Source organism: Glycomyces sambucus (genome assembly GCF_900102815.1).
In the GTDB taxonomy this organism is placed as follows: Bacteria; Actinomycetota; Actinomycetes; order Mycobacteriales; family Micromonosporaceae; genus Glycomyces; species Glycomyces sambucus.
Genome location: NZ_FNGF01000001.1, coordinates 579,443 through 635,545 on the forward strand (window position 1 = coordinate 579,443; position 56,103 = coordinate 635,545).

Annotated in this window: 52 protein-coding genes and 4 tRNA genes (1 of these 56 running past the window's edge); 14 read left to right on the forward strand and 42 right to left on the reverse strand. The window is 71.9% G+C overall.

Going from position 1 to position 56,103, the window contains the following annotated elements; genetic code table 11:
• Window positions 1-38: 38 nt before the first annotated feature.
• The 3 genes from BLS99_RS02660 to BLS99_RS02670 form a co-directional block, all read right to left on the reverse strand.
• A tRNA-Gly gene (locus tag BLS99_RS02660) sits at window positions 39-111 on the reverse strand.
• Between the two features lie 87 nt (window positions 112-198).
• Window positions 199-858, reverse strand: coding sequence for a GNAT family N-acetyltransferase (locus BLS99_RS02665; RefSeq protein WP_091043054.1), 660 nt, complete (start codon window positions 856-858; stop codon window positions 199-201).
• Window positions 859-898: 40 nt separating this feature from the next.
• Window positions 899-1,546: a GNAT family N-acetyltransferase gene (locus BLS99_RS02670; RefSeq protein WP_176953178.1), complete on the reverse strand. Its 648-nt coding sequence runs from the start codon at window positions 1,544-1,546 to the stop codon at window positions 899-901.
• Between the two features lie 178 nt (window positions 1,547-1,724).
• On the opposite strand from BLS99_RS02670, the gene BLS99_RS02675 reads away from it, so the two are divergent.
• The 3 genes from BLS99_RS02675 (at window position 1,725) to BLS99_RS02685 (ending at window position 5,041) form a co-directional block, all read left to right on the forward strand.
• Window positions 1,725-1,967, forward strand: coding sequence for a hypothetical protein (locus BLS99_RS02675; protein WP_091043058.1), 243 nt, complete (start codon window positions 1,725-1,727; stop codon window positions 1,965-1,967).
• Between the two features lie 61 nt (window positions 1,968-2,028).
• Complete coding sequence (locus BLS99_RS02680; protein ID WP_091043061.1) at window positions 2,029-4,413, forward strand: phosphoketolase family protein; 2,385 nt, start codon at window positions 2,029-2,031, stop codon at window positions 4,411-4,413.
• A 115-nt stretch (window positions 4,414-4,528) separates the two neighbouring features.
• Entirely contained in the window at window positions 4,529-5,041 is a 513-nt protein-coding gene (locus BLS99_RS02685; RefSeq protein ID WP_218126182.1) for a DUF4188 domain-containing protein, read from the forward strand.
• Here the strand turns inward: BLS99_RS02685 and BLS99_RS02690 are convergent.
• The 3 genes from BLS99_RS02690 to BLS99_RS27270 all read right to left on the reverse strand — a co-directional run bounded on the left by BLS99_RS02690 (window position 5,038) and on the right by BLS99_RS27270 (window position 8,910).
• Entirely contained in the window at window positions 5,038-6,015 is a 978-nt protein-coding gene (locus BLS99_RS02690) for a phosphotransferase family protein (RefSeq protein WP_091043062.1), read from the reverse strand. The two genes, BLS99_RS02685 and BLS99_RS02690, sit on opposite strands and share 4 nt — an antisense overlap.
• Window positions 6,016-6,116: 101 nt before the next feature.
• Window positions 6,117-6,830 (reverse strand): PspA/IM30 family protein, encoded by a 714-nt coding sequence (locus tag BLS99_RS02695; RefSeq protein WP_091043065.1) that lies wholly within the window; start codon window positions 6,828-6,830, stop codon window positions 6,117-6,119.
• A gap of 58 nt (window positions 6,831-6,888) precedes the next feature.
• Entirely contained in the window at window positions 6,889-8,910 is a 2,022-nt protein-coding gene (locus BLS99_RS27270) for a TPM domain-containing protein (RefSeq protein ID WP_143034662.1), read from the reverse strand.
• 226 nt (window positions 8,911-9,136) lie between these two features.
• Here BLS99_RS27270 and BLS99_RS02705 point away from each other — a divergent pair, with 226 nt between their 5' ends.
• Complete coding sequence (locus tag BLS99_RS02705) at window positions 9,137-9,643, forward strand: Hsp20/alpha crystallin family protein (protein ID WP_091043072.1); 507 nt, start codon at window positions 9,137-9,139, stop codon at window positions 9,641-9,643.
• 50 nt (window positions 9,644-9,693) lie between these two features.
• On the opposite strand, the gene BLS99_RS02710 is transcribed toward BLS99_RS02705, so the two are convergent.
• From BLS99_RS02710 to BLS99_RS02750, 9 genes are all read right to left on the reverse strand, one after another.
• A complete protein-coding gene (locus tag BLS99_RS02710; protein ID WP_218126183.1) occupies window positions 9,694-12,339 on the reverse strand; it encodes an exo-rhamnogalacturonan lyase family protein in 2,646 nt (881 codons plus the stop codon).
• Between the two features lie 165 nt (window positions 12,340-12,504).
• The gene (locus BLS99_RS02715; protein ID WP_091043076.1) at window positions 12,505-13,209 is read right to left on the reverse strand and encodes a rhamnogalacturonan acetylesterase; all 705 of its coding nucleotides are present in this window, start codon (window positions 13,207-13,209) and stop codon (window positions 12,505-12,507) included.
• Window positions 13,209-14,090 carry a carbohydrate ABC transporter permease gene (locus BLS99_RS02720; protein ID WP_091043079.1) on the reverse strand — a complete coding sequence of 294 codons (882 nt, stop codon included), beginning with the start codon at window positions 14,088-14,090 and terminating at the stop codon, window positions 13,209-13,211. The genes BLS99_RS02715 and BLS99_RS02720 overlap by 1 nt, the downstream gene beginning before the upstream one ends.
• Window positions 14,090-15,052, reverse strand: coding sequence for an ABC transporter permease (locus BLS99_RS02725; protein ID WP_091043082.1), 963 nt, complete (start codon window positions 15,050-15,052; stop codon window positions 14,090-14,092). The genes BLS99_RS02720 and BLS99_RS02725 overlap by 1 nt, the downstream gene beginning before the upstream one ends.
• A 75-nt stretch (window positions 15,053-15,127) precedes the next feature.
• On the reverse strand, window positions 15,128-16,654 hold the full coding sequence (locus BLS99_RS02730; protein WP_091043086.1) for an extracellular solute-binding protein: 1,527 nt from the start codon (window positions 16,652-16,654) through the stop codon (window positions 15,128-15,130).
• A 57-nt stretch (window positions 16,655-16,711) separates the two neighbouring features.
• Window positions 16,712-17,362 carry a DUF624 domain-containing protein gene (locus BLS99_RS02735; protein ID WP_176953179.1) on the reverse strand — a complete coding sequence of 217 codons (651 nt, stop codon included), beginning with the start codon at window positions 17,360-17,362 and terminating at the stop codon, window positions 16,712-16,714.
• Between the two features lie 506 nt (window positions 17,363-17,868).
• Window positions 17,869-17,942, reverse strand: a tRNA-Cys gene (locus BLS99_RS02740).
• Window positions 17,943-17,953: 11 nt separating this feature from the next.
• Window positions 17,954-18,028, reverse strand: a tRNA-Val gene (locus BLS99_RS02745).
• A 24-nt stretch (window positions 18,029-18,052) separates the two neighbouring features.
• Window positions 18,053-18,125, reverse strand: a tRNA-Gly gene (locus BLS99_RS02750).
• A gap of 132 nt (window positions 18,126-18,257) precedes the next feature.
• Between BLS99_RS02750 and BLS99_RS02755 the strand changes: the two genes are divergently transcribed.
• The 4 genes from BLS99_RS02755 to BLS99_RS02770 all read left to right on the forward strand — a co-directional run bounded on the left by BLS99_RS02755 (window position 18,258) and on the right by BLS99_RS02770 (window position 24,698).
• Window positions 18,258-20,600, forward strand: coding sequence for a Tex family protein (locus tag BLS99_RS02755; protein ID WP_091043093.1), 2,343 nt, complete (start codon window positions 18,258-18,260; stop codon window positions 20,598-20,600).
• 65 nt (window positions 20,601-20,665) lie between these two features.
• Entirely contained in the window at window positions 20,666-21,805 is a 1,140-nt protein-coding gene (locus BLS99_RS02760; RefSeq protein ID WP_143034663.1) for a sensor histidine kinase, read from the forward strand.
• A complete protein-coding gene (locus BLS99_RS02765; protein WP_091043098.1) occupies window positions 21,802-22,473 on the forward strand; it encodes a response regulator transcription factor in 672 nt (223 codons plus the stop codon). Before BLS99_RS02760 ends, BLS99_RS02765 begins: the two co-directional genes overlap by 4 nt.
• Before the next feature lie 107 nt (window positions 22,474-22,580).
• On the forward strand, window positions 22,581-24,698 hold the full coding sequence (locus BLS99_RS02770; protein WP_091043101.1) for an MMPL family transporter: 2,118 nt from the start codon (window positions 22,581-22,583) through the stop codon (window positions 24,696-24,698).
• Between the two features lie 52 nt (window positions 24,699-24,750).
• Here the strand turns inward: BLS99_RS02770 and BLS99_RS02775 are convergent, their stop codons facing one another.
• A complete protein-coding gene (locus BLS99_RS02775; RefSeq protein ID WP_091043103.1) occupies window positions 24,751-25,074 on the reverse strand; it encodes a type II toxin-antitoxin system PemK/MazF family toxin in 324 nt (107 codons plus the stop codon).
• The gene (locus BLS99_RS02780; RefSeq protein ID WP_091043106.1) at window positions 25,071-25,340 is read right to left on the reverse strand and encodes a hypothetical protein; all 270 of its coding nucleotides are present in this window, start codon (window positions 25,338-25,340) and stop codon (window positions 25,071-25,073) included. Before BLS99_RS02780 ends, BLS99_RS02775 begins: the two co-directional genes overlap by 4 nt.
• 140 nt (window positions 25,341-25,480) lie before the next feature.
• On the opposite strand from BLS99_RS02780, the gene BLS99_RS02785 reads away from it, so the two are divergent.
• Window positions 25,481-26,014 carry an HdeD family acid-resistance protein gene (locus BLS99_RS02785; RefSeq protein WP_091043110.1) on the forward strand — a complete coding sequence of 178 codons (534 nt, stop codon included), beginning with the start codon at window positions 25,481-25,483 and terminating at the stop codon, window positions 26,012-26,014.
• 76 nt (window positions 26,015-26,090) lie between these two features.
• On the opposite strand, the gene argH is transcribed toward BLS99_RS02785, so the two are convergent.
• The 10 genes from argH to BLS99_RS02835 form a co-directional block, all read right to left on the reverse strand.
• Complete coding sequence (gene argH / locus BLS99_RS02790) at window positions 26,091-27,485, reverse strand: argininosuccinate lyase (RefSeq protein ID WP_091043113.1); 1,395 nt, start codon at window positions 27,483-27,485, stop codon at window positions 26,091-26,093.
• Complete coding sequence (locus BLS99_RS02795) at window positions 27,485-28,696, reverse strand: argininosuccinate synthase (RefSeq protein ID WP_091043116.1); 1,212 nt, start codon at window positions 28,694-28,696, stop codon at window positions 27,485-27,487. The genes argH and BLS99_RS02795 overlap by 1 nt, the downstream gene beginning before the upstream one ends.
• A complete protein-coding gene (locus tag BLS99_RS02800) occupies window positions 28,693-29,247 on the reverse strand; it encodes an arginine repressor (protein WP_091043119.1) in 555 nt (184 codons plus the stop codon). The genes BLS99_RS02795 and BLS99_RS02800 overlap by 4 nt, the downstream gene beginning before the upstream one ends.
• Window positions 29,244-30,161 (reverse strand): ornithine carbamoyltransferase, encoded by a 918-nt coding sequence (argF, locus tag BLS99_RS02805; protein WP_091044782.1) that lies wholly within the window; start codon window positions 30,159-30,161, stop codon window positions 29,244-29,246. The genes BLS99_RS02800 and argF overlap by 4 nt, the downstream gene beginning before the upstream one ends.
• 50 nt (window positions 30,162-30,211) lie before the next feature.
• The gene (locus BLS99_RS02810) at window positions 30,212-31,414 is read right to left on the reverse strand and encodes an acetylornithine transaminase (RefSeq protein WP_091043121.1); all 1,203 of its coding nucleotides are present in this window, start codon (window positions 31,412-31,414) and stop codon (window positions 30,212-30,214) included.
• Complete coding sequence (gene argB / locus BLS99_RS02815) at window positions 31,411-32,313, reverse strand: acetylglutamate kinase (protein ID WP_091043124.1); 903 nt, start codon at window positions 32,311-32,313, stop codon at window positions 31,411-31,413. The genes BLS99_RS02810 and argB overlap by 4 nt, the downstream gene beginning before the upstream one ends.
• Window positions 32,310-33,464 (reverse strand): bifunctional glutamate N-acetyltransferase/amino-acid acetyltransferase ArgJ, encoded by a 1,155-nt coding sequence (argJ, locus tag BLS99_RS02820; protein WP_091043127.1) that lies wholly within the window; start codon window positions 33,462-33,464, stop codon window positions 32,310-32,312. The genes argB and argJ overlap by 4 nt, the downstream gene beginning before the upstream one ends.
• The gene (gene argC, locus BLS99_RS02825) at window positions 33,461-34,474 is read right to left on the reverse strand and encodes an N-acetyl-gamma-glutamyl-phosphate reductase (protein WP_091043130.1); all 1,014 of its coding nucleotides are present in this window, start codon (window positions 34,472-34,474) and stop codon (window positions 33,461-33,463) included. Before argC ends, argJ begins: the two co-directional genes overlap by 4 nt.
• 159 nt (window positions 34,475-34,633) lie before the next feature.
• On the reverse strand, window positions 34,634-35,290 hold the full coding sequence (locus BLS99_RS02830) for a response regulator (protein WP_091043134.1): 657 nt from the start codon (window positions 35,288-35,290) through the stop codon (window positions 34,634-34,636).
• A complete protein-coding gene (locus BLS99_RS02835; RefSeq protein ID WP_091043136.1) occupies window positions 35,287-36,495 on the reverse strand; it encodes a sensor histidine kinase in 1,209 nt (402 codons plus the stop codon). Before BLS99_RS02835 ends, BLS99_RS02830 begins: the two co-directional genes overlap by 4 nt.
• A gap of 115 nt (window positions 36,496-36,610) precedes the next feature.
• Here BLS99_RS02835 and BLS99_RS02840 point away from each other — a divergent pair, with 115 nt between their 5' ends.
• A complete protein-coding gene (locus BLS99_RS02840) occupies window positions 36,611-37,018 on the forward strand; it encodes a YrdB family protein (RefSeq protein ID WP_218126184.1) in 408 nt (135 codons plus the stop codon).
• Here BLS99_RS02840 and BLS99_RS02845 read toward each other — a convergent pair.
• The 12 genes from BLS99_RS02845 to BLS99_RS02900 all read right to left on the reverse strand — a co-directional run bounded on the left by BLS99_RS02845 (window position 36,996) and on the right by BLS99_RS02900 (window position 47,313).
• Window positions 36,996-37,433, reverse strand: coding sequence for a DUF4190 domain-containing protein (locus BLS99_RS02845; RefSeq protein ID WP_143034665.1), 438 nt, complete (start codon window positions 37,431-37,433; stop codon window positions 36,996-36,998). The two genes, BLS99_RS02840 and BLS99_RS02845, sit on opposite strands and share 23 nt — an antisense overlap.
• Window positions 37,434-37,466: 33 nt before the next feature.
• Entirely contained in the window at window positions 37,467-38,168 is a 702-nt protein-coding gene (locus BLS99_RS02850) for a phosphatase PAP2 family protein (protein ID WP_143034666.1), read from the reverse strand.
• 30 nt (window positions 38,169-38,198) lie between these two features.
• On the reverse strand, window positions 38,199-39,596 hold the full coding sequence (locus BLS99_RS25520; RefSeq protein ID WP_143034667.1) for a serine hydrolase family protein: 1,398 nt from the start codon (window positions 39,594-39,596) through the stop codon (window positions 38,199-38,201).
• Between the two features lie 315 nt (window positions 39,597-39,911).
• Complete coding sequence (pheT, locus tag BLS99_RS02860) at window positions 39,912-42,380, reverse strand: phenylalanine--tRNA ligase subunit beta (protein WP_091043147.1); 2,469 nt, start codon at window positions 42,378-42,380, stop codon at window positions 39,912-39,914.
• Between the two features lie 3 nt (window positions 42,381-42,383).
• Window positions 42,384-43,445, reverse strand: a complete 1,062-nt coding sequence (gene pheS, locus BLS99_RS02865) for a phenylalanine--tRNA ligase subunit alpha (protein ID WP_091043154.1) — start codon at window positions 43,443-43,445, stop codon at window positions 42,384-42,386.
• 186 nt (window positions 43,446-43,631) lie between these two features.
• Window positions 43,632-44,438, reverse strand: coding sequence for a TrmH family RNA methyltransferase (locus tag BLS99_RS02870; protein ID WP_091043157.1), 807 nt, complete (start codon window positions 44,436-44,438; stop codon window positions 43,632-43,634).
• Window positions 44,439-44,444: 6 nt separating this feature from the next.
• A complete protein-coding gene (rplT, locus tag BLS99_RS02875) occupies window positions 44,445-44,828 on the reverse strand; it encodes a 50S ribosomal protein L20 (protein ID WP_091043161.1) in 384 nt (127 codons plus the stop codon).
• A 50-nt stretch (window positions 44,829-44,878) separates the two neighbouring features.
• On the reverse strand, window positions 44,879-45,073 hold the full coding sequence (gene rpmI / locus BLS99_RS02880; RefSeq protein ID WP_091043165.1) for a 50S ribosomal protein L35: 195 nt from the start codon (window positions 45,071-45,073) through the stop codon (window positions 44,879-44,881).
• A gap of 71 nt (window positions 45,074-45,144) precedes the next feature.
• Window positions 45,145-45,786, reverse strand: a complete 642-nt coding sequence (gene infC / locus BLS99_RS02885; protein ID WP_143034696.1) for a translation initiation factor IF-3 — start codon at window positions 45,784-45,786, stop codon at window positions 45,145-45,147.
• 335 nt (window positions 45,787-46,121) lie between these two features.
• Window positions 46,122-46,589 (reverse strand): PH domain-containing protein, encoded by a 468-nt coding sequence (locus tag BLS99_RS02890; RefSeq protein ID WP_143034668.1) that lies wholly within the window; start codon window positions 46,587-46,589, stop codon window positions 46,122-46,124.
• A gap of 32 nt (window positions 46,590-46,621) precedes the next feature.
• Window positions 46,622-47,017 (reverse strand): hypothetical protein, encoded by a 396-nt coding sequence (locus BLS99_RS02895; RefSeq protein WP_091043173.1) that lies wholly within the window; start codon window positions 47,015-47,017, stop codon window positions 46,622-46,624.
• The gene (locus BLS99_RS02900; protein WP_091043177.1) at window positions 47,014-47,313 is read right to left on the reverse strand and encodes a ribbon-helix-helix domain-containing protein; all 300 of its coding nucleotides are present in this window, start codon (window positions 47,311-47,313) and stop codon (window positions 47,014-47,016) included. The genes BLS99_RS02895 and BLS99_RS02900 overlap by 4 nt, the downstream gene beginning before the upstream one ends.
• 142 nt (window positions 47,314-47,455) lie before the next feature.
• On the opposite strand from BLS99_RS02900, the gene BLS99_RS02905 reads away from it, so the two are divergent.
• From BLS99_RS02905 to BLS99_RS02920, 4 genes are all read left to right on the forward strand, one after another.
• Window positions 47,456-48,916 (forward strand): aminopeptidase P family protein, encoded by a 1,461-nt coding sequence (locus BLS99_RS02905; RefSeq protein WP_091043180.1) that lies wholly within the window; start codon window positions 47,456-47,458, stop codon window positions 48,914-48,916.
• Between the two features lie 384 nt (window positions 48,917-49,300).
• The gene (acnA, locus tag BLS99_RS02910; RefSeq protein WP_091044792.1) at window positions 49,301-52,021 is read left to right on the forward strand and encodes an aconitate hydratase AcnA; all 2,721 of its coding nucleotides are present in this window, start codon (window positions 49,301-49,303) and stop codon (window positions 52,019-52,021) included.
• A 168-nt stretch (window positions 52,022-52,189) separates the two neighbouring features.
• Window positions 52,190-52,639, forward strand: coding sequence for a DUF3291 domain-containing protein (locus BLS99_RS02915; protein WP_091043183.1), 450 nt, complete (start codon window positions 52,190-52,192; stop codon window positions 52,637-52,639).
• A gap of 157 nt (window positions 52,640-52,796) precedes the next feature.
• Window positions 52,797-53,852 (forward strand): NAD(P)-binding domain-containing protein, encoded by a 1,056-nt coding sequence (locus BLS99_RS02920; protein ID WP_091044795.1) that lies wholly within the window; start codon window positions 52,797-52,799, stop codon window positions 53,850-53,852.
• On the opposite strand, the gene BLS99_RS02925 is transcribed toward BLS99_RS02920, so the two are convergent.
• The 3 genes from BLS99_RS02925 to BLS99_RS02935 all read right to left on the reverse strand — a co-directional run.
• Entirely contained in the window at window positions 53,849-54,721 is an 873-nt protein-coding gene (locus BLS99_RS02925; protein ID WP_176953182.1) for an endonuclease/exonuclease/phosphatase family protein, read from the reverse strand. The two genes, BLS99_RS02920 and BLS99_RS02925, sit on opposite strands and share 4 nt — an antisense overlap.
• Window positions 54,722-54,769: 48 nt before the next feature.
• Window positions 54,770-55,693, reverse strand: coding sequence for an endonuclease/exonuclease/phosphatase family protein (locus tag BLS99_RS02930; RefSeq protein WP_091043189.1), 924 nt, complete (start codon window positions 55,691-55,693; stop codon window positions 54,770-54,772).
• A gap of 189 nt (window positions 55,694-55,882) precedes the next feature.
• On the reverse strand, window positions 55,883-56,103 hold the 3' end of the coding sequence (locus BLS99_RS02935; RefSeq protein ID WP_091043193.1) for an FAD-dependent monooxygenase. 1,192 nt of this gene lie beyond the right edge of the window; 221 of the gene's 1,413 nt are visible here — the last part of the coding sequence; its start codon lies off the right edge, out of view — the gene reads right to left on this strand; its stop codon occupies window positions 55,883-55,885.

Genomic DNA, 56,103 nt, shown 5'->3' on the forward strand with positions numbered 1-56,103 from the left:
AAAGCCCGGCGATCTCGCCGGGCTTCTTGCTGTTCCTGAGCGGACGACCGGGATCGAACCGGCGACCTACACCTTGGCAAGGTGTCGCGCTACCAACTGCGCTACGTCCGCATCTCGCAGGGTGACCTGCGAACGACCATACTGTAGCGCACCGTTCAACCGGACTTCATGGGGCCTTGGTGCCGATTGGGGCTTAGATCACGCCTGCGGCGCGCCCAGGCCGAGCGCCGCGCGGGCCTCCTCGTCGAGCCCTTCGATCGCGACCTCGTGCCGCCGATGCGCCTCCCAGCGCTCGCGGTCGAGCCGCCAGCGCCGGTCGAGCCGCCGCTGGTCGCGCAGGACCTTGTGGTCGACGCCGTCGGCGAGGTACCCCAGTCTCCGCGAGACCCCGGCCGAGGGCTCGTTCCCGTCGAACGAGGCGCTGAGCGCGTAGTCGGCGCCCAGGCCCTCGAAGAGGAACGCCAGCACGGCGGCGCGCATCTCGGTCCCGAAGCCCTGCCCGTGGTGGGCGAGGCCGAGCCAGGAGCCGGTGGTGGCCTCCCGCGTGACCCCGAACCGCTTCGCGGTGACCTCCTGCATGCCGATGACCTTGCCTTCGTGGACGGTGACGAAGGGCAGCGCCCAGTCCTCGGGGGTCGACCCGGCGACGGCCTTCATCTGCCACTGGATGGTGGCCCGGCCGCGTTCGAGCGGTGCGGCCTCGGTCCAGGGTTCGACGAATGGCATGAAGTCGGGCGTGTGGACGCCTTCGGCGGCCCGGTCGGCGAGGGCGACCAGGTCGTCCATGTCGGGCAGGCGCAGTTCGAGGCGCGCGGTGCGGAGCCGGATGCGGTAGACCGGGAGGTAGTCGGTGAGCATGCACCGATTGTCCTGAGCGGTGCGGCGGGCCGCAATCGAGTTACGCGAGGCCGAGCATGGCGCGGGCGTCGTCGTCGAGGCCGTCGACGGCGGCCTCGTGGGTGCGGTGGGCCTCCCAGTCGTCGCGGGTGAGGCGCCAGCGCAGGCTGGTGACGCGTTCGCCGTTGTAGACCTGGTGGTCGATGCCGTCGGGGCGGTAGCCGAGCTTGCGGGAGACGGCTTCGGAGGGGCCGTTGCCGTCGAGGCAGTCGCTGAGGGCGTAGTCGGCGCCGAGTCCGTCGAAGAGGAGGGCGAGGACGGCGGCGCGCATCTCGGTGCCGAGGCCCTTGCCGTGGTGGGCCTGGCCGAGCCAGGAGGAGGTGGTGGCCTCGCGGGTGACGGCGTACCGCTTTCCGGCGAGGTCCTGCTTGCCGATGACGCGGCCGTCGTGGACGGCGACGAAGGGCAGGCACCAGCGGTCGGGGGTGACGGCGGCGATGAGGTTGAGGTTCCAGAGGATCGCGGTGCGCCCGCGCGCGAGCGGGTCCGCCTCGGTCCAGGCGTTCTTGAAGGGCTGGAAGTCGGGGCCGTGCACGCCGGCGGCGGCCTGGTCGGCGAGCGCGGCGAGGTCGTCGGTGTCGGGCAGGCGCAGTTCGAGGCGCGCGGTGCGCACGCGGATGCGGTAGATCGGCAGGTAGTCGGCGAGCATGCGTGCGATTGTGCCCGAACGGTCGGACATGCGGGCGCGGTCGGGCGGGCGGGTCGCGGCCGGGCGTCGCGAGGACGTCGTCGCGGGTCGGGAGGTCGTGAGTCGGGACGGCAATCGGTCATCGGCTCGCGGGGCCGCCTAGACTTCCGGGGACGGTCGGAGGAGCGGGAGGCGCGGCATGAACATGGGCCAGTCGGGGATGCTGTTCGTCTTCGGGATGTTCCTGCTCGTCACGGCGATCATCATCGCGGGGTTCCATTTCGCGGCCACGGCGTCGAAGGCGCGGGCGGCGGCGGCGCGGGAGGCGCACTACCGGGAGCTGGCGGAGAAGGCGAGCGTGGACGCGACGGAGATCCAGGCGTCGCTCATCGAGATCAAGTCGCGGCTGGCGTCGCTGGAGCGGCAGCGGGCCGCGGAGTAGGCGCGCGAAGAATTCTTTCGAATCGCGGTCAATCCGCGCCCGATGGGGCACGCTCTGACGCATGGACACCGCGAAGACCGAGCACTCCCGCGCGCCGCTCTCGGACGAGGAGCTGGCGGGCGTCGACGCCTACTGGCGGGCCGCGAACTACCTGACGGTCGGGCAGATCTACCTGCTCGACAACCCCCTGCTCCGCGAGCCGCTGCGACCGGAGCACATCAAGCCGCGCCTGCTGGGCCACTGGGGCACGAGCCCCGGCCTGAGCCTGATCTACGCGCACCTGAACCGCTGCATCAAGGCCCGCGGGATGGACGTGATCTACGTGTGCGGGCCGGGGCACGGCGGTCCGGCGATGGTCGCGAACACGTGGCTGGAGGGCACGTATCCGGAGCTGTACCCGTCGGTGAACCACTCGGAGGAGGGGATGCGGCGGCTGTTCCGCCAGTTCTCGTTCCCCGGCGGCATCCCCTCGCATGTCGCGGCGGAGGTGCCCGGGTCGATCCACGAGGGCGGCGAGCTGGGGTACGCGCTGTCGCACGCGTACGGGGCGGCGTTCGACAATCCGGGGCTGACGGTGGCGTGCGTGGTCGGCGACGGCGAGGCCGAGACGGGGCCGATGGCGGGGTCGTGGTTCTCGAACGTGTTCCTGAACCCGGTCTCCGACGGCACGGTGCTGCCGATCCTGCACTTGAACGGGTACAAGATCGCGAACCAGACGATCTTCGCGCGGATCTCGGACGAGGACCGCGCGAGCTTCTTCCGCGGCTGCGGGTACGACCCGGTCCTGGTGGACGGGGACGACCCGGCGGAGGTGCACCAGGCGCTGGCGGGGGCGATGGACGCGTGCTTCGACCGGATCGCGGAGATCCGGGCGGAGGCGCGGGCGGCGGCGAACGGGGCGCCGGTGCGGCCGCGCTGGCCGATGATCGTGCTGCGCACGCCGAAGGGCTGGACGGGCCCGTCCGATGTGGACGGCAATCCGGTGGAGGGCACGTGGCGGGCGCACCAGGTGCCGCTGTCGGGGGTCCGCACGAACGCGGACCACCTTGCGATGCTTGAGGAGTGGATGCGCTCGTACCGGCCGGAGGAGCTGTTCGACGCCACGGGCGCGCCGGTCCCGGAGCTGCTGGGGATGCCGCCGGAGGGCGGGGCGCGGATGAGCGCGAACCCGCACGCGAACGGCGGCCTGGTGCTGCGCGACCTGGTCCTGCCGGACTACCGGGACTACGGGGTGGAGGTCGAGGGCCACGGGTCGACGACGGGCGAGGCGACCCGGACGCTGGGCACGTGGCTGCGCGACGTCATGGCCGCGAACCCGGACCGGTTCCGGCTCTTCGGACCCGACGAGGTCGAGTCGAACCGGCTCGGCGCGGTCTTCGAGACCACCGACCGGCAGTGGCAGGCGGAGATCCTGCCGACCGACGAGCACCAGGCCCCGCACGGGCGGGTCATGGAGGTCCTGTCGGAGCACCTGTGCGAGGGCTGGCTGGAGGGGTACCTGCTCACCGGCAGGCACGGCCTGTTCACCAGCTACGAGGCGTTCATCCACATCGTCGACTCGATGTTCAACCAGCACGCGAAGTGGCTCGACTCCTCCAGGGGCATCCCGTGGCGGCGCCCGGTCGCGTCGCTGAACTACCTCCTGTCGAGCCACGTGTGGCGCCAGGACCACAACGGCTTCTCGCACCAGGACCCGGGGTTCATCGACCACGTGATGAACAAGAAAGCCGACATCGTGCGGGTCTACCTGCCGCCGGACGCGAACACCCTGCTGTCCACGATGGACCACTGCCTGCGCAGCCGCCAGTACGTGAACGTGGTCGTCGCCGGGAAGCAGCCCGCGCTCCAGTACACGAGCATGGACGAGGCGGTGCGCCACTGCGAACGGGGCCTGGGGATCTGGGAGTGGGCCTCCACCGACGGCGGCGAGGAGCCCGACGTGGTCCTCGCCTGCGCCGGCGACGTGCCCACACTGGAGGTCCTGGCCGCGGCCGACCTCCTGCGCACCCACCTGCCCGAGCTGAAGGTCCGGGTGGTGAACGTGGTCGACCTGATGCGGCTCCAGCCCGAGAGCGAGCACCCGCACGGGCTCGGCGACCGCGAGTTCGACACCGTGTTCACCGCCGACCGGCCGGTGCTGTTCGCGTTCCACGGCTACCCGACGCTCATCCACCGCCTCACCTACCGGCGCACCAACCACGACAACATCCACGTGCGCGGCTACAAGGAGGAGGGCACCACGACCACGCCCTTCGACATGGTGATGCTCAACGACCTCGACCGGTTCCGGCTGGTCATGGACGTCATCGACCGCGTCCCGGGCCTGGGCCCCAACGCGGCCGGGCTGCGCCAGCGCATGGTCGACGCCCGCCACGCCGCCCGCGAGCACACCCGCACGCACGGCGAGGACCTGCCCGAGGTGGCCGACTGGAGCTGGCCGGGTTAGCTTGCCGTGCAACACAAGTGACTGAAGGCGCAGCTGCAACCGCTTGACACTCCGCGAACACGCTTCGTTAACCTCTTAGGGGAGGCTCACCCGCTCACCCCCTGGAGGTCCTCACGTGGCGAAGGTCAGGCCCGGACGCGTCGTAGTGGACTACGGCGAGGCCGTCGTGGTGTTCACCGGCGGCATCCGGATCAACCGGCTGTGGAAGGTCGGGAAGTGGGTGCCGGTCCTGGTGGCGCTGCGGAGGATCCTGCGGGAGCTGGCCTCCGACCCGGAGCTGGGGCTGCTCGACTCCCGGTTCGCCTTGAGCGGGCGGGTGGTCATGGTCGTCCAGTACTGGCGCAGCGGCGACCACCTGGAGGAGTACGCGCACTCCCAGGAGCGCCTGCACCGCGGGTTCTGGAAGTGGTTCAACCAGAGCGTCAAGGACAACGGCGACGTGGGCCTGTGGCACGAGCTGTACCAGGTGCCCGCGGGGGCGTTCGAGACCTCGTACTTCAACATGCCGCCCTTCGGACTCGCGCGCGCCACCAAGGAGAAGGAGGCCGCGCGCACCGACCCGGACGACCACGGGCACGGCCACCACGGGCACGACCACCACCGCGGGGCCGTACCCGACGGGGCCTAGATCCCGAACGCCGTGAAGTCCCGCTCCAGCGTCTCGGTGGCCCACTTGGTCTGGTTCGCCTCCTGCTCGGCGTCGAACCCGCGCACCTTGCACTCCGCCACCAGGATGAGCATGATGTACGTGCGGTAGAGCGCGAGCCGCCGCTCCTCCCCCGCGGTCATCGGCCGGCCCAGGAACCCGTCCACGACCGCCGGGAACTCCTCCTCCGGGATCATCTGGAGCGACACGAGCTCGGCGATCGGGTCGCCGTAGAAGGCGCGCTCGCCGTCGATGAACGCCTCCAGGGCCCAGCCGTCGCCCTCGCGCCTGACGAAGATGTTGCCGTCCCACAGGTCGAAGTGGACGAGCGCGGGCCGCTGCACCTCGTCGAGCAGCGCGTGCTCCGCGCGGACCAGGGCCCGGACGGCCGCGACCGGGCGCGGGAGGGCGGTGCCCTGCTCCTCGATGTCGTCGAGGACGTCGTCGACCATCGCCGTGAACGCGGCCGACCAGGTGTCGGCCCTGGTGCGCCCGCTCGCGCGCGGGTAGCCGAAGTGCGTGCCGGTGACGGTCGCGTAGCCCGCGCTCGCGGCGCCGATCTCCTTGCGCAGCAGCAGGAGCTGGTCGGCAGGGATCTCCTCGCGGGCCTTCGGGAGCGGGACGCCGTCGAGGCGGTCGATGATGATGACGCCGCCCTCGGGGTCGGCGTGCCACAGCCGCGGCATGGGCACGCCCGCCGCGATGCCGCGCTCGAAGCACTCGATCTCGGTGGCCATGAGGTCGACCTCGTAGCGCAGGAGCTTCAGGTCCCTGTCGGGGGCGACCTTGACGACCACGCGGCGGCCGTCGGCGATCGCGAGGGCGTGGGCGGCGTTAAAGAAGCCGTCCTTGAACTCCTCGTGCGCGGTGAACTCGAGGTCGGCGCCGAGGGCGGCGCGGACCAGGGACTCGACGTCGGCGCGGTCGAGGCGGGGGCGGATGGCGACTTCGGACATGGCGCCATTCTCGCGGCGCGGCGCCGCGGGCGCAAGAGCGTTCCCGCCGCATGCGGACGGCCCCGGAGCGCAGCGCTCCGGGGCCGTGCTCGCGCGGTCGTTCAGCCCGCCTTGAGCGCCGCGAGGCGGGCCTCGACGTCGGCGTCGTCGCTGACGTCGTTCAGGGCCTCGAACTGGCTGTCGAGCGAGGACATCGCCAGCTCCTGGTGTCCGCGGACCTTCGCCTCCTCGCGCCGCACCTTGTCCTCGAAGCGGCTGACCTCGCTGAGCGGGTCCATGACGTCGATGCTGCCGATCGCGTCGTTGACCTTCTGCTGCGCCTCGGCGGTCTTGGCGCGCGCGGCGAGGCTGGAGCGCTTCGCCTGGAGCTCGTTGAGCTTGTCCTTCATCTGGCCCAGGCCGGTCTTGAGCTTGTCGACGACCTCCTGCTGGCTCTTGATGAGCGGCGCCTCGTCGGACATCTCCTTCTCGACGGCGATCTGCTTGCCGAGGGCGACCTTCGCGAGGTTGTCGAACTTGTCGGCCTCGTCGGTGCTGCCGGAGGCGCGGAGCTGGTCGGCCTTCTGGCTCGCGTTCTTGGCCTTGACGCCCCACTCCTCGGCGGCCTTCTGGTCGCCGGCGTAGTCCTCCTCCATCAGGCGCAGGTTCCCGATGGTCTCGGCGATGGCGTTCTCGGCGTCCACGATGCTGTTCTTGTAGTCCCGCTCGATCTGGGCGAGCATCTTGGCGGGGTCCTCGGCGTTGTCGATGGCGTCGTTGATGTTCGCCTTGACGAGTTGCGAGATGCGCCCGAAGATCGACTGCTTCTTCGACATTGGTCCACTCCTGTTTCGAGATCGGTGCGATTAGGGTCAGAGGGCTGCGCCCCGGGATTCAGAACCGGCCCCCACCCCCTCGCCTCCCGCGGGTGCCCGAGCCGCCGAACGACCCGGGCCCGCGGCGGCCCCCGCCGCCGCCGAACCCGCCGCCGCCGCCGAAGCCTCCCGGGCCGCGGCTGCCGCCGCCCCCGCCGAGGATCTGGCCGAGCAGGATGCCGCCGAGCATCGCGCCGGCGTTGCCGCCGCCACCGCCGCCCATGGAGCCCTTGTTCGGGTTGGAAGGGGCGAGGTAGCCCTGCACGTCCTGCTGGGCGAGCTGCGACGCGGCGTTCGCGAGCTGGTCGGCCCGCTGCGCCAGCGCGAGCGCCTGCACCGGGTCGGTGTCGGCGAGGGCGCGGGCCTGCGCGAGCTGCTGCTTCGCCTCGTTGAGGCGGGTGCGGGCCTCGGGGCCGACGGCGCCGCGGTTGGTGGTCACGTAGTCCTCGACGGCCGCGGCGGTGCTCTGCGCGGACAGGAGCATCTGCTGGAGCTGGGCCTTGGCCTTCTGCGCGTTCTGCACGGCCCCTTGGAGGATGCGGACCTCCTGTTCGAGGTCGAGCGACGCCTGCTCCACCCGGCCGGTGGCGGCGAGGGGGTCCACCTGCCCGGTCTGGGCCTTGACCTCGGCGATGACGGCCCGCAGGTTCGCGGCCTTCGCGGCGACGGCCTGGCCGCCCTGCGCGGCGGCGAGGCGGTCGGCGTCGGCGGCGTCCTGCTCGGCCTCGGCGAGGACGCCGGGGAGCTGGGCGGCGGCCTGGTCGAGTTCGCCGCCGCGGCGCACGACCGCGCCGGCCATCTGCTCGGCCTGGCCGACGGCCTCCTCGGCGGCGCGCAGGAGGACGGCGGCCTTGGAGCCGTCGTCGGCGGCCGCGGCCCGGTCGGCCTCGGCGAGGTGCTCCTCGGCGAAGCGGAGGCGGTCGGCGGCGGTGTCGGGGAACCCGCGGACGGTCTCGGTGGCGGAGGCGGGGTACGCGGTCGCCATGGCGGCCAGCGCGGTGCGGGCGGCGTCGAGGTCGATGCCGGCCGCGCGCTGTTTGAGGGCGGCGATGGCCTCGGGGGCGCGCTTGCCGAGGTCGCGGAGGGCGTCGAAGTCGTCGGCGACGGCGTCGAGGTCGTCGTTGGCCTTGGTGAGGCGGTCGATGATGCCGGCGAGCATGCGGCGGCGCTCGTCCTCGGTCTCGGGCTCGTCGTCGTCGAGGAGCTGCCTGGTGCGGAACGACTCGGAGAGCTGCTCTTTGGCGGTCTGGAGGGTCGCGGTGAACTTCCCGGTGGCCTCGTCGCCGAACTCGGCGACGGCGAAGCCGAGTTCCTGCTCGCTGGTGCGGAGGGCGTCGTCGGTCTCGACCAGGAGCCGGTTGGCCTCGCTGTTGAGGTCCTCGGTGGAGCGCGCGTCCACGGGAGGTCCGCCCTTGCCGCCGGCTCCGGCGGCGGGAGGGTGCTTGCGGCGGCGCATCCAGAGGACGGCGGCGACCACGATCGCGGCGACGACGAGGAGGCACAGGACGACGCCCATGACGCTGACGCCGGAGCCCGATCCGGCCCCGGCGACGTCGTCGCCCTCGTAGGCGGCCCGGTATCCGGCGGCGGCGTCGATGGCGGCCTGGGCCCAGTCCCCGTCCTGGAGCCGCGGCGCGATGAGGTCGGAGGCGACCTCGTTGAGCTGGGTGTCGGTGAGCGGGAACGCGGCGTCCACCGACCAGGTGTAGCGGCGGTCGCCGGTGGCGATCGCGAGGAGGATGTCGTCGGAGCCGAGTCCGGAGTCGACGGCGCTGGTGTCGGCCCAGGTCTGGGGGCCGTAGGAGTCGAAGCTGTCGATGTAGGCGACGTACAGGCCGATGCCGGTGGCGGATTCGAGGTCGTCGACGGCGTCCTGGACCTCGCCGGCGCGGTCGCCGAGGGCGTCGACCTGGTCGGTGACGCTGCCCGAGAGCATGATCGGCGCGACCGCTTGCGCTGCGGCCGGCTGGAGGAGGACGGCGAGGGCCGCCGCCGTCAGCGCCGCGGCGGCCCGCCTGGCCGTGCTGCCGATTCGGTTCATCGCGGACCGCACCCCCGTTCGGTCGGAAACGAAGTCAGTCTAGGAGCGCGTCGTCGCAGGTCGGGCGCTTTCTGAAGAACTCCTCGGGTCCCGGGCGGGGCCGGCGGGACCCGGAACGGTCGGTGACGCCGGTCACGGCTGAAATATTCGGACCCGCGCGGGCGTCTTTAGATTCGTTAGCACTCAACACCCGAGAGTGCTAACGCAGAGGACTAAGGAGACCACCATGATCGTGCGCTACCAGCACCCCTATGCGGCGTTCCGGCAGTTCGACCGCGCCTTCGCCAACCGCGAGTTCGAGCGCCTGGTGCGCCTCGGCTTCGGCCGGACCGCCGTGCAGTCCACGCTGCGCGCCGACGTCTACACCGAGGGCGAGGACCTGGTCGTCCGCGCCGCCGTCCCGGGCGTCAGCGCCGAGGACGTGACGGTCGAGCTCGAAGGCCGACGCCTCTCCATCACGGCCGAGCGCGAGGCCCGCGAGGCCGCCGACGGCGACCGCTACCTCGTGCGCGGACTCTCGTCCGGTTCGTTCTCCCGCGAGTTCACACTCCCGGCGGGCACCACGGCCGAGCAGGTCAGCGCCGAGGTCGCCGACGGCATCCTGACCGTGCGGGTCGCGGCGGCGGTCAAGCCCGCCCCCGAGGCCGTGCGGATCGCCGTCAAGGGCGCCGCGCCCGAGATCGAGGCCGAGGCCGAGGCGAAGGCCGAGGACGCCGAGACCGAGCACAAGTAGATCGAGTACCGCGAAGGGCCCCGGATCACTCCGGGGCCCTTCGCGCGCCCTCACTCCGCTTCGGGGGTCCCGAGGCGCATGCCGATGAGGGCGAGGTTCTGGATCGTGGCGAGGCCGCACTGGGCGGCGTCGTTGGTGGACAGCGTGCGCGCCTCGTCCACCGGGGACAGCACCTCCGGAGGCAGGATGCGCACGGCCCGGAAGGCGTCCTCCCCCATGAACTCGCCGCCCGCGAAGTACGCGCGCCAGGCCCGGTCGGCCAGCGCGTCGTCGCCGAGCCGGTCCGCCGCGTACGCGGTCAGGCGCGAGTGCGCCTGCTCCAGGTGGACGCCGTCGGGCGCCACACCCAGCTCCGCGCGCTGGACCTCGGGATCGGCGAGGTAGAGGCGGCAGTACGCCAACCAGGCGTCGCGGAACCCGGGGGCGTCCACGAGCCCGGCGTCGATGAGCGACACGAGCTCGCTGCACACCTCGACGAGGCCGAACACGGCCGAGAGGTGGGAGACCGAGACGCGGTCGCGCGCGGTGTCGAACCGGCCGGTGTCGAGGTCGTACAGGGCCTCGCCGGTGAAGAAGCCCTTGGGGAGCGCCCCGATGTCGCGCATGGTCCCGACCAGACGGTCGCGGGAGCGCTCGCTGCCGGTGATCTCCCAGTCCGCCAGCCAGGTCGCGGCCAGCGCGCTCCAGTCGGTGCCGAGGCCGACGGCGAGCGCGCGGCGCTCGGGCCGGTAGGTGGCCGCGTCGGCGCGGACCTTGCGCGTCGGGTCGAGGGCGAGGAACGCGGCGTCGGAGTCGCGCAGCTCCAGCATGAGGTCGCGGGTGTGCTCGTCGCCGGTGAGGAAGTAGTGGGCGCGGCGGTACGCGGGCGTGGAGATGCGCACCTGCTTGGCGCTGCACCCCCAGTGCTGCACGTTGTGCCTGGTGCCCAGGCCCTGCCAGGGTCCGGCGTGGTAGACGTCGACGTCGCCGGTGTGGCGGGTCATGCGCTCGGCGAGGCGGTAGGCGTCGGCGCGGCCGGTGCGCAGGAACGAGGTCCACAGCCACAGGTCCGGGGAGAGCTCGGAGTTGTCCCACGCGTAGCCGCCGACGTCGTAGCGCCAGGTGTGGCGGTCGGCGTCGTAGGCGTGCATGACGTCGCCGTAGTTCCAGAACCCGCACCAGGAGCGCTGGTCGACCTGGCCCGCGTAGAAGTCGAGGAGGAAGTCGAGGCGGTCCTCCAGGGCGGCGCGGCGCGGGTCGGTGCGGTCGGGCAGGTCCCAGTCGCCGAGGACGCGGGCCGCGTGCAGGGCCTCGGGTGCGGGGGCGAGCTGGGGGCGCAGGGCCGTGCCGCGGGCGATGCGGGCGAGTTCGGCGACGGGCGGGGTGGCGGCGAAGGGGGTGACGGTGAGCTCGTGGGTGCGGCCGATGCCGTGGGCGGTGCCGAAGCCGGGTTCGTAGTCCTCGTAGGTGATCTCGAGGGCGTCGAGCTGGTCGGCGTAGTCCTCCTGGCCGAGGCCGTCGTGGTAGAAGCGCAGGTCCATGGGTTCGGCGTCGGGCGACCAGAGCCAGGTGGTGAGGGTGGCGGCGTCCGAGTCGGCGCCGCGCACGTCGAGGCCGGTGGGGTGGGACTGCCAGAACCCGGACAGCCCCACGGCGAGTCCGCCTCCGGTGTCGCCGAGGTAGGCGAGGCCGTCGGCGCGGGTGCCCTGCGCGACGTCGATCCATGGTCTGCCGGGGGCGGTGCGCTTGCGGATGGCGAAGCCGTTGGCGTTGGGCTGGCGCAGGGTGTAGTCGGACCAGGTGGGGACCCAGCGGGAGAGGCGTGCCACGTCGCGGTCCCATGTGGAGGGATCGGGAGTGGGGCGGCCGTCGAGCTGCGCGGCGCGGACTTCGGCGCCGGGGTCGCGGCGCAGGCCGGTGAGGCCGCGCACGGCTTCGCGGAGGAACCCGCCCTCGGCGCCCGCGATGCGGACGTGGCGGTCGTGCGGGGCCGCGCGCAGGGGCACGGTGAACCGCAGGCCGAGGGAGGAGAGGAAGTCGCGGTCGGGGTCGCCGTCCCAGACGAAGGAGTGGACGACCCGGAAGGTCGCGGCTCCGGCGGCGAACACGAGGCGCACGGTGAACGGCAGCCATTCTCGGCCGTCCGGTTCGATGTGGACGCCGGTGACGCGCACGACGGCGCGCAGGGGGCCGACCTGCTCGACCTCGCAGCCGCGGACGTGCCCGGCGGCGTGGACGCGGCCGGGGACGTCGGGTTCGGGGCGGTCCTGGCGGCTGGAGACGAGGCGGCCGGAGGAGGCGACCTCGGCACCGCCGACGAGGATCGAGCGGACGAGGTCGGTGCCGTTGCGGGACAGGACGATGCGGGCCGCGCCGGTGTCGACTTCCACGGTGTCGGGGTGCTCGGTGACGCGGACGCGGGTCGCGGGGGCCGGGCCGGTGCCGCGCACGACCCGGTAGCCGTCGGCGGGTTCGCTCGCGCCGAGGGCGACCCCGGCCCACTTGACGCTGCCGTCGGGCCAGGCGGCGAGGCGCCAGGTCTGGGCGGGCACGGGCGCGCCGGAGGCGTCGAGGACCGCCAGGTCGGCGGGGTCGGTCACGGTGCCCGGTGTGAACGGGACGCCGCAGGTGACGCCCGCCAGCGCGAGGTCGGGCAGGGCGTCGTCGAGCCAGCGCAGGGGGACGTCGACGGGATTCGTGTTCGGCGTGGTGGTCATGGCAGCGCGGTCACCTCGGGGTCGCGGTAGTGGGAGACGAGCGGGAACGTCTGGCGGCATTCGATGCGGCCCAAGCCGAGCGGGCCATGGAACGTGAAGCGGGTGAGGCCGTCGACTTCGAACGACCCCTCCGGGCCGCGTTTGACGACGTGGGGCGGTAGGCGGTCACGGCTGCAAGGTCCACTTGCCGAGGGGCGCGAGGTCGGCGCCGACGCCGCGGATCGCGTCGAGCCGTTCGGCCACAAAGCGGGCGACGGCCGCGGCGCCCGCGGTCGTGTAGTGGGTGTTGTCGTTCGCGAGGGCCGCGTCGACCAGGATGCCGCGCGCGGCGGCGGCGCCGTGGACGAACAGCGCGGCCGAGCCGGCCTCGCCGAGGTACGTGTAGAGCCAGCGGGTGAAGGCGTTGAGGTCGATGACCGGCACGTCGAGTTCGCGGCTGAGCGCGCGTACGGCGTCCGGGTAGGGTCCGTGCGAGTACCGCAGGGCCCCTTCGTCGTCGAAGAGGCGGCGCTCGACGCTCGTGGCGAGGACCGGGCGCGCCCCGGCGGCGCGGGTCTCGGCGGTGTACACGGCGAGGCGGTCGCGGTAGCCGCCCGCGGCGGCGAGGTCCACGGGCTCCTTCTGGTCGTTGTGCCCGAACTGGATCACGACGGTGTCGCCGGGTCGCAGCTCGGCGGCGATGCGGTCCCAGTGGCCCTCGTCGCGGAACGACCGGGTGGTGGCGCCGCCGACCGCGCGGTTGGCTACGGCTTCGGCGGTGAACCGGCGCAGTTCGTCGCCCCAGCCCAGGAGCGGCAGGTCGGGGCGGCCCGCGGTGGCGCCCCCGTCGGTGGGGGCGACGGTGGAGTCGCCGGCGAGGTGGATCGTCATCAGCCCTTCACACTCCCGATGAGCATGCCCTTCGCGAAGTGCTTCTGGAGGAACGGGTACGCCAGGAGCACCGGGATGGTCGCGATGACGACCACCGCGAACTTGATGCCCTGGGCGGGCGGCGGCACGTCGGTCGCCATCTCGTCCGCCGAGAGCGAGGCGGCGGCGGTGACCTGCCGCAGGATCATCTGGAGCGTCCACTTGCTGGTGTCGCTGAGGTAGAGGAGCGGCGAGAGGTAGTCGTTCCAGATGCCGACGGCGTAGAACAGCGCGAACGTGGCGAGTACGGGCTTGGACAGCGGCAGGACCACGTGGCGGAGCACCTGGAGCTCGTTGGCGCCGTCGATCTTCGCGGACTCCTCCAGCTCCGGCGGGAGCTGCTGGAAGAAGTTCTTGATGATGATGAGGCTGAACGGGTTGATCGCCATGGGCAGGATGAGCGCCCAGTAGGTGTCGAGCAGGCCGAGGTCCTTGACCACGAGGAAGGTCGGGATCATGCCGGCGCTGAAGACCATCGTGAAGACGACCAGGGCGAGCACGGTGCGGCGCCCGGGGAGGTCGGCCTTCGCGAGCGGGTACGCCATGAGCGCGGTCAGGCCGAGCTGGACGAGCGTGCCGACGAAGGTGACGACGACGGTGGTGGCGAAGGCCCGCACGAACACGTCCGAGGACAGGATCGAGCGGTACGAGCTCGTGGTGATCTCCTCGGGCCACAGGAAGAACGGCCGGGTGGTGATCTCCAGTTCGGTGGCGAAGGACCCGGCGAGGACGTACAGGAACGGCAGGATCGCGAGCAGGCCTACCCCGGTGAGGAGCGCGACGTTGAGGACGTCGAACGCGCGGCCCGCGCGGGTGTTGAACCGCTGGTGGGAGGTGGACATCAGAAGATCCCCTGCTGGTTGAAGCGCTTGGCGAGCCAGTTGGTGCCGAAGATGAGCACGAGGCCGACGAGGGCCTTGAACAGGCCGACGGCCGTGGAGTAGCTGTAGGCGCCCTGCTCGATGCCGGCGAAGTAGACGTACGTGTCGAACACGTCGGCCACGGTCCGGTTGAGCGAGTTCGACATCAGGTAGATCTGCTCGAAGCCGGTGTTCAGGATCTGTCCGGTGTGGAGGATGAGCAGGACCACGATCGTGGGCATGATCGAGGGGATGGTGATGTTCCGGACCCGCTGCCAGCGCCCGGCCCCGTCGATGACCGCGGCCTCGTACTGCTCCTGGTCGACCCCGGCGAGGGCCGCGAGGAAGATGATCGTGCCCCAGCCGGTGTCCTTCCAGACCATCTGCATGAGGATGAGCGGGCGGAACCAGTCGGGGTCGGCGAGCATGTTCGCGTCGGTGCCGAACAGGTCGGAGAGGAACGTCCACAGGGGGCCGGTGCCGATCGCGAAGAGCAGCGCGGTGATCGAGACGACGACGGTCCACGACAGGAAGTGCGGGATGTAGACGAGGGTCTGCACCGTGCGCTTGAGGATCTGGAGCCGCAGTTCGTTGAGCAGCAGCGCGAGCACGATGGTGAGCGGGAAGGCGATGAACAGGCTGAGGGCGGCCACGATGAGCGTGTTCGCGAGGAGCCGGGTGAAGTCGGGGTTGGACAGGAACGCCTGGAAGTGGTCGAGGCCGACCCATTCGCTGCCGTCGATGCCGAGGAAGGGGATGTAGTTCTTGAACGCGATCCGGGCCCCGTACATGGGCCAGAAGCGGAACAGCGCGAAGTAGAGGGCGCCGGGGAGCATGAGCAGGAGCAGCCAGCGGTAGCGCACCGCGTCGCGGCGCAGGCGCTGCGGGCGCGAGCGGGGCCGCGGGCGCGGGGGCTCGGGGTCGGCCGCGAGTGCGGTCGTCATCGCAGTCTCCTTGGGGGGCTTGAGGGGTGGGGGCCAGGGGCGGGGCCGGCCGCGGTGGGGCCGGCCCCGCGCGGGTCAGTTCAGGTCGGCGTACAGGTCGTTCATCTCCTCGACGACCTGGTCGCCGCCGCTGGACCGCCACGTCTCGATGGCCGCCTGGAGTCCGGCGTCGTCGATCTGCCCGGCGATGTACTGGATGCGGGCGTCGGCGATGATCGTGTCGAGCTGGGCCCCGCTGGTGGTGTAGGTCGGGGACACGAGCGCGGCCGCCGGGTTGTAGACCGCGTTGGCGACGTCCTCGGCCTGGAGGTCGAGCCGGAGCTGGTTGAGCGCCTGGTCGAACTCGGTCTCCTGCTGGATCGGGTAGGCGTTGTACCCGGCGAGGTTGGTGCCGAGCTGCGCCCAGGCGCCCGTGACCTGGTCGGTGAAGTCCTGCTTCGCGGGGTCGAAGACGGCCTCGCCGTCGACGACCGAGTAGTTGTCCCCTTCGATGCCGTGGTTCATGAGGTTCTGCGCCTCGGTGGTGTTCAGCTCGTTGAGCGCGGTGAGCACCTGCTCGAGCTGGTCCTCGTTCTGGACGCCCGAGCGCGGGATCGCGAGGAACCCGGAGTACCCGGCGGTCGGCAGCGCGTAGGTGCCGTTCGGGCCGTCGAGCTGGCCGACCAGCGCGACGTACCGGTCGTAGGTCTCGGGGTCCTGCTCCTTGAACAGCTTGGCGAGCTCGACCGCGCGGGACTGCACGTCGATGATGATGCCGCCCTTGCCGTTGAGGAAGGGCTCGTTCCAGGTGGCCGGGTCCATGGTGGCGTAGTCGGGGTTGACGTAGCCGCCCGAGACCAGGTCGCGCTCGTACTGGAGCGCCTGGAGCCATTCGTCGGAGGTGAACGCGGGGGCGAGTTCGCCGCCCTCGTCGCGCCACAGGTTGCCGGCGCCGTACCAGGTCTCGATGGCGTCGTAGGGGCTGCCGTTGCCGATGCCGCTCCAGGCCGGGTTGATGAGGCCGTAGGTGTCGTCCTGGCCGTTGCCGTCGGGGTCGTCCTCGGTGAAGGCGCGGGCGATCTCGGCGAGGTCGGCGGTGGTCTCGGGCGCGGCCAGGCCGAGGTTGTCGAGCCAGTCCTGGCGCAGGATCACGCTGGTGCGGATGACGTCGCGCGCCCGGTAGACGCCGTAGACCTTGCCGTTGACGCTGGACGCCTCCTGGACCTGCGCGTTCTCGGTGACGAGGTTCGGGTAGTCGCCGGAGGCGAGGTGGTCGGTGAGGTCCCAGAAGCCGCCGGCCTCGGCGGTCTGGACGAAGGACTGGTCCTTGCCCTGGATGACCATGACGTCGGGGATGTCGTCCCCGGCGAGGACCGTGTTGGTCTTGCTGCCGTAGTCGGTGTTGGGGACCCACTGGACGCTGAGGTCGAGTCCGGCGAGTTCGCTGAGCGCCTCGTCGATCGGGTCGTCCTCCTCCGGCGGGACCGCGGAGAAGAAGGGCGCCATGATGGTCAGCGACTCCAGCGGCTCGCCGGAGCCTTCGCCGCCGTCGGAGCACGCGGCGGTCAGTGCGAGGCTCGCCGCGGCGGCCAGCGCCAGGGGTATGCGCTTGCTTTCGAACATGGGGGTCCTTTCGGAAGGGGATTTCGGTGGTCGGTCCGCCGGCGCCGGCAGCGGAGGTCAGGCCGGGAGGTTCCGGTCGTTGGCGGCGAAGAAGGAGAGGCACAGCGCGGTGCACAGGTGGATCCACACGCCGATCGAGAGCACCGGCGCCAGCCCGGGCACGAGTCCCGTGACGGCCGCGACGAGCGCGGTGGTGGCGATGAGGAGGAGCGGCGCGCCGGGGAACCTGGTGAGGAACGCCCAGGACAGGCGCAGGCACCGGCCGCGGCGCAGGTCGTAGTGGGCGTCCATGGCCACCGCGATGAGCAGGTGCGCGAGGCAGACCGCGCCGGCCGCGGCGAGGGCGGCCTGGAGCCAGCGGGTCTCGGCGGCGGCGAGGTTCCAGCCCAGGAGGGCGAGCGCGACCGCGGAGGGCGCCGCGAGGAGGTTGGCGTGGACGAAGCGGCGCCGCCACCGGGAGGCGAATTCGCGCACGAGGCGCTGCGTGTCGCCGCGCAGGCGGGTCCGGCTGCACGCGGCGGCGGCCGCGAGCGCGGGGGCCCAGCCGAGGACGATCCCGCCCGCCAGGGTGAAGGCGATCACGAGGAGGTTGAGCGCGCCGACGAACGCTATGGCGTCGAGGCGGCCGTACCAGCGCTCGGTCCGCGAGCCGTCGCGGGCCGTCCGCTCGGGCGCCGCCGGACCGCGAGGGGTGTCCAGTGTCGTCATGCGCGTGCTCCACATCTCCATCGATGCGCTCGGGCGGCCGTCGCAGGTTCGCCCGAAAGGGGTGCCGCCGGAGGGCGGCGCGAGGGTCCAACAGTTTTGAAAGGATTCAAACGTGATTGACACAATAGTTAACGATCACCCTCCCGTCAACACGGGACGCGAGGCGATGTCAGGGGCCCATGACCAGGGAGTAATCGGACGAATGCGGCACGCGAGCGGCGGTGAGCCGGAGTCCATCGCGGACTGACGCGATTGTCGTTGCAGTGCAGCAGAGCACCAGGTCAGGAGTCCTCAAGGGACGGCATGGCTTCGAAGCAGGTCGATGGCCGCGTCATTGAATCGGTTCAACCGAGACGGGCGGACCACTGGATGGGGCAGACCACTGGATGGGACCGTGCCGGAAGGCGGAGGCGAATGCGGCCGCCGCGCTGATTCATTCAAGGGGAATTGCCAGGGAACGAAACAAGGCCGCATAGCAACCTATGCGGCCTGTATTCGAGAATGCGTGGAGGTGGGTACGGGATTCGAACCCGTGTGCACGGCTTTGCAGGCCGTTACCTAACCACTCGGACAACCCACCGCGATAAAGCGTGGTGGACGATACTGGGATTGAACCAGTGACCTCTCCCGTGTCAGGGGAGTGCTCTCCCGCTGAGCTAATCGTCCGGGATAGCGCTCTTTCGAGCTCCGAGCGGACGACCGGGATCGAACCGGCGACCTACACCTTGGCAAGGTGTCGCGCTACCAACTGCGCTACGTCCGCATGTCTTCCAGGTATTTCGCATTCCCTGGCGACGGGATAGAACTTTACCCAACGCCGTGGGAAGCGTCCACCGGGGGGTCGGGGCTTCCGGCTTCGGACCGCGTTGTCGCAGCGCTCTGGCAGAATCCTCCCGTGGCTCAAGCTATCGATCAACGCATCGCCGAAGAACTCTCGGTCGGCGCCCACCAAGTCCGCTCGGCCGTCGCGCTCCTCGACGACGGCTCCACCGTCCCGTTCATCGCCCGGTACCGCAAGGAGGCCACCGGGGGCCTCGATGACGAGCAGCTCCGCTCCCTCGAAGAGCGCCTGGGGTACCTGCGGGAGCTGGAGGCCCGGCGCAAGGCGGTGCTCGAATCGATCGCCGAGCAGGGCAAGCTCACCGACGCGCTGGCCGCGCAGATCGACGCCGCCGACACGAAGGCCCGCCTCGAAGACCTGTACGCGCCCTTCAAGGTCAAGCGCCGCACCAAGGCCCAGATCGCCCGCGAGGCGGGCCTGGAACCGCTCGCCGAACTCCTGCTGAGTGATCCCTCACAGGACCCGGAGACCGCTGCCGCGGCGTTCCTGAACCCGGAGCAGGAGGTGGCCGACGCGGCCGCCGCGCTCGCCGGGGCCCGCGCGATCCTCACCGAGCGCTTCTCCGAGGACGCCGACCTCATCGGCGACCTGCGCGAACGCATGTGGCACAAGGGCAGGGTCGTCGCGAAGGTCCGCGACGGGGCCGAGGAGAAGGGCGCGAAGTTCTCGGACTACTTCGACTTCGCCGAGACCTTCACCACGCTCCCCTCCCACCGGGTGCTCGCGCTCTTCCGCGGCGAGAAGGAGGAGGCGCTCTCGCTGTCGCTGGAACCGGGCGAGACCGAGGTCGAGGGCGCCGACTGCGAAGGCGTCATCGCCGCGAAGTTCCGGATCAGGGACGAGGGCCGGCCCGCCGACGCGTGGCTCGCCAAGACCGTCTCGTGGGCCTGGCGCACCCGCATCCTCGTCAAGCTCGGCGTGGACCTGCGGATGCGCCTGTGGCAGCAGGCCGAGGACGAGGCCGTCCGGGTCTTCGCCGCGAACCTGAAGGACCTGCTGCTCGCGGCCCCGGCCGGACCGAAGGCCGTCATGGGCCTGGACCCGGGCTACCGGACCGGCGTCAAGGTAGCCGTGGTCGACGCCACCGGCAAGGTCCTCGACACCACCGCGATCTACCCGCACCAGCCGCAGAACCGCTGGGACGACGCGCTCGCCGTCCTCGGGGCCCTGGTCAAGAAGCACGGCGTGCAGCTCATCGCCATCGGCAACGGCACCGCCTCGCGCGAGACCGACCGGCTCGCGACCGACCTCGTCAAGGCGTTCGCGGGCGTGGCCGAGATCTCCAAGATCGTCGTCTCCGAGGCCGGCGCCTCGATCTACTCGGCGTCGGCCTACGCCTCCAAGGAGCTCCCGGGCATGGACGTGTCGCTGCGCGGCGCCGTCTCGATCGCCCGGCGCCTCCAGGACCCGCTCGCCGAGCTCGTCAAGATCGAGCCCAAGCACATCGGCGTCGGCCAGTACCAGCATGACCTCACCGAGGCCAAGCTCACGCGCTCGCTCGAAGCGGTCGTCGAGGACGCCGTGAACGCCGTCGGCGTCGACCTGAACACGGCCTCGGTGCCGCTGCTGTCGCAGGTGTCGGGCCTGAGCGAGTCGGTGGCCGGGAACATCGTGGCCTACCGCGACGAGCACGGGCGCTTCCCCGACCGCAAGGCGCTGCTGAGCGTGCCCCGCTTGGGCCCCAAGGCGTTCGAGCAGGCCGCCGGGTTCCTGCGGGTGCCGGGCGGGGACAACCCGCTCGACGTCTCCTCCGTGCACCCCGAGGCGTACCCGGTGGTCGAGCGGATCATCGCGGCCACCGGCGCCACCGTCGCCGGGATCGTCGGCGACGCGAAGACCCTGCGGGGGCTCCGGCCCGGCGACTTCGCCGACGACCGCTTCGGCGTGCCCACCGTCACCGACATCCTCGCCGAGCTGGAGAAGCCCGGGCGCGACCCGCGGCCGGAGTTCAAGGCCGCCGCGTTCAAGGAGGGCGTCGAGAAGGTCGGCGACCTCAAGCCCGGGATGCTCCTCGAAGGGGCGGTGACGAACGTCGCCGCGTTCGGCGCGTTCGTCGACATCGGCGTGCACCAGGACGGCCTCGTGCACATCTCGGCGCTCGCCAACCGGTACGTCGAGGACCCGCGCGAGATCGTCAAGCCCGGCGACGTGGTCAAGGTCAAGGTCGTGTCCGTCGACCTCGCCCGGCAGCGGATCTCGCTGACCATGCGCCTCGACGACGAGCCGGAGTCCGGTGGCGGCCAGGGCCAAGGCCAGCGCCGCCAGGGCGGCGGCGGCCAGGACCGGAAGGGCGGCAAGGGCGGCGGGCGCCAGCAGCCGCGCCAGAAGGGCGGCCAGCAGGCCGCGCCGCAGAGCGCGATGGCCGAGGCGCTGCGCCGCGCCGGGCTCACCAAGTGACCTCGTAACCCTGTGACGCGGCGGCGCGCCCGGCACCGGCCGGGCGCGCCGCCTACGCTGTGGACGTGAAGCTCAGTTCCCTGTTCCGGCCGATGGACCTCGTCGTGGGGTCGGTCAACGCGGTCGTGGTCATCTCCTGGACGCTCGTGCAGTGGGAGCTGCGGATGCGGGACGTGCAGGGGCTGAACGAGGACCTCGGCTGGATCATGATGGCCGTCTCGATCGTGGCGCTGTTCTTCCGCTCGGCGTTCCCGCTCGCGGTCACACTGGTGATCCTGGCGGCGACGCTCGTGTACTACCCGGCGTCGTCCACGGACGGGCCGATGATGTCGGCGTTCGTGATCTCCCTGTACACGCTCGCGGCGATGGGGCGGCTGGTCGCGGCGTCGGTGATCGCGGCGAGCACGTTCGCCATCATCGTGGTCTCCGAGGTGATCGCGAACTTCGCGCACATATCGCAGAGCGAGACGATCATGCTCGGCGGCTGGATCGTCGCCGTCCCCGCGATCGGCGCCGTGGTCGCGCACTACCGGCGCTACCGGGCGGAGACGCGGGTGGCGCTCGCGGAGGCGCAGCGGCGCAGCGTGGCCGAGGAGCGGATCAGGATCGCCCGGGAGCTGCACGACGCGGTCGGGCACCACCTCTCGCTCATCAACGTGCAGACCGCGGCCGCGCTCCGGAAGCTCCGCAAGGACCCCGAGTACCGGGCCGAGGGCGTGCTGGAGGTGGTCGCGGAGACGAGCCGGCAGTCGCTGCGGGAGCTGCGGGCGATGGTCGGGGTGCTGCGCGAGGCCGGGGCGGACTCGCCGACCGGGCCGGGGCCGAGCCTCGACCAGCTGCCGTCCCTCGTGGACGCGGCGCGGGCGTCCGGCCTGGAGGTGGAGCTGCGGGTCGACGGGCACGCGGAGCTGCCGGTGGCCGTCGACGCGGCCGCGTACCGGGTGGTGCAGGAGGCGCTGACGAACGTGCTGCGGCACGCGCGGGCCTCGCGGGTGCGGGTGAAGGTCGTCATCGGGACCACGACGCTGGCGGTCGCGGTGACCGACGACGGCGTCGGCGATGCCAAGGGCGCCAATGCGGAGGGGAACGGGCTCACGGGGATGCGCGAGCGGGCCGAAGGGCTCGGCGGTACCTTCAACGCGGGGCCGCGCGAGGACGGCGGCTTCACCGTGGAGGCCGCGTGGCCGATGGAGGTGCCGAAGTGATCCGGGTGATGCTCGTCGACGACCAGCGGCTGGTGCGGGCCGGGTTCGCGTCGATCCTCGGCGACGAGGAGGACATCGAGCTGGTCGGCGAGGCGGGCGACGGCGCCGACGCGCTGGAGCTGGTGCGCAGCAGGCGCCCCGACGTGGTGCTCATGGACATCCGGATGCCGCGCATGGACGGCCTGGAGGCCACCGAGCGGATCGGGCGCGACCCGAAGCTCGACGGCGTCAAGGTCGTCATCCTGACCACGTTCGACGAGGACGACTACGTGTACCGGGCCCTGCGGGCCGGGGCGAGCGGGTTCCTCGTCAAGGACACCGACCCCGACGAGCTCATCCACGCGATCCGGGTGGTCGCGGCCGGGGAGGCGCTCATCTCGCCGAAGGTGACGCGGCGGCTCATCGCCGAGTTCGCCGGGCGGGTCGCGCGGCCCGAACCGAGCTCGCGGCTCGGCGCGCTGACCGAGCGCGAGACCGAGGTCCTCAAGCTCGTGGCGACGGGCATGAGCAACGACGAGATCGCCGGGGCGCTGTTCCTGTCCCCCGCGACCGCGAAGACGCACGTCAGCCGCATCATGTCGAAGCTGGCCGCGCGGGACCGGGCGCAGCTGGTGGTGACCGCGTACGAGGCCGGGCTGGTCCGGCCGACCTGGACCGACGGGCAGTGATGCGACCGGGGAGGTACGGCCCGGCCCCGGCGTGATCCCGGGGGCGTAGCGCGAAAGCCGCTGCCGGGCCGATGCGCCCGGGCGGGGACTTCGGGAGAGTCGCCGGTATGGAACCAGACCTCGCCCCCGCCCGCTCGCGCATGGCGCGCCTGTCCGACCGGACCCAGCGCCGGCCCCTCGTCGCACTCCTGCTGTGGGTGCTCGTGTTCGCCGGCTCGATCGGGGCCGCCGCCGCGATCGGCTCCGCGTTCGACGACGAGTACTCGATGCCCGGGACCGAGTCCCAGGAGCTGTCCGACCTCCTCGCCGACCGCGCCCCCGACGCGGACCGGGTGACCGTGGACGTCGTGTTCGCCGCGGATTCGGTCGCGGCCGAGCAGGACCGCGTCGCGGCACTGCTCGCCGAGATCGCCGCGATGCCCGGCGTCGGCGACGTCTCCGACCCGTTCACCGAGCCCGGCGCGATCAGCGGGGACGGCACCGTCGGGGTCGCGACCGCCGTGTTCGACGGGACCACCGAGCAGGCCGCCGGGCTGCTGCCGCTGGCCGAGGACGCGAGCGGGGACGGCCTCGACGTCGCGCTCGGCGGCGACCCGGTCCGCGAGGCAGAGGAGGGCGGCGGCGGTGCCGCCGAGGGCGTCGGGATCCTCGCGGCACTGGTGATCCTGGTGCTCATGTTCGGGTCGTTCCTGGCCGCGAGCCTGCCGCTCATCACCGCGGTGTTCGCGGTGGGCACCACGTTCTGCCTGGCGCAGCTCGTGTCCCACGTGACGACGCTGCCGACGTACCTGACGCCGATCCTGTTCCTCGTGGGCCTCGGCGTGGGCGTCGACTACGCGCTCCTCATCTTCGCGCGGTTCCGCTCCGAGCTGCTGGGCGGCGCGACCCGCCGAGACGCGGCGGCGACCGCCCTCGACACCGCGGGCCGGTCCGTCCTGTTCGCCGGGTCCGTGGTCATCGTGGCGCTCATCGGCCTGTACGCGCTCGGCCTCGGTGCGCTGCAATCGGTCTCGATCGCGGTGGCGCTCGTGGTGCTGGTGACGATGGCCGCGTCGGTGACGCTGCTGCCGGCGCTGCTCGCGCTGTTCGGCAAGCGGATCGAGCGGCGGGTGCGCAAGCATGCGGCGAAGGCCAAGGGCGTGCCCGGGCGGCGCTGGAACGCGTGGTCGCGGCTGGTCGAGAAGCGGGCGTGGCTCGCGATCGTCCTGGTGACGGTGGGCCTGGTGGCGCTGTCGGCGCCGCTGACGGGCATCCGGCTCGGTTTCGCCGACGCGGGCACCGAGTCCGAGGAGCTCCAGAGCCGCCGCGCCTACGACATGCTCTCCGAGGGCTTCGGGCCGGGCTACAACGGCCCGCTCATGGTCGTCACCGACGGCACCGAGGCCGAGGCGCGGGCCGCGTACGAGGCGATCGACGGCCTCGACAGCGTCGACTCCGTCTCCCCCGCGTTCCCGATCGGCGACGGCCTGTGGATGTCCACGGTGGTCGGCACCGGCGGCCCCAGCGACGAGGCCACCGTGGACCTCGTGCACGAACTGCGCGGCGACGTCCTCGACGACGCCCCGGGCGACCAGCTCGTGGGCGGCGCGACCGCCGCCGCGATCGACTTCAGCGACATCATCGAGCAGCGGGCGCCGCTGTTCCTCGTCCTCGTGGTGGGCCTGTCGATGCTGCTGCTCATGGTGGTGTTCCGGTCGATCCTCATCCCCGTCAAGGCCGCGATCCTCAACCTGCTCACCATCGGCGCGAGCCTGGGCCTGGTGACGTGGATGTTCCAGAACGGGGCGCTCGGCGCCGAGCCCGGCCCGATCGAGGCGTTCGTGCCGGTCATGTCGTTCGCGATCATCTTCGGGCTGTCGATGGACTACGAGGTGTTCCTCATGTCCCGCATGCGGGAGGAGTGGGTGCGGACCGGCGACGCCACCGAGGCGGTGCGCAAGGGCCTGGCCTCCACCGGCGGGGTCGTCACCGCCGCGGCCGCGATCATGATCGCCGTGTTCGGCGCGTTCGCCTTCAGCGAGTCGCGCCTGCTCCAGCAGTTCGGCGTCGGCATGGCCGCCGCGATCTTCATCGACGCCTTCGTCATCCGGGTCCTCCTGGTCCCGGCGATCATGAAGGTCATGGGCCGCGCCGCCTGGTGGATGCCCAAGTGGCTCGACCGGGCCCTCCCCCACGTCACCGTCGAACCCGACCCCGAACCGACCCGGGCACCCGCCAAGGTCTGAACCAGGAAACAGCAGGGCCCCGGCGCGATGCGCCGGGGCCCTTGCGCGCGTCTCAGCCCATGAGGCCCAGGTAGCGGACCACGGCGTACTCGATCTGCTCCATGTCCTCGCGGTTGAGGAAGTCCACGAGGTCGCCCACCACGTAGCGGGTGTCCACGGTCCGCATCTGGTCGACGAGCAGCCGCGTGGGGCGGCCCGCCACGGTCGCTTCGGGACGGAACGCGGACGCCTGCGCGCTCGTGGAGGTCGGGACCACGGTCACGGTGCTCCAGCGCTCCTGGTGCGCGCTGAGCACCAGGCCCAGGCGCCGGCCCCGCTGCTCGTGCCCGCGCTTGGCCTCGCCGAGGTCGACTGGGTAGACCGCACCGCGGATCACCGCTCGCGGTCCTTCCGGGCCGGGACGACGATGTCGGTGCCGACGACGCGGACGTCGCCGTGCTCGTCGTACTCCCACTCGTCGGGCTCGCCGGAGAGGTCTTCGAGGGCGAGCCGGGCCATGTCGGCGCGGGCCTCCTCCTCCCACGCGAGCCGTTCGAGGCTGCGCAGCCCGCGCCGGAGCACGTCCGAAGTGCTCTCGCCTTCGCGCTTGAAGCCCTGGATGATCCGCTCGTCGTCATCCGTGGGACGGAAACCTATCGCCATCCCCCCAGTGTACAACAATTGTTGAACGCGAGCCTGGATCGCCCCGCGCCGCCCGTTTCCACGGAAGCGGCACCGGGGGTCCCGGATCGGACTAGCGTCGGGAATCAAGGCGTTTTCACAGGTGGAACGGGGTGATTGCGATGCTGGAACTGCTCGCCAAGAACTGGGCCTGGGTCCTGGTGCGCGGGATCTTCACGATCGTGTTCGGGGTCCTGGCCGTGTTCTGGCCCGGGATCACGCTCATCGCGCTCGTGATCCTGTTCGGCGCGTACGCCGTCGTCGACGGCATCACCGCGATCGCCATGGGCATGCGGCGGAGCACCGGCCGCGGCTTCCTCATCTTCATGGGCGTCCTCGGCGTCGTCGCCGGCCTCATCGCGCTCATCTGGCCGGGCATCTCCGCGCTCGCGCTGCTGTACGTCATCGCGTTCTGGGCCATCGTCACCGGCATCGGCTCGATCGTGAACGGCTTCGGCCTCACCGGGGACGCGGGCGGCCGCTGGCTGTTCCTCCTCTCCGGCATCGCCGCGGTCGTCCTCGGCATCCTGCTGCTCGTCAAGCCCGGCGAAGGCGCCATCGCGCTCGTGGTCACCATCGGGTTCTTCGCGATCGTCTGGGGCCTGCTCACCGTCATCACGAGCGTGCGGCTGCGCCGCCTCTCCAAAGAGGTCTAGCGGCGTTCACCTGCGATGCGGGTGGAGAGAAGACGGCAGCGGCCCGCGCGATGCGCGGGCCGCTGCCGTCTTCGTGTTAAGCGGACCAGGTCTGCCAGGCGGCGATCTGCTCGCGCACCTGCGCGAGCTGGTCGGCCACGGCCTTCGGCCCGGTCGAGCCCGGGGTCGTGCGGCCCGCGAGGGCCCCGTCGACGTCGAGCACCGCCTTCACCGACGGGTCCAGGTGCGCCGAGATCCCCGCCAGGTCGGCGTCGTCGATCTCGTGCAGCTCGATCCCCCGCGCCTCGCAGTGGGCCACGCAGGCGCCGGAGATCTCGTGCGCCGAGCGGAACGGGATCCCCTTGCGCACCAGCCAGTCCGCGATCTCCGTGGCAAGGCTGAACCCCGTCGGCGCCGAGGCGCGCGGCACCTCCGTGTTGAACCGCATCGTGGCGACCATGCCGGTCACCGCGGGCAGCAGCAGCGCCAGGTTGTCCAGGGAGTCGAAGACCGGCTCCTTGTCCTCCTGGAGGTCCTTGTTGTACGTGAACGGCAGGCCCTTGAGCGTCACCAGGAGCGCGGTCAGGTTGCCGACCAGGCGCCCCGACTTGCCCCGGGCCAGCTCGGCCACGTCCGGGTTCTTCTTCTGCGGCATGATCGACGAGCCGGTCGAGAACGCGTCGTCGAGCGTCACCCAGCCGAACTCCTGGCTCGACCAGAGGATGACCTCCTCCCCCAGGCGGGAGAGGTGCACGCCGATCATCGAGCACACGAACAGCAGCTCGACCGCGAAGTCGCGGTCGGAGACGCCGTCCATCGAGTTCGCCGCGGGCGCGTCGAAGCCCAGCTCCTCGGCCACGGCGACCGGGTCGAGCGGCAGCGAGGAGCCCGAGAGCGCACCCGAGCCCAGCGGCGACACCGCGGCCCGCTTGTCCCAGTCCCGCAACCGGTCCAGGTCCCGCAGGAGTCCCTGGGCGTGCGCGAGCAGCTGGTGCCCCAAGGTGACCGGCTGCGCGTGCTGGAGGTGCGTCATGCCCGGCGCCGGGGCGTCGAGCAGGTCGGCGGCCTGCACGGCCAGCGCGTCCACCAGCGCGGTCACGTCGGCGGCGAGGCCCCGGGCGTGGTCGCGGCAGTACAGGCGCAGGTCGGTCGCGATCTGGTCGTTGCGGCTGCGTCCGGCGCGGAGCTTCCCGCCGAGGTCGCCGAGGCGCTCCACGAGCCCGCGTTCGAGCGCGGTGTGCACGTCCTCGTCCGCGATCGTTCCGGTGAAGGTCCCGTCCGCGACGTCCTCGCCGAGGGCGTCGAGCGCGTCGAGCATCCGCGCCAGCTCGTCGGCGGTGAGCAGCCCGGCGCGGTTGAGCACGCGCGCATGGGCTTTGGACGCCTTCAGGTCGTACGGTGCGAGCCGCCAGTCGAAGCCGATCGAGGCGTTCAGGGCCTCGAGGGCCGCGGCGGGGCCGCCGGTGAAGCGGCCTCCCCACAGTTTCGCCATTACGCGGCCTCGGTCTTGATCCGCTCGTTCCGGGCGGCGGCGAGCTTGGCCGGCAGGCTCCACAGCTCGACGAAGCCGCGCGCGTTCGACTGGTCGAAGGCGTCGCCCTCGTCGTAGGTGGCGAGGTCGAAGTCGTACAGGCTGGTCTCGGAGCGCCGGCCGGTGACGGTGGCCTTGCCCGCGTGCAGGGTCAGCCGGACCTCGCCGGTGACGTGGGTCTGCACGTCGCCGATGAACGCCTCCAGGCTGTCCTTGAGCGGGGAGAACCAGAGCCCGTCGTACACGAGCTCGCCCCACCGCTGGTCGACGGTGCGCTTGAACCGGGCCTGCTCGCGCTCGATGGTGACGTTCTCGAGCTCCATGTGCGCGGCGATCAGCGTGATGCCGGCCGGGGACTCGTAGACCTCGCGGGACTTGATGCCGACGAGCCGGTCCTCGACCATGTCGATCCGGCCGATGCCCTGGGCGCCGGCCCGGTCGTTGAGCTCCTTGATGAGTTCGAACGCGGACTTCTCGACGCCGTCGAGGGCCACGGGCTTGCCGGAGACGAAGGTGATGACGACCTCGTCGGGCTCGCGCTCCTCGGCCGGGTTCTTCGTGTAGTCGTAGATGTCCTCGATGGGGCCGTTCCAGATGTCCTCCAGGAAGCCGGTCTCGACGGCGCGGCCCCACAGGTTCTGGTCGATCGAGTACGGGGACTTCTTGGTCACGTCGATCGGGAGGCTCTTCTCCTCGGCGAACGCGATGGCCTTGTCCCGGGTCCAGGCGAAGTCGCGGGCGGGGGCGACCACCTTGAGGTGCGGGGCGAGGGCGGCGAGGCCGGCCTCGAACCGGACCTGGTCGTTGCCCTTGCCGGTGCAGCCGTGGGAGACGATCGTGGCGCCGTGCTTCTCGGCGGCGGCCACGAGGTGCTTCACGATGAGCGGCCGCGAGAGCGCGGAGACGAGCGGGTAGCGGTCCATGTAGAGGGCGTTCGCGGCCACCGCGGGGAAGCAGTAGTCGGCGGCGAACTCCTCGCGGGCGTCCACGATCTCGGCGGCGACGGCGCCGCAGCCGAGGGCCCGCTGCTTGATGACCTCCATGTCCTCGCCGTTCTGGCCGACGTCGATGGCCACGGCGATCACTTCGGCGTTCAGCTGCTCGGCCAGGTACGGGATCGCGACGGACGTGTCGAGGCCGCCGGAGTAGGCGAGCACTACCTTCTCGGTCATTTCTGGTTCTCCTTGGTTCCTTTAAGGTGCATGGCGTCGATGGTGGCGTTGTAGGGGTCCGGGCCCTGGCCGGCCCAGTTGAGCATCTGGTCCGCGACGTGCTTCCCGGTGACGCCGTCGCGGGCGATCACGGCGATGGTGTCGTCGCCGGCGATCGTGCCGATGACGTCGGCGAGGCCGGAGCGGTCGATCGCGCTGGCGAGGTACTGGGCCGCGCCGGGCGGGACGCGCAGGACGGCCATGTTCGCCGAGTGGTCGGCGCCGACGAGGAGTTCGCGCAGGAGCCGCTGGAGGCGGTCGGGGGCGCCTTCGGCGTCGCGCAGGGGCCGTTCGCCCTCCGCGAAGATCGAGTAGACGGCGGAGCCGCCGTCGGTGCCGCGGACCTTGACGGCGCCGAGCTCTTCGAGGTCGCGCGAGAGCGTGGCCTGGGTGGCCTCGATCCGGTCGTCGGCGAGGAGCCCGGCGAGCTCGGTCTGGGAGCGGATGGAGCGCGTCGAGATGAGCTCGACGATGCGCGCCTGCCGGGCGGCCTTCGTGGTCGGCTGATTCACGCGGACTCCTTCAGGAGCCAGGCCAGGAGGGCCTTCTGGGCGTGCAGCCGGTTCTCGGCCTGGTCGAACACGCGCGAGTGCGGGCCGTCGATCACCTCGTCGGTGATCTCCTCGCCGCGGTGGGCGGGGAGGCAGTGGAGGACGATCGCGTCGGCGGCGGCGTGCGCGAGGAGGTCGGCGTTGAGCTGGTAGGCGCGGAGGTCGCCGAAGCGCTTCGCGCTGTCGGCCATGCCCATCGAGACCCAGGCGTCGGTGGAGACGACGTCGGCGCCGGCGACCGCTTCGACCGGGTCGGCGGTGACGGTGACCGAGCCGCCGGTGGCGGCGTTGATGCGCGCGGCGCGCTCCAGGACTTCGGCGGCGGGCTGGTAGCCCTCGGGGGCGCCGATGCGCACGTGCATGCCGGCGAGGGAGGAGGCGATCACGGTCGAGTTGCCCATGTTGAACGCGGCGTCGCCGAGGTAGGCGATGCTCGTGCCCTTGAGCGGCTTGTGCTCGGCGATGGTCTGGAGGTCGGCGAGGAGCTGGCAGGGGTGCCAGCCGTCGGTGAGCGCGTTGACGACCGGGACGGTGGCGTGCTCGGCGAGCTCGGCGATCCGGTCGTCGCCGAAGGTGCGGATGACGATGGCGCTGACGTACCGGGAGAGGACCCGGGCGGTGTCGGCGACGGTCTCGCCGCGGCCGAGCTGGGTGGACTGGGCGTCGATGACGACGGAGTGGCCGCCGAGTTCGGCGATGCCGACGTCGAAGGAGAGCCGGGTCCGGGTGGAGGGCTTCTCGAAGATCACCGCGACGGACTTGGGTCCCGCGAGCGCGGGGTAGGCGTAGCGGTCGGCCTTGAGCTTGGCGGCGAGGTCGAGTACCTCGGCCTGCTGGGCGGGGGTGAGGTCGTCGTCCTTGAGGAAGTGCTTCAGATTCAGCGGAGCTGAGTGCTTCAGGTTCAGCGGAGCTGGGTGATGAACGGTCACGGTCGTCCTCCGGGAGCGGGACAGACGGCGTCGAGGGCCGCGAGGAGCTGGTCGCAGAACAGGTCGATCTCGGACCGCGAGATCGTGAGCGGGGGCGCGATCCGGATCGTGTCGGGCCGGGGCGCGTTGGCGAGGACGCCGAGGCCGATGAGGTGCGCGACGGCGTCGGCGGCGACGGGCTCGGTGAGCGCGATGCCGCGCCACAGGGCCTGGCCGCGGACCTCGGTGACGCGGGGGTCGGCGGTGAGCCGGGCCTCCAGGTGCGCGCCGAGGGCGAGGACGTTGTCGAACAGGTGCTCGCGCTCGATCGTGTCGATCACGGCGAGGGAGGCCGCGCACGCGATCGGGTTGCCGCCGAAGGTGGAGCCGTGCGTCCCGGGGGTCAGGAGCGCGGCGGTGGCCTCGGTGGCGAGGACCGCGCCGATGGGGACGCCGCCGCCGAGGCCCTTCGCGAGGGTCACGGCGTCGGGCACGACGCCCTCGGCGTGGTGGGCGAACCAGGCGCCGGTCCGGCCGAAGCCGGACTGGATCTCGTCGAGGATGAGCAGCGCGTTGCTCGCGGCGGTGATCTCCCGTGCGGCCTTGAGGTATCCGGCGGGGGCGGGGACCACGCCGGTCTCGCCCTGGGTGGGTTCGAGGAACACGGCGGCGACCGTGTCGTCCACGGCGGCCTTGAGCGCGTCGGCGTCGCCGTAGGGCACGAAGGCGACCTCGCGGGCGAAGGGCCCGAACGGCTCGCGGATGGCGGCCTTCCCGGTGATGGAGAGCGCGCCGAGGCTGCGGCCGTGGAAGCCGTGCTCGGTGGCGACGATCTTGCCCTTGCCGGTGGCGCTGCCGTGGAGGATCGCGAGCTTGAGCGCGGCCTCGTTGGCCTCGGTCCCGGAGTTGCACAGGAAAACCCGGCCGGGGTTGCCCCACAGTTCCAGGAGCTTCTCGGCGAGTTCGACCTCCTTCTCGTGGAGGAAGAGGTTCGAGGTGTGCGCGAGCCGGGCGGCCTGGCCGCTCACGGCCTCGACCAGCGCGGGGTGGTTGTGGCCCAGGCTGGAGACGGCGATGCCGCCGATCATGTCGAGGTAGGCGTTGCCGTCGACGTCGGTCACCGTGGAGCCCGAGCCCTCGCGGATCGCGACGGGCGGGAGCCCGTAGTTGCCCATGAGCGCCTTGGCGTACCGGGCCTTGATCTGCTCCGAATAGGTCATGCGTCCTCCTGGACCATGGTGCCGACGCCGTCGGTCGTGAAGATCTCCAGCAGGGTCGAGTGCGGGACCCGGCCGTCGATGACGTGCGCCTGGGGGACCCCGCCCTTGACGGCCCGCAGGCACGCCTCCATCTTCGGGACCATGCCCGACTGGAGGGAGGGGAGGATGTCGGCGAGCCGGTCGGTGGAGATCTGCCGCAGCAGCGAGTCCTTGTCCGGCCAATTCTCGTACAGGCCCTCGACGTCGGTGAGGACGATGAGCTTCTGCGCGCCCAGCGCCTCGGCCAGCGCGGCGGCGGCCGTGTCGGCGTTGAGGTTGTAGAGGATGCCGTCGTGGTCGAGCGCGACGGTGGAGACCACGGGGATGCGCCCGGCGGCGATGAGGTCGTCGACCGCGGCGGTGTTGACCGAGGCGACGTCGCCGACCCGGCCCACGTCGACCTGCTCGCCGTCGACGTCGGCCCAGCGGCGCTTGGCGGTGAAGAGCTGCGCGTCCTCACCGGACATGCCGACCGCGAACGGGCCGTGGTTGTTGATGAGGCCCACCAGTTCCCGGCCGACCTGGCCGACCAGGACCATCCGGACCACGTCGGCGGCCTCGGGGGTGGTGACGCGCAGGCCGCCCTTGAACTCGGAGGCGATGTCGAGCTTCTTCAGCATCGCGGAGATCTGGGGGCCGCCGCCGTGCACGACGACGGGCTTGATGCCGACGTAGTGCAGGAACACCATGTCGGCGGCGAACGCGGCCTGGAGCTCGGGGTTGATCATGGCGTTGCCGCCGTACTTGACGACCACGATGGAGCCGGTGAACCGCTGGAGCCACGGCAGGGCCTCGATGAGCGTCTCGGCCTTGCCGAGGGCCGCCTGGAGGTGCGGGGCGAGGGTGCTGATGTCGGTCATGTCGAGTACGCCGAGTTCTCGTGGACGTAGTCGTGCGACAGGTCGTTGGTCCAGATCGTGGCCGCGGCGGCGCCGTAGTGGAGCTCGATGTCGATCGCGACGTCGCGGCCCTTGAGGTCGACGAGGTCGCGGCTCTCCCCGGCGGCGCCGGCCCGGCAGATCCACACGCCGTTGACGGCGACGTCGACCGCGTCGGCGTCGAAGGGCGCCTTGGCGGTGCCGACGGCGGCGAGGATGCGGCCCCAGTTCGGGTCGGAGCCGAACAGGGCGGTCTTGACGAGGCTGTCGCGGGCGACGATCCGGGCGACCTCGACGGCGTCGTCCTCGGTCTCGGCGCCCGAGACGGTGATCGCGACGTCCTTGGTGGAGCCCTCGGCGTCGGAGAGGAGCTGGTGCGCGAGGTCCTTGCACAGGGCGGTGACCGCGGAGATGAACTCGTCGGCCTCGGCCTGGACGCCGGAGGCGCCCGAGGCGAGCAGGAGCACGGTGTCGTTGGTCGACATCGAGCCGTCGGAGTCGAGCCGGTCGAAGGAGTACCGGCAGGCGGTGCCGAGCGCGGTGTCGGCGAGCGGGGCGTCGACGACCGCGTCGGTGGTGAGGACGACGAGCATGGTCGCCAGGCCGGGGGCGAGCATGCCCGCGCCCTTGGCGATGCCGCCGACGGTCCAGCCCGCGGGGCTGGTGACGGCGGCGTTCTTGGCGACGGTGTCGGTGGTCATGATCGCGGTGGCGGCGTCGGGGCCGCCGTCGGCGCTGAGGGCCTTCGCGGCGGCTTCGACGCCGGGCAGGAGCTTGTCCATGGGGAGCCGCTCGCCGATGAGCCCGGTCGAGCAGACCGCGACCTCGACGGCGCCGCAGCCGAGGACCTCGGCGGTCTTCTCGGCGGTGGCGTGGGTGTCCTGGAAGCCCTCGGGGCCGGTGCAGGCGTTGGCGCCGCCGGAGTTGAGGACCACGGCCTTGAGCGCGCCGGTGGTGAGGACCTGCTGGGACCACTTGACCGGGGCGGCCTTGACGCGGTTGCCGGTGAACCGGCCCGCGGCGACCTGGAGCGGGCCGTCGTTGACGACCAGGGCGATGTCGGGCTTGCCGGAGGCTTTGAGCCCGGCGGTGGCGCCGGACGCCTGGAAGCCCTTCGGGGTCGTGATGGTCACGGCGCGACTCCGTTCACGGTGAGGCCGGCGGCCTCGGGGAGGCCGAGCATGAGGTTCGCGCACTGCACGACCTGCGCGGCCGCGCCTTTGCCGAGGTTGTCGATGGCGGCGGTGACGATGATCCGGCCCGAGTCCTTGTCGACCGTGCCCTGGAGCTGGACGGCGTTGGTGCCGAAGACCGAGGCGGTCGCGGGCCACTGGCCCTCGCGCAGGACGTGCACGAAGTGCTCGCCGTCGTACGCCTTGCCGAGCGCGGCCCGCACGTCGGCGGCGGTGACCTCGGCGGCGGGCTTGGCGGTGACGGTGGAGAGGATGCCGCGGGGCATCGGGGCGAGCAGCGGGGTCATGGAGACCGAGGCGGCGCCGCTGGCCTGCTTGATCTCGGGGACGTGCTGGTGGGCGCCGACCTTGTAGGCGCTGATGGAGCCGGAGACCTCGGAGGCGAGGAGGTTCTTCTTGGGGGCGTTGCCGGCGCCGGAGGTGCCGGAGGCGGCCACGACGACGACGTCCTCGGGCGAGGCGATCCCGGCGTCGAGGAGCGGGCGCAGCGCGAGGATGGTGGCGACGGCGTAGCAGCCGGTCGCGGCGACCCGGTCGGCCGCGGCGATCCTCTCGCGCTGGCCGGGGAGCTCGGGGAGGCCGTAGGTCCAGGTCCCGGCGTGGGGGCCCGCGTAGTAGGACTCCCACTCGGCGGCGTTCTCGAGCCGGTGGTCGGCGCCGAGGTCGACGATCTTCTGCCCGGCGGGGAGCTGGGCGGCGAGCGCGGCGGACTGGCCGTGCGGGAGGGTCATGACGACGAGGTCGGCGTCGGCGAACGCCTCCGGGGCGGTCGGGGTGAAGCGTCGGTCGCCGTACGCGGAGAGGTGGGGGTGGACTGCGGTGATGTACTCACCGGCGTTGCTGTGCGCGCCCGCGGCGACGACGTCGAGCTGCGGGTGGTCGGCGAGCAGCCGCAGCACCTCGCCTCCCGCGTAGCCGCTGGCTCCCGCCACGGCGACCTTGAACGTCACTGGAAACCTCCGTCTTGAATGACTATGCAGCGAACTGTATCAGCATTCAACGACGAAGCGACAGCGAAATTCCGCGTGTTGGGATGTGACTATCGCCCACATTCGTGGACTCTGCGGCGGGCGCGGACGAGCGTCGGTCTCCGAGGCCCCGCCCCGGCCTCAGCGCCCCTGTTCACGCGCATAGATCGCGGCCTGGACCCGGCTCGCCAGCCCCAGCTTCGCGAGTACCCGCGTGACGTGCGATTTCACCGTGGCCTCGGCCATACCGAGCTCGGCGGCGATCTCGGCGTTCGACATGCCCTCGCCGATGAGCGCCAGCACCTCGGTCTCGCGCGGCGTCAGGTTCGCGACCCCCGCGCCGTCGACCTCGATCGGCGCGTACGCCGGGCGCGAGCGCGCGAACTCGGCGATGAGGCCCCGGGTGACCGCGGGCGAGATGAGCCCGTCGCCGCGCGCGATCGTGCGCACCGCCTCCACCAGGGTCTCGGCGTCGGCGTCCTTGAGCAGGAACCCGCTCGCCCCGGCGCGGAGCGCGTCGAAGACGTTCGCGTCGTCGCCGTAGGAGGTGAGGACCAGCACGTCGGCGGTGCCGCGCAGCTCGGCCGCCGCCGCGATGCCGTCCTTGCGGGGCATCCGGATGTCCATGACCACCACGTCGGGGCGCAACTCCCGCGCCAGCGCGACCGCCTCGACCCCGTCGGCGGCCTCGCCGACCACCTCGATGCCGCCCTCGCCCTCGGCGTTCGCGCTCTCCAGCAGCATGCGCAGTCCGGCGCGCACGGCCGCGTGGTCGTCGGCCAGCAGGACACGGGTCATCGCTCACTCCAAGAGGTCGGATCGGTGGGTTCAGTGGACGCGTCGGCGACGATCGCGGTCGGGATCTCGGCCCGGACGGCCCACTTGCCGCCGTCCGGCCCGGCGCTCACCCTGCCGCCGAGGAGGCGCACCCGCTCGGTCATGCCGACCAGGCCCGACCCCGCGCCGGGGACGGCCGCCTTCCCGTCCCCGAGGGCGTTCACCACGGTCACGACGAGCGTCCCCGGCGCGAACCGGACGGTCGCCTCGGCGTCGCAGCCGTGCTTGAGCGCGTTCGTCAGCGCCTCCTGCACGACCCGGTACGCGGTCAGCTCGACCTCGCCGGGCAGGTCGCGCGCGGCGCCCTCGACGCGGAAGTCCACCGCGAGGCCGACCGCGCGCATCCGCTCGGCCAGCTCGGGGATCTGGTCGATCCGGAACGACGCCAGCTCCTCCCCCTCGTCCCCCGCGCGCAGGATGCCGATGATGCGGCGCAGCTCGGCGAGCCCGTCCACACTGGAGGCGCGGATCGCCGCGATCGAGTCGCGGACCCTCTCGGAGTCGAGGTCCTTGCGGGACTGGAGGGCCGTGGACTGGAGCGCGATCGCCGAGAGGGAGTTCGCGACGGTGTCGTGCAGCTCCCGGGCCATGACGGTGCGCTCGCGCAGGACCGCCTCCCGGCGGCGCACGTCGGCCAGGCGCACCGCCTGCTCGGCGCGCTCGCGTTCGAGTTCGGCGCGGTCGTGGGCCTGGCGCACGATGATGCCGGTGGCGATCGGCGACAGGAGCACCACCGCGAGGATCGCGAGGGTCGTGATGACCGCGACCGTGTCGGCGCCTTCGAGGAAGGTGAGGCCGCCGAGGGCGAACACGCCGACCGCGATGGCCGGGGTCAGGACGCGGACGCCGCGCCGCGGCCCGTAGCGCGCGTACGCGTACAGGTTGTCGGTGTACACGCAGATCGTCGCGAACGAGACGCCGATCGCGACCTCGGTGGTGAACCCGATCGTGCCCAGCGCGAGGCACAGGGCCGGGGACGCCCGGCGCACGACCACGCCGAGGCACGCGAGCCCGAACGGGATGAACCGGTATCCGACCGGCAGGTCGCGCATGTACGGCTCGAAGCTGCCGAGTCCGATCAGGACCGAGCCGATCGCGAAGAGGATCGCGGCGGCGACGAGGTCGCCCCTGCGGACGCGGCCGAGGAGGCCGGACGGACTGGTCATGCCCCCATCCCATCACGCCGCCGGGCCGGCGGCCTCAGTCCCGGAGGGGAGCCGGTCTCCGACTTTGGTCGCACCCAGCGCGCCCCACCGGACCCGGAAGGTTCATCATGTTCGGGTGACTCAGGTGAACCCTCCCCAGTTCCGGCCCGAATGGGAACGGTACAGCGGCGTGCTCCGCAACCTCGTGATGGCCAACTCGTTCCTCGCGCTCGTGCTCGAACTGGCGCTCTTCGTCTTCGTCGCCTGGTGGGCCCTCGCGCTCGACCACGCGCTCTGGACGCGGCTGCTCGTCGCCGTCGCCGCCGTCGGCGCGCTCGTCGCCCTCTGGGGCGCGTTCGCGGCCCCCAAGGCACGCGTGCCGCTCCCGACCGCCGGGACCATCGCGGTCAAGGCCGTCGCGTTCGGCGCGGGCGCGCTGGCGCTGTGGGGCCTGGACCTGCCGGCCGCGGCGATCGCGTTCGCCGTCCTCGCCGCCGCGAACACGGCGGCCGTCACCTACTTCAGGCGAGACCGAGCAGCGTGAGCACCACGGAGTAGTCCCAGGACGACGGGTCGTCGGTCGGCCAGTCCTCGATCTCGCCCACGATGGCGCCGAACATGCTGACCCAGAAGACCGCGTACAGGATCCAGAACACGATCGAGGCGGTGCCGATCCACCCGAGGACGATCCCGGTGGTGGCGAAGCCGTCCCCGGCCTCGCCGGTCTCGGCGATCCGGCGCCGGGCGACCATCCCGAAGATGAGGCCCAGGACCCCGACCGGGTTGCAGACGCCGATGATGCCGAGGACCATCGCGGCGATCGCCATCCCGTTGACCGGCCGCGGCGGCGGGTAGTAGCCGTACGGCGGCGGATAGGGTCCGACCACGTAGGGCGGCGGCGGCGCGGGCGCCGGCGGGTACCGCTGCGGTTCGGGGCTGGTCGGTTCGGGCGCGGACATCACGGGCACCTCTCGGTCGTTCCTGGCACGACCTCAGCGTAAGGCGTCCTCGCCCGCCGCGGACTCCGCGACGGGAGGCGCGTCGAGCGCCTCGCGCAGCTCGCGCTCGCGGTCGAGCAGCGGCGTGCACGCGAACCACACCAGCGCGGCGACGGCCCAGCCGATCGCGGCCCCGCCGACGGTGTCGGTGAGCCAGTGGGCGTGCTGCCAGGTGCGCGCGCCCATCATGAGGACCGTCAGGAACACCGCGACGGGCCACCAGGTCCGCAGGTGCCGGGCGGGGATCCACACGACGGCGACGATGACGACGAACGCGGCCATGCGCGCGGCGTGCCCGGACGGGAACGCCCAGGACCCGGTCTCCACCATGACGTCCAGTGGCCGGGGCCGCTCGCCGACGCGCTTGGCCAGGTCGACCACGAGCGCCGAGGCGGCCACGGCCGCGAGCGCGAACACGGCCGAGCGCCAGCGCCGCACGATGAGCAGGGCGACGACGGCGATCGCGAGCAGCGCCAGGCCCGGGTCGCCGCCGAGGCGGTTGAGGAGCTGCGCGAGCTGCCAGCGGACGCCGTCGGCGGGGCCGCCGACGAGGCCGTTCCAGGAGTCGTCGAGGGCCTGCCAGGGCGGGGCGCCGGGGGCGAGGCGGATCCAGAGCGCGTCGCCGACGACCGCCAACGGGACCAGGACCGCCAGCGCGAGTGCCGTGCGGGACTTCGGGAAGCCGTTGGGAGTCATGGGCAGCATCCTAGGGGCTCGGGGGCCGGGTCAGCAGAAGGGCCAGGTGGTGCATTCGCTGGTGGTCTCTTCGGGCTCCGATGTGGTCGGCTCCGGTTCCTCGGGCTCCGAGGTGGTGGGTTCGGGCTCCTCCGGCTCCTCCTCGGTGGGCTCCTCCTCGGCCTCGCTGGAGGACTCGGCCTCGCTCGGGGAGGTGGAGGCGCCGCACGCGGCGTCGTCCGGATTGGACCGGCAGTACTCGCCGGAGGGGTCCACCGAGCCGTCGTCGATGCCGCCGGTGAGGTCCTCGCCGGCTCCGGAGGCGCCGGGGAGGTCTTCGGCCTCGTAGCCGTTGGCCTCGATGGCGGTGTCGATGACGGTGCGCCACAGGGCGACGCCGCCTTCGCCCTCGCCGCCGCCGTTGGACCAGGCGGCGACGCTGAGCTGCGGTATCGCGCCGACGAACCAGGACTCGGTGGTCTGGCCGTGGTAGTCGGCGGCCACGCCGAAGAAGTCGCGGTCCTCGATGGCCTCGCTCTCGCCGAGGCCGATGAACTGGAGGTCCTGCGCGGTGGTCTCGGCGAGGGCCCGGTCGGTGCGCACCCCTTGGCCGGGCTCGATCTCGCGGTCGCCCGAGTCGAGGACGGCGGCCACGAAGTGGGTCTCGGCGTAGGTGCCGCCCGCGGCGATGGTGGCGTAGACGCTCGCCATGTCGACCACGGGCACGGGGTAGGTGCCGAGGTCGGCGGCGGTGAGCCCGGTGTAGTCCCCGGCGGCGAGGTCGCGCACGGCCCCGTCGGCGTCGGCGATCGCGGTGAGGCCCATGCCGTTCGCGGTGTCGAGGACGGTCTCCACGCCGTACTCGCCCGCGACGGTGTCCATCGCGTCGCCGCGGCCTTCGCTGACGGCCTGCGCGAGCGTGACGTCGGCGTCCTCGTCGGCCCACCGCGACTCGATGGAGGCGCCCGCTTCGAGGGCGGTGGCGGCGGTGATCATGTCGAACACGGCCGAGGGCGGGTGCGGCGAGGCGGCGCCGACGAGGTCGGCGCCGGTGTCGGGGTCGGTGCCCGCGTAGCACAGGACCGCACCGGAACCGGGTTCGACGGCGACGACCCCGGCGCGGCCGGTGGTCTCCTCGGCGGCGTCCTGGAGGGCCTTGTCGAGGGTGAGGACGACCCGGTAGCCGTCGGGGCGGGCGTCCGCGTCGTAGAGCTGGTCGGGGGTGATCCCGTAGCGGGCTTCGAGTTCGGCGTAGACGCGGTCGGCGAGGGCGGTATGGGTGTCGGGGAAGTCGGCGGGGAGGGCGCGGCCGTCGTTGTAGAGGAGCGCGGCGTCCTCGGTGCCCGCGCCGTCGTCTCCGGGGAGGTTGCCGAGGACGATCGAGACGCCGACGGCGAGCACGAGTGCGGCGGCGCCGCCGACGGCGAGGTGCATCCTGGTGAACTGCATGTCGCGCAGGCGGGCGGGGATCGAGGTCGCCGCCCGGCGGGCGCCGCTGTACGCGAGGCCGGCCCGGTGGCTCCCGGGCGGTCCGCCTTCCGAGCCGGTCCGCCTCAGACGCCTGCCAACGCGAGAGGGGTTCCCGTTATTCACACCACGTACCTTAAAAGGCGCGGACCATGCGACATGCCGCGGCTCCGGCTTTATGCCGAAATCACCGTCGAAACGAACACGCGGTAAGGGCGCGGTGCCACCGTGGTGACACCGCGCCCCGTCGTTCGCTCTCCGTTCGCCGTTCGCGCGGTCTCCGACTCGCGCGGACCGCTATTCGCGCAGTCCCGCGCCGAAGCGCTCGGCGGCGACGGCCACGGCCGCGTCGCGGACGGCCACGCCCTCCTCGTTGGTGAGGGTCCGGTCGTTCGCCCGCAGCTCCAGCTTGAACGCGAGGGACTTGCGGCCCTCGCCGAGCTTCGCGTCGCGGTAGACGTCGAACAGGCGCAGCGAGTCGAGCAGCTCCCCCGCGCCCTCGCGCAGGGCCTCCTCGACCTTCCCGGCCGGGACGGCCTCGTCCACGACCACGGCGACGTCGATGAGCGTCGCCGGGAAGTGCGAGACCACCGGCGCGGGCGCCAGGTCCGGCAGCGGCAGCGCGGTCAGGTCGAGCTCCATCGCGGCGGTGCGGCGCGGCAGCCCGAGGCGCGCGCACACCTCCGGGTGCAGTTCGCCCGCGTGGCCGACGACGGCGCCGTCCACGCGCAGCTCGGCGCAGCGGCCCGGGTGCCACGGCGCGGCCTCGCCCTGGGCGGTCTCCAGGACCACGCCCGCGGCCTCGGCCACGACCTCGGCGGCCTCGACCGCGTCGGCCCAGTCCACGGCCCGGCCGGGCGAGTCGACCCCGGCGGGGACGGCCTGGCCGCACAGGACCGCGGCCACGTGCCGCGGCTGCACCGGCAGGCGCCGGATCGCGGCCTCGATGGCCTCGTCCTCGGGGCGCTTGGAGACGGGCAGGGCCACGACGTCGAACTCGGTCCAGCCCTCGGCGGGCTGGAAGACCAGGCCCTCCTCGAAGACCGCGAGGTCCTTCGCGCCGCGCGCGAGGTTGACGCGCACGGCGTTCACCAGGCTCGCGAGCACCGTGGCGCGCAGGAGCGGGGCGGCGTCGTCGAGCGGGTTGAGCACCGCGACGGCCTCGCGCTGCGGGTCCTTCTCGTCCAGGCCCAGCTCGTCGGCGCGCTCGCGGGAGACGAACGGGAACGTGTAGGTCTCCACGAACCCGTTGTCCGCCAGGGCCCGCGCCACGCGGCGGCGGCGCCGCTGCGCGGAGGTCAGGCCCGTCCCGGCGATCGCGCGGGGCGTCGCCGACGGGACGTGCGCGTAGCCGTGCAGCCGCACGACCTCCTCGACCAGGTCGGCCGGGTCGGTCAGGTCGGGGCGCCACGACGCGGGCACGACGGTGAGCACGTCGCCGTCGCCATCCACAGTGCACCCCGCGGCTTCGAGCATCGCCACGACGGTGGCCCGCTCGTAGTCCACGCCCACGGTGCGCGCGGGCAGGTCCACCGGGATGGTGATCGGCGCGATCGGCCCGCGGCGGTCGATGTCGGCCACCTCCGGGGCGAGCGTGCCGCCGCCGTACTCCACGAGCAGGTCCGCGGCGCGCTGCGCGGCGAGCAGGCTCAGGGCCGCGTCGGCCCCGCGCTCGTAGCGCTTGGACGCCTCGGAGCTGAGCCGGTGGCGCCGCGAGGTGCGCGCGATCGCGGTCGGGTTCCAATGGGCCGCTTCGATGAGCACGTTCCGCGTGTGCGGCTCGACCTCGGAGGACTGGCCGCCCATGACCCCGGCCAGCGAGAGCGGGCCGGTCGCGTCGCAGATGACCATGTCCTCGGGGTCGAGGCGACGCTCGACGTCGTCGAGGGTCTTCAGGACCTCGCCGGGCCGCGCCTGCCGGACCGTCAGGCCCTCGCTGAGCGCGTCGAGGTCGAAGGCGTGCAGCGGGTGCCCGAGTTCGAGCATCAGGTAGTTGGTGACGTCCACGGCGAGGCCGATCGGGCGCATCCCGGCCTGCACGAGCCGCTTCGCCAGCCACTCGGGCGACTCCGCGTTCGCGTCGACGTTGTGCACGGCGCGCGCGGTGAAGCGGGTGCAGCCCTCGGTCTCGACCGCGATCGGGAACGGCTGGGAGCCCGTCGCGGGCTCCTCCTTCGCCTTCGCGGCCGGATCGGTGAACGCGACGCCGAGGCGGTGCGCGACCTCGCGCGCGATGCCGCGCACGGAGAAGCAGTAGCCCATGTCGGGGGTGATCGCGAGCTCGAACACGACGTCGTCGAGGCCGACGACCGCGCGCGCGTCCTCGCCCACGGTCCCCTCGGGCAGGACGATGATGCCCTCGTGGTCGTCGGAGACGCCGAGTTCGCGGGCCGAGCAGATCATGCCGTCCGACAGGCGGCCGTACGTCTTGCGCGAGGCGATCCGGAAGCCGCCGGGCAGCTCCGCGCCGGGCAGCGCGACCACGACGAGGTCGCCTTCGGCGAAGTTCCGCGCGCCGCAGATGATCGAGCGCGGCTCGGCCTCGCCGACCTCCACCCAGCAGTGGCGGATCGGCTTCTTGAACTCGGTCAGCTCCTCGATCGAGGCGACCCGGCCGACCACGAGCGGGCCGGTGACGCGCGCGCGCAGGTCGTCGACCTCCTCGACTTCGAGGCCGCACTCCACGAGCGCGGCGTCGAGGTCGGCGGTGGAGAGGTCCGCGGGCAGAGCGGCGTACTCGGCGAGCCAGGAAACGGGAATCCTCATCGTCTACTCCTCCACTCGCAGGCCGGCCGGGAACCGGACGTCGCCGTCGATGATGTCGCGCAGGTCGGTGATGCCGTGGCGCAGCATGAGCGCCCGCTCGACGCCCATGCCGAAGGCGAAGCCCGAGTACACGTCGGGGTCGATGCCGCAGGCGCGCAGCACCCGCGGGTTGACCATGCCGCAGCCGCCCCACTCGATCCAGCGGGCGCCGTCCTTGTGCGCGGCGAACCACACGTCGACCTCGGCGCTGGGCTCGGTGAACGGGAAGTACGAGGGCCGCAGGCGCGTCTTGGCGTCGGGCCCGAACACGGACTTCGCGAAGTGGTCGAGGGTGCCCTTGAGGTCGGCCATGGTGATGCCCTTGTCGACCACCAGGCCCTCGGTCTGGTGGAACACCGGCGAGTGGGTCGCGTCGACCTCGTCGGTACGGTACACGCGGCCGGGCGCGACCGTGTAGATCGGCGGCTCCTGCGTGAGCATCGTGTGGATCTGCACGGTCGAGGTGTGCGTGCGCAGCACCATGTTCGACCCGTACCCGCCCTTGCCGTCGGCGATGTGGAACGTGTCCATCATGGTCCGGGCCGGGTGGTCGGGGTGGATGTTGAGCGCGTCGAAGTTGAACCACTCCAGCTCGACCTCGGGGCCCTCGCCGATCTGGTAGCCCATGGCGGCGAACAGGTCCGCGATGCGGTCCATCTGCACGTTGATCGGGTGGCGGGCGCCCTCGCGGCGGCGGGGCGTGCGGGCGGTGACGTCGACGGTCTCCTCACGCAGGACCCGGGCCGCCTCGGCGGCCTTCAGGATCTCCTCGCGGGCCTCGTAGACGGCAGTGATCTCGGAGCGGGCGGCGTTGACGTTCCGGCCGGCCTCTCCGCGCTCGGGGCCGGGGATCGAACCGATCGCCCTGCGGGCCAGCGACACCGGCGACTTGTCGCCGAGCGTCGCGGACTTGGCGGCGGCGAGTTCGGCGAGGTCCGCGGCCGCTTCGATGGCGGCGGCGGCGTCTTTCACGGCCCTCGCGAGGGCCTCGGGCTGGAGCAGGCCAGCCTCGTTCTCAGTGCTCATTCGTCTCTCTCCTGGCGGGACCTTCAGCAGTGTAAGGAAGGCGTGCGGCGCTGCCGCAGCCCGCTGGGGAGAGGAGGTCGGCTAGCCGCCCAGCCCGCACCCGGCGGGCTGGATAAATTCGCGGCGACCGTAAGACATGAACCCATTCTAACTTCCGCCGCTGCGCGGCGGCACTCGCGGCTGTACTCATGACGCGCGCCGCTGCGCGGCGGCACTCGCGTAGAGGCACACGCCCGCGGCGACGGCGAGGTTCAGGCTCTCGGCCCTCCCCCAGATGGGGACGCCGACGCGGCGGTGGGCCAGCGCGGCGGTCGCGTCGTCGAGGCCGTGGGCCTCGGAGCCGAACAGCCACACGGTGGGCGCGTCGAGGTCGCCCGCGGCGTCGAGCCCGTACAGGTCGTCCCCGCCGGCCGCGGCCGCGAGGATCTGGGCGTGCGGGAAGACGTCGAGCAGGTCGGCGGTGTCGGCGGCGCGGACGACGGGCAGGTGGAACAGGCTCCCGGCGGAGGAGCGCACGCACTTGCCGTTGTACGGGTCGACCGAGTCGGTGCCGAAGACCACGCAGTCGGCCCCGGCGGCGTCGGCCGCGCGGAGCACGGTGCCGGCGTTCCCGGGGTCGGTGATGCCGTGCAGGACCGCGACGAGCCTGGCCTCCTCGGGGAGGCGCTGGTCGAGGAAGCGGCAGACCGCGACGAGCCCCTGGGGGGTCACGGTCTCGGCGAGCGACGCGAGCGCGTCGTCGGTGCACGGGTGCACGTGGGCGCCCGCAGCGACGGCCGCGTCGATGAGGTCCGAGTGGCGCGTGTCGGCGTCGAGGTCGTAGAACAGGTCGGTGACAACGCCGGCCGCGACGGCCTCGCGGACGGCCTGCGGCCCTTCGGCGAGGAACCGCTCGGCCTTGTCGCGGCCGCGCCGGCGCTGGAGCTTCCGGGCGGCGACGACCCGGGACGACCGCGCGGTGAGCGCGTCCGTCCCGGGTTCATCAACGGTCATTCGCGCTTACGCTTCGACCGGGGCGTTGACGTCCTCGGGGAGGGCGGCCTTGGCGACCTCGACCAGGGCGGTGAACGCCGCCGCGTCGGAGACGGCCAGCTCGGCGAGGATCTTGCGGTCCACCTCGACCTCGGCGAGGGCCAGGCCCTGCATGAAGCGGTTGTAGGTGAGGCCGTTCGCGCGGGCGGCCGCGTTGATGCGGGTGATCCAGAGCTTGCGGAACTCGCGCTTGCGGGCCTTGCGGTCGCGGTACGAGTAGGTGTACGAGTGGAGCAGCTGCTCCTTGGCCTTGCGGTACAGGCGCGAGCGCTGCCCGCGGTAGCCCTTGGCCTCTTCGAGTACGACGCGGCGCTTCTTCTTGGCGTTCATTGAACGCTTGACGCGTGCCACAGTTGGTCTCCTTGCGGTTAAAAGCGGTTGGAAGTCAAACGGAGTGCGAGCTAGCGGCCCAGCAGCTTGTTGACCTGCTTGACGTCGGCCGGGGAGACGGCGACGCGGCCGTCCTTGCCACGCTTGAGCTTGGAGGACTTGTGCTCCAGCAGGTGGTTCTTGCCGGCCTTGCGGCGCATCAGCTTGCCCGAGCCGGTCACCTTGAACCGCTTCTTGGCCCCGCTGTGGGTCTTCATCTTCGGCATCGTGCTTCTCCTTAGTTCGTTCGGGCGAGGTCGGGCGCGTCGCCGCGCCCGGCCCGCCCGTGCACCCGCGTCTAGGACGCGGGCGTCTCGTCGGGCTTCTCGGCAGGGGCCTCGGCCTGGGCCGGGGCGTCGTCCTCGGCCGGGGCGTCGTCCTCGGCCGGGGCGGCCTCGTCGCGGTCGCGGCCCTTGCGTCCGCCGCCGGCCTTGTTGATCTCGCCCTTGGGGCGGATCGGGGCGACGACCATGATCATGTTGCGGCCGTCCTGCTTGGCGGCCGACTCGATGACGGCGAGGTCCGAGATCTCCTCCGCCAGCTTGTCCAGCAGGCGGCGTCCCAGCTCGGGGCGCGACTGCTCGCGCCCGCGGAACATGATGGTGATCTTGACCTTGTCGCCGGCCGTGAGGAACCGCACGATGTGACCCTTTTTGGTCTCGTAGTCGTGCTTGTCGATCTTCGGCCGGAGCTTCATCTCTTTGATGACGGTCTGCTGCTGGTTGCGGCGCGAGGCACGGGCCTTCTGAGCGGACTCGTACTTGTACTTGCCGTAGTCCATGAGCTTGCAGACCGGCGGGCGCGCGGTGGGGGCGACCTCGACCAGGTCGAGGTCGACGTCCGCGGCAAGCTGCAGTGCCTTGTCGATCGACACGATGCCGACCTGCTCGCCTGCCGGACCGACCAGACGCACTTCCTTGGTCCGGATCTGGTCGTTAATCCGCAAATCGCTGATGGGGCCTCCTTGGTTGAGCTGCTCGCCGGCGCGGTCGCGCCGGCGGCCCTGTGGCTTTCGGGTCGTCGCCGGCGCAGGTGCACCGGCGGCTCGTCGCGCAAGCGTGACCCAGCGGCCTCGGGCATGAGGTCCCAACAAAGAAAGACCCCAGCGTATGCCGGGGTCCACTCCAAAGCACGGCGAAGTCAATCGCCGTCTTGTGACCCGGTCGCCAGTCGGTCCCGTTCAGGGACCCGGCTGCGGGTGGGAGCTGGACTCCGCTTGCTGCACCGCAGGCCGCAACTGGGCGGCGCGGTGCGATCGACAAGCCATCGTAGCACCTAGCTGCGGGACTGCTCCAAGAGCGCTCGCAGGTGTTTGATGGCCGCCACAGCCCGCTCCTTGTCGCTGACCTGCACGGCCATGATCGACATCTCGTCGTCGTCCGCGAGTTCGACCGTGGCCCACGTCATCTTGTCGGTGAAGTTGATCGCGGTGACGACCTGCCACGGGAAGAAGCGGGTGGCGGTCACGTTGCGGACCTCGACGCCCTTCTCGTCGGCGCGCACGCGCAGGCGCAGGAAGCTGAGGGCGATGCCGGCGCCGATGACGCCGAGGCCGATCATGGCGGCCTGGTCCGCGATCGTGACGGCGCCGCCCTCGACCGTGGTCGAGCCGAGGGTGAAGGACAGCGCGGTGAAGCCGACGAAGGCGACGGCCGCGCCGATCCAGGCGCCGATGCGGGACTTGCGGGGTCGGTATTCGAGCGGGCCGGTGGTGGTCATGGACTGCTCCTGTACGGCGGTCACGCTGCTCCTCTGATTGTCCCTCGTCCGGCCCCTCACGGGAGCTGGTCGATCTCCAGGCTCGCGTCGAATGCAAGCAGGGTCTTGGGCTCGCCCGTGACGATGGGCCAGCCGGGGCGGTTCAGGCCACACCAGGCGACGTGCCCGGCGGCGATGTTCCCGTGCTGGCGCGAGCGCGAGAGCATGAGCCCGACGTCGCGGGCGGACTTCTGGTCGAGGTCCATGACCACGGTGACGGGCAGGCCGAGCAGCACCAGGAGGGCGTCGCGGTCGCGGCGGCGGGCCTGGGACCACGCCTCGGCGAGCGCCCCGGAGGGGATCGCGAGGACCACGTTCTGCTCCAGCGCGGTGAACACCACGGCCTGCGGGTAGGGCATGGAGGTGGCGAATCCGACGATGGCCGACACGTCCAGGATGCGGCCACCGATCATGTACGCGCCTCCGGGTCCTCGACGCCGAGGACTTCGCGCGCCCAGGCGAGGTGCTCGGCGCTGGGGCCCTGTCCCTTGCGGTCGAACAGGTCCTGGAGCTCGGTGAGGGAGCGGTCGCGCTCCAGCCGCTCGGCGACGGCGGCGCCGACGTACTCGTCGACGGACTCGGCCCGGCCGACCGCCACGAGGCGGCGGATCTGCTCGAGCTGGACTTCGGTGAGGGTGACGCTCGAGCGCGAGGGGCCCGCTCCCTGGTTCGGGGGCGGGTTGAGCGACGAATTGGCGCGATCGGTCACGATTCTCAGGGTAGCGGTGCCGTCGCGTTCGGGGCGACCGGCCGGGACCGTCGTGGGGCCCTCGCGAACGCGGTACCGTCACTGTGCAAGCGCCACCGGGCAGGCCCCAGCCGCGCGACAGGCATTGAGGAAAGGAACGGCGATGGCCGAGACGAAGTCCGGGGAGCGACCCCACGACCCGAAGTTCCCCGAGAAGTTCCTGGAGTTCATGCGCTCCGGTTGGGGGCCCTTGGACCTGGACGCGGCCCCGCTGCCCCAGGCGGCCTACACGGCGCGCCGCCGCGAGGCGCTGTCGGCGGCCTTCCCCGGCGAGGTGCTGATCGTCCCCACGGGTGAGGAGCAGCGCCGTTCGAACGACACCTTCTACCCCTTCCGCGCGGGCTCGGACTTCGTGTGGCTCACCGGCGACCAGGACCCCGAGGGCGTCCTGGTGCTGCACCCGAGCGGCCACGGCCACGAGGCGGTCCTGTACCGCCGGCCGCGCAAGGGCACCGACTCCGACGAGTTCTTCCGCTCGGCGAAGTACGGCGAGCTGTGGATCGGCCGCAAGCACTCCCTGGACGAGACCGAGGTGCGCCTGGGCCTGCCGTGCAAGGACGTCGAAGGGCTCGACGACGCCCTCAAGGGCGCCGACCGCTCGCGCACGCGCCTGCTGCGCGGCTTCGACGCGGCGCTGGACGCGCGCTTCGCGGCGGAGTCCTCCGAAGGCGGCCTCACCCGCGACGGCGAGCTGGCGGCGGTCCTGTCGGAGCTGCGGCTGCGCAAGGACTCGTGGGAGCTCGAGCAGCTCCAGGACGCGGTCGACATCACCGTGCGCGGCTTCGAGGACGTGGCCCGGATCATCCCGGCCACCGGCTCGGTGTCCGAGCGCCTCATCGAGGGCGTGTTCCGCTCCCGCGCGCGCCTGGAGGGCAACGGCCTCGGCTACGACTCGATCGTGGGCGCCGGGTCGCACGCGACCACGCTGCACTGGATCACCAACGACGGCGCCACCAAGACCGGCGAGCTGCTGCTCATGGACATGGGCGTGGAGAACCACCACCTCTACACCGCCGACGTCACCCGCACGATCCCCGTGGACGGCCGGTTCACGCCGCTCCAGCGCCAGGTCTACGACGTCGTGCACGCCTCGCAGCAGGCCGGCATGGACGTCATCAGGCCCGGCACCGAGTTCCAGGAGATCCACCAGACCTGCATGCGGGTCCTCGCCGAGGGCCTGAGCGACCTGGGTATCCTGCCCGGGACCGTGGACGAGGCGCTGGACAAGGACTCCCTGGTCTACCGCCGCTGGACGCTGCACGGCTTCGGGCACATGCTCGGACTCGACGTGCACGACTGCGCGGCCTCGCGGCCCGAGCACTACTACAAGGGCGCGGTGCAGGAGGACTTCGTCCTCACCGTCGAGCCGGGGCTGTACTTCCAGGCCAACGACGAGCTGGTCCCCGAGGAGCTGCGCGGCGTCGGCATCCGCATCGAGGACGACGTGCGGGTCACCGCCGACGGCTGCGAGAACCTCTCGGCGGGGCTCCCGCGCACCTCCGACGAGGTGGAGACCTGGCTCGCGGAGCAGCGCGAGGCCGGGCCGCGGCTCGCGGGCGAGTGAACGCGTATCCGCTGGTCGCGTCGGGTGCCCGAGGGCCGGTGGCGGTCCCCGATGCCCGACGCGTATAGTCCGATTTAAGACTTATATCCACCGCACCGGGCCGGCGGCGGCGGCATCACCGCACACTACCGCCAGCCGCCGCCGGCCTTCAACCTTCCGATGCGGTCTCCCCCTTGGCGATCCACGCCACACGGCCGCACTTAGGGTCGGCTGGGAAACTCCCCCGCGACATCAGGTGCTACAGTTGGACCCGTTAAATAAGACGGACGTACTGTTTAAGAGTCGGCGGCTCTGCCCGGCCACGGTCCTCGACCGCGGTCCCCGGCCTCTCAGGTTGCGGCAGACTGAGACCGACCTTCAGTTCTGACTCGAGGAGCTCTCATGGTGAGTACGGACTCCTTCGGCGCCCGCGAAACGCTGCGGGTCGGCGAACACGACTACGACATCTTCCGCATCGACAAGGTGGAGGGCCACCAGCGGCTGCCGTACAGCCTCAAGGTCCTCCTCGAGAACCTGCTGCGCAACGAGGACGGCGCCGACATCACCGCGGACCACATCCGCGCCCTCGGCTCCTGGGACCCCAACGCCAAGCCCAGCACCGAGATCCAGTTCACGCCCGCGCGCGTCATCATGCAGGACTTCACCGGCGTCCCCTGCGTCGTCGACCTCGCCACCATGCGCGAGGCCGTCCGCGACCTCGGCGGGGACCCCTCCAAGGTCAACCCGCTCGCGCCCGCCGAGATGGTCATCGACCACTCGGTCATCGTCGACTTCTTCGGCCGCCCCGACTCGTTCCAGCGGAACGTCGAGCGCGAGTACGAGCGCAACCGCGAGCGCTACCAGTTCCTGCGCTGGGGCCAGACCGCCTTCGACGAGTTCAAGGTCGTCCCGCCCGGCACCGGCATCGTCCACCAGGTCAACATCGAGCACCTGGCGCGCGTCGTCATGACCCGCGACGGCGTCGCCTACCCCGACACCTGCGTCGGCACCGACTCCCACACCACCATGGAGAACGGCATCGGCGTCCTCGGCTGGGGCGTGGGCGGCATCGAGGCGGAGGCCGCGATGCTCGGCCAGCCCATCTCCATGCTCATCCCGCGCGTCGTCGGCTTCAAGCTCTCCGGCGACCTCCCGCCCGGGACCACCGCCACCGACCTCGTCCTCACCATCACCGAGATCCTGCGCGACCACGGCGTGGTCGGCAAGTTCGTCGAGTTCTACGGCGAGGGCGTCGCCTCGGTGCCCGTCGCCGACCGCTCCACGCTCGGCAACATGGCCCCCGAGTTCGGGTCCACCTGCGGCATCTTCCCGATCGACGAGCGCACCGTCGACTACCTGCGCCTGACCGGCCGCACCGACGAGCAGATCGCGCTCGTCGAGGCGTACGCCAAGGCCCAGGGCATGTGGCACGACCCGTCGCAGGAGGCCGAGTACTCCGAGTACCTCGAACTCGACCTCTCCACCGTGGTCCCCTCGATCGCCGGGCCCAAGCGCCCGCAGGACCGCATCCAGCTCGACGACGCCGGGCGCCAGTGGCGCCGCGACGTCGCCGGCTACGTGGCCGACGAGCCGGGCATCGAGTCCTTCCCGGGCTCCGACGCCCCCGCGCAGTCGCCCAACGGGAACCGCCCGCACAACCCGCAGACCGTCAAGTCCGAGGCCGGCGAGTTCGAGCTCGACCACGGCGCCGTCGTGATCGCCGCGATCACCTCGTGCACCAACACCTCGAACCCGTACGTCATGGTCGGCGCGGGCCTGCTCGCCAAGAACGCCGTCGAGGCCGGCCTGCTCTCCAAGCCGTGGGTGAAGACCTCGCTCGCGCCCGGGTCCCAGGTCGTCACCGGGTACCTCCAGCGCGCCGGGCTCTCCCCGTACCTCGACAAGCTCGGGTTCAACCTCGTCGGCTACGGCTGCACCACCTGCATCGGCAACTCCGGCCCGCTCCCGGAGGAGACCTCGGCCGCGGTCCAGGCCGGCGACCTCGCCGTCGCCGCCGTGCTCTCGGGCAACCGCAACTTCGAGGGGCGCATCAACCCCGACGTCAAGATGAACTACCTCGCCAGCCCGCCGCTGGTCGTGGCCTACGCCCTCGCCGGGACCATGGACGTCAACCTGACGACCGACGCCATCGGCACCGGCAAGGACGGCCAGGACGTGTACCTGCGCGACATCTGGCCCTCCGCCGAGGACGTGCGCGAGGTCGTCGACGGCCACATCGGCCGCGACATGTTCCTCAAGGAGTACGCCTCCGTCTTCGACGGCGACGAGACCTGGCAGTCCCTGCCGATCCCGACCGGCGACACCTTCGAGTGGGACGACGCCTCGACCTACGTGCGCAAGGCCCCCTACTTCGAGGGCATGCCCGCCACCCCGGGCGCCGTCGAGGACATCCACGGCGCGCGCGTCCTGGCGAAGCTCGGGGACTCGGTCACGACCGACCACATCTCCCCCGCCGGCTCGATCAAGGCCGACTCGCCCGCCGGCGAGTACCTGAAGGGCCAGGGCGTGTCCCCGGGCGACTTCAACTCCTACGGCGCCCGCCGCGGGAACCACGAGGTCATGGTCCGCGGCACCTTCGCGAACATCCGCCTGCGCAACCAGCTCGCGCCGGGCACCGAGGGCGGCTGGACCCGCGACTTCACGCAGGCCGACGGCCCCGTGTCGACGATCTACGACGCGGCCCAGAACTACGCCGCCGCCGGGACCCCGCTGGTGATCTTCGCCGGCAAGGAGTACGGCACCGGCTCCAGCCGCGACTGGGCCGCCAAGGGCACCCTCCTGCTGGGCGTCAAGGCCGTCATCACCGAGTCGTACGAGCGCATCCACCGCTCGAACCTCATCGGCATGGGCGTCCTGCCGCTCCAGTTCCCGGAGGGCGAGTCGCACCAGAGCCTCGGCCTCACCGGCGAGGAGACCGTGGCGATCACCGGCGTCGACGCCATCAACGAGGGCATCCCGGAGACGGTCACCGTGACCGCGACCGGCGCCGACGGCACCGTCACCACCTTCGAGGCCGTGGTCCGCCTGGACACCCCGGGCGAGGCCGAGTACTACCGCAACGGCGGCATCCTCCAGTACGTCCTGCGCGGCCTCCTGGCCGGGTAAGGCGCACCGAGCGTGCGGGGCGGGCCTTCGGGCCCGCCCCTTTCGCGTCCCCGCGGAACCCTGTCTTCGCGCAATCCCTGTCTTCGCGCAAACCCAGTCGACTGGGGCGCGACTGGGTTTCGGGTCCGGGCGTTGACGGGCCGCGCGGGGCGCTGGCAGGCTCGGTGCATGGGATACGAACTGGCGCAGGTGAACATCGGGCGGATGCGGGGGACCACGGACTCGCTCGTCATGAAGGACTTCATGGACGGCCTCGCCGAGGTGAACGCCGCGGCGGAGGGCGCCGACGGGTTCGTGTGGCGCCTGACCGACGGCGTGGGCGACGGCGCGACCGGCCTCCGCTTCTGGGGCGACGAGTGGCTCATCGTGAACATGTCGGTGTGGACGGGACCGGAGGCGTTGAAGGCGTACGTGTACGGCGAGGTCCACCGGCCGTACCTGCGGCGCCGCCGCGAGTGGTTCGAGCACCTCCAGGAGGCGGTCACGGCCCTGTGGTGGGTGCCGGCCGGCGAGCGGCCGACCGTGCGCGACGCCGAGGAGCGGCTGACGCTGCTGCGGGAGCAGGGGCCGACGCCGGAGGCGTTCACCTTGAAGGCGGAGTACGCGGAGCCCGCGTAGGGAGCCGGAACGCGCGGCGGGCGCAGGACGCCGGGGTAGACGGCCGCGCAGGCGCGGCGAGGGGCTGACGGCCGCCGCGCTGGTGCGGCGCGAGACCCGCGTGAAAGCCCTCACCACCCGGAATCCGGGCCGTTCCCGGGGCGTTTCGCCTGGTGTGATCCGGGAAGTGGACGTCGTCGTGATCGGGGCCGGCCAGGCCGGGCTGTCGGCCGCGTACTTCCTGCGCCGCCACTTCGAGCCCGGGACCGGGTTCGCCGTCCTCGACCACGCCCCGCACGCGGGCGGCGCCTGGCAGTTCCGGTGGCCGACCCTCACGTTCAAGACCGTGAACGGGGTCTACCAGCTCCCCGGGATGCCCGTCCCCGAACCCGACGAGGCCACCCCCGTCGCCGGGGTCATCTCCGCGTACTTCGCCGCCTACGAGCGCGAGTTCGACCTGCGCGTCGAGCGCCCGGTCTCGGTGCGCTCGGTGCGGTCGCTCCCCGACAAGCGCCTCTCGATCGCCACCGACCGGGGCGAGTGGATCGCGAAGGCCCTCATCAACGCCACCGGCACCTGGGAGCGCCCGTTCTGGCCGCGCTACACCGGGCAGGACTCTTTCAAGGGCCGCCAGCTCCACACCGCGCAGTACCGCGGGCCCGAGGGGTTCCGGGGCGAGCAGGTCGTGGTCGTCGGCGGCGGGATCTCCGCGATGCAGCACCTCATGGAGATCCACCCGGTCGCGGCCGCCACCACCTGGGTGACGCGGCGCGAACCGCAGTGGCGCAGCGGCGACTTCAACCCCGACCGCGGCCGCGAGGCCGTCGCGATGGTCGAGGAGCGCGTCCGCAGGGGACTGCGCCCGCAGTCGGTCATCAGCGTCACCGGCGTGCCGCTCACGCCCGAGATCCGGGCCGCCCGCGAAGCCGGGGTCCTCGAACGCCACCCGATGTTCGACCGCATCGAACCCGAAGGCGTGGCCTGGAACGACGGCCGCTTCGTCCCCGCCGACACGATCCTGTGGGCCACCGGGTTCCGGGCCGCGCTCGACCACCTCGCGCCGCTGAAGCTGCGCGGGCCGGGCGGCGGGATCGTCATGGACGGCACCAGGGTCGCGGCCGATCCGCGCATCCACCTCGCGGGCTACGGGCCCTCGGCGAGCACCGTGGGCGCGAACCGCGCCGGGCGCGCGGCCGTGCGCGAGATCCGCGAGTACCTCAGCCGCGCCGCCTAGCGTCCGATCGTGAACACCGCCTGAACCGGCCAGTGGTCCGACGGCGTCATGCCGTCCCCGGCGCGCGCGTTCACGCCTGCCTTGTGGACGGTGAGCTCCTGCCGACGCGGTCCGGGCTTCACCATGATCCAGTCGATGCGCCGGCCCGCGGCGGGCTCGGGCCTCCAGCGGTTGAACGTGCCCCAGTCGGGGGTGAGGCGTTCGGCGCTCGTGTTCCAGGCGTCCAGGAGCCCGCCGCCGGTGAGGATGCCGTGGGCCTTCGATTCGGGGCCGCAGTTGAAGTCCCCGGCGAGGACGGCAGGGCCGAGGAAGCGGCGCACGGTGTCGCGGCAGATCGCGGCGCCCTTGCGGCGGGCCTTCTCGGAGCGGTGGTCGAGGTGCACGTTCGCCACGTGGAAGTCCCTGCCGGTGGCCTTGTCCTCGAAGCGGACCCAGGTGAGCATCCGGACCGTGCCGGACCTCCAGTTGCGCGAGCCGATCCGGTCGGGGTGCCGCGAGAGCCAGAGGTGGTCGTAGTCGAGCGGGGTGAGCCGGGCGGCGTCCCACAGGATCGCGGTCGACTCCGAGCGGGAGCCGCCGAGGCGCCCGAGGTGGATCCAGTCGTAGCCGCCGAGGTCCTCGCGCACCTCCATGAGCTGGCGGAACCGGCCCTCCTGCGTGCACAGCACGGTCGGGCGCTCCGCTTGAAGGAGCTGCTTGACCAGCGGCCGGCGCTTCCACCACGCCTGCGAGGCGCTGCCAGAGGCGGACTTCAGGTTGTAGGTCATGAGGCTCAGGTAGGGCGCCGCGACCGGTCCGACCAGGGGCGCGCCGCCCAGGGCGGCCGGGGGCGCCGCGTCCTGCGGGGCGGCGGACCGACGATCGTTCATGGTCGCGACCATAGCGTCAGGGTCCGTCGCCCCGCAGGCGCTCGCGGATTACGGCAGCTCGATGAGCGCCTGGGCCGGCCAGTGGTCGGACGGGGTGAGGCCGTCCTTCGCGTACGTGTTCACCGCGGCCTTGAGGACGCGGATGCCGGGGGTGGTGAGGATCCAGTCGATGCGGCGCTCGGCCTCGCTGGGCACGGGGTTCCAGCCGTTCCAAGTGCCCCACACCGGGGTGACCTGCTCCTCGGCGGCGAGCATGGAGTCGACGAGGCCGCCGTCGGTGAGGATGGTGTAGGTCGGGGTGTCGGGGACCTGGTTGAAGTCCCCGGCGCTGACGACGGGGAAGCCGGCCTCGATCCAGGGGGCGATGACGTCGAGGTTCATCTGGGCGCCGCGCTGGCGGGCGTCCTCCGACTGGTGGTCGAAGTGGTTGTCGACCACGTAGAACTCCTTGCCGGTGCGCAGGTCGAGGAACCTGACCCACGTGAGCATCCGCACCACGTTGTTGCCCCAGCCCTTGGAGCCGATGAGCAGCGGGGTGTCGGAGAGCCACAGGTGGTCGTACTCGACCACCTTGAGGCGCTTGGAGTCCCAGTAGACCGCGGTGGCCTCCGACTTCGAGCCGCCGAGGCGGCCGAGGTGGATCCAGTCGTAGCGGTCGTCCAGGTCCTCCAGGATGTCCTGGAGCTGGTCGTACAGGCCCTCCTGCGTGAACAGGACCGTGGGCTTCTCGCGTTTGAGGACGGTCTTGACGAGGGGCCGGCGCTCCTCCCACGAGTGCGGGGAGGGGTCGCCCCTGAAGCGGATGTTGAAGGTGAGCAGGTGGAGCTGGTCGCGTTTCGGCTCGCCGATGAGGGCGCCGCCGAACGCCTCCTCCGCTTGCGCCGCTCCGGAGAAGGCACCGGTGGCGACCGCCGTGGCACCGACGGCGAGGCCGGCGCCGAGCACGCCGCGTCGACTGAGGACGTTTGTCATTGAACCTCTATATCTCAGGATGAAACCGGGTGGAATGCAAGTTCACGACAAATGCCCCGAGAGTGCAACCCTCAGCGCGTGAACGCGGAGCGAACTCGCGTCGGACGGGCTCCGGAGACCACAAGAGACGGCGGCGGGCGGGTGCCCGCCGCCGTCCCGGTTTCCTGGGATTCCGGTCTGCGCCGGGACTCAGTGCTTCCCGGCGTGGGTGTCGAGGTAGTCCCGGACCGCCGCGGGGTCGTCGGTCCCGGCCCAGCCGATGTAGCCGTCGGGCCGCACGACGCGGGTCAGGCCGTCGGGTTCGGCGGTCGCGGCGTCAAGGGCCCCAGTGGGTTCGGTGCCGTCGAGGACGACGAACCGGCCGCCGCGCAGGGCCTCGTAGAGCCGTGAGCCGTCCGCGAGGGCCACGT

Coding starts and splice junctions, on each gene's coding strand:
- BLS99_RS02785 (WP_091043110.1), top strand. CDS start 25,481: ATGCTGGAACTGCTCGCCAAGAACTGGGCCTGGGTCCTGGTGCGCGGG.
- BLS99_RS02845 (WP_143034665.1), bottom strand. CDS start 37,433: ATGTCCGCGCCCGAACCGACCAGCCCCGAACCGCAGCGGTACCCGCCG.
- argB (WP_091043124.1), bottom strand. CDS start 32,313: ATGACCGACATCAGCACCCTCGCCCCGCACCTCCAGGCGGCCCTCGGC.
- BLS99_RS02835 (WP_091043136.1), bottom strand. CDS start 36,495: ATGACCAGTCCGTCCGGCCTCCTCGGCCGCGTCCGCAGGGGCGACCTC.
- BLS99_RS02770 (WP_091043101.1), top strand. CDS start 22,581: ATGGAACCAGACCTCGCCCCCGCCCGCTCGCGCATGGCGCGCCTGTCC.
- BLS99_RS02850 (WP_143034666.1), bottom strand. CDS start 38,168: ATGACTCCCAACGGCTTCCCGAAGTCCCGCACGGCACTCGCGCTGGCG.
- BLS99_RS02720 (WP_091043079.1), bottom strand. CDS start 14,090: ATGTCCACCTCCCACCAGCGGTTCAACACCCGCGCGGGCCGCGCGTTC.
- BLS99_RS02675 (WP_091043058.1), top strand. CDS start 1,725: ATGAACATGGGCCAGTCGGGGATGCTGTTCGTCTTCGGGATGTTCCTG.
- BLS99_RS02715 (WP_091043076.1), bottom strand. CDS start 13,209: ATGACGATCCACCTCGCCGGCGACTCCACCGTCGCCCCCACCGACGGG.
- BLS99_RS02925 (WP_176953182.1), bottom strand. CDS start 54,721: ATGAACGATCGTCGGTCCGCCGCCCCGCAGGACGCGGCGCCCCCGGCC.
- BLS99_RS02735 (WP_176953179.1), bottom strand. CDS start 17,362: ATGACGACACTGGACACCCCTCGCGGTCCGGCGGCGCCCGAGCGGACG.
- BLS99_RS02915 (WP_091043183.1), top strand. CDS start 52,190: ATGGGATACGAACTGGCGCAGGTGAACATCGGGCGGATGCGGGGGACC.
- BLS99_RS25520 (WP_143034667.1), bottom strand. CDS start 39,596: ATGCAGTTCACCAGGATGCACCTCGCCGTCGGCGGCGCCGCCGCACTC.
- BLS99_RS02730 (WP_091043086.1), bottom strand. CDS start 16,654: ATGTTCGAAAGCAAGCGCATACCCCTGGCGCTGGCCGCCGCGGCGAGC.
- rpmI (WP_091043165.1), bottom strand. CDS start 45,073: ATGCCGAAGATGAAGACCCACAGCGGGGCCAAGAAGCGGTTCAAGGTG.
- BLS99_RS27270 (WP_143034662.1), bottom strand. CDS start 8,910: ATGAACCGAATCGGCAGCACGGCCAGGCGGGCCGCCGCGGCGCTGACG.
- BLS99_RS02810 (WP_091043121.1), bottom strand. CDS start 31,414: ATGACCTATTCGGAGCAGATCAAGGCCCGGTACGCCAAGGCGCTCATG.
- BLS99_RS02680 (WP_091043061.1), top strand. CDS start 2,029: ATGGACACCGCGAAGACCGAGCACTCCCGCGCGCCGCTCTCGGACGAG.
- pheS (WP_091043154.1), bottom strand. CDS start 43,445: ATGAGCACTGAGAACGAGGCTGGCCTGCTCCAGCCCGAGGCCCTCGCG.
- BLS99_RS02695 (WP_091043065.1), bottom strand. CDS start 6,830: ATGTCGAAGAAGCAGTCGATCTTCGGGCGCATCTCGCAACTCGTCAAG.
- argH (WP_091043113.1), bottom strand. CDS start 27,485: ATGGCGAAACTGTGGGGAGGCCGCTTCACCGGCGGCCCCGCCGCGGCC.
- BLS99_RS02895 (WP_091043173.1), bottom strand. CDS start 47,017: ATGATCGGTGGCCGCATCCTGGACGTGTCGGCCATCGTCGGATTCGCC.
- pheT (WP_091043147.1), bottom strand. CDS start 42,380: ATGAGGATTCCCGTTTCCTGGCTCGCCGAGTACGCCGCTCTGCCCGCG.
- BLS99_RS02690 (WP_091043062.1), bottom strand. CDS start 6,015: ATGTCCGAAGTCGCCATCCGCCCCCGCCTCGACCGCGCCGACGTCGAG.
- BLS99_RS02870 (WP_091043157.1), bottom strand. CDS start 44,438: ATGACCGTTGATGAACCCGGGACGGACGCGCTCACCGCGCGGTCGTCC.
- BLS99_RS02830 (WP_091043134.1), bottom strand. CDS start 35,290: ATGACCCGTGTCCTGCTGGCCGACGACCACGCGGCCGTGCGCGCCGGA.
- BLS99_RS02780 (WP_091043106.1), bottom strand. CDS start 25,340: ATGGCGATAGGTTTCCGTCCCACGGATGACGACGAGCGGATCATCCAG.
- BLS99_RS02705 (WP_091043072.1), top strand. CDS start 9,137: ATGATCGTGCGCTACCAGCACCCCTATGCGGCGTTCCGGCAGTTCGAC.
- BLS99_RS02795 (WP_091043116.1), bottom strand. CDS start 28,696: ATGACCGAGAAGGTAGTGCTCGCCTACTCCGGCGGCCTCGACACGTCC.
- BLS99_RS02670 (WP_176953178.1), bottom strand. CDS start 1,546: ATGCTCGCCGACTACCTGCCGATCTACCGCATCCGCGTGCGCACCGCG.
- BLS99_RS02930 (WP_091043189.1), bottom strand. CDS start 55,693: ATGACAAACGTCCTCAGTCGACGCGGCGTGCTCGGCGCCGGCCTCGCC.
- BLS99_RS02710 (WP_218126183.1), bottom strand. CDS start 12,339: ATGACCACCACGCCGAACACGAATCCCGTCGACGTCCCCCTGCGCTGG.
- BLS99_RS02665 (WP_091043054.1), bottom strand. CDS start 858: ATGCTCACCGACTACCTCCCGGTCTACCGCATCCGGCTCCGCACCGCG.
- BLS99_RS02725 (WP_091043082.1), bottom strand. CDS start 15,052: ATGACGACCGCACTCGCGGCCGACCCCGAGCCCCCGCGCCCGCGGCCC.
- BLS99_RS02905 (WP_091043180.1), top strand. CDS start 47,456: ATGGCCGAGACGAAGTCCGGGGAGCGACCCCACGACCCGAAGTTCCCC.